The organism is Nocardia wallacei (assembly GCF_029868745.1).
GTDB lineage: Bacteria > Actinomycetota > Actinomycetes > Mycobacteriales > Mycobacteriaceae > Nocardia > Nocardia wallacei_B.
This window is the reverse complement of sequence record NZ_JARWOP010000250.1, coordinates 1-52429: the sequence shown is the minus strand read 5'-3', so window position 1 is coordinate 52429 and position 52429 is coordinate 1. Positions and strand designations below refer to the sequence as shown.

Annotated in this window: 46 protein-coding genes; 30 read left to right on the top strand and 16 right to left on the bottom strand. The window is 70.0% G+C overall.

All coding sequences use genetic code 11. From position 1 onward, the window contains the following. Positions 1 to 300 precede the first annotated feature (300 nt). The 8 genes from QH470_RS22430 (at position 301) to QH470_RS22395 (ending at position 8464) form a co-directional block, all read left to right on the top strand. Positions 301 to 594, top strand: a complete 294-nt coding sequence (locus QH470_RS22430; RefSeq protein WP_280274319.1) for a hypothetical protein — start codon at positions 301 to 303, stop codon at positions 592 to 594. Beyond that, entirely contained in the window at positions 591 to 1415 is an 825-nt protein-coding gene (gene pyrF, locus QH470_RS22425) for an orotidine-5'-phosphate decarboxylase (protein WP_280274318.1), read from the top strand. Before QH470_RS22430 ends, pyrF begins: the two co-directional genes overlap by 4 nt. Before the next feature lie 582 nt (positions 1416 to 1997). Next, complete coding sequence (gene mihF, locus QH470_RS22420) at positions 1998 to 2315, top strand: integration host factor, actinobacterial type (RefSeq protein WP_068018717.1); 318 nt, start codon at positions 1998 to 2000, stop codon at positions 2313 to 2315. A gap of 7 nt (positions 2316 to 2322) precedes the next feature. Continuing rightward, positions 2323 to 2904, top strand: coding sequence for a guanylate kinase (gene gmk, locus QH470_RS22415; RefSeq protein ID WP_187688400.1), 582 nt, complete (start codon positions 2323 to 2325; stop codon positions 2902 to 2904). A gap of 79 nt (positions 2905 to 2983) precedes the next feature. Then, positions 2984 to 3259, top strand: a complete 276-nt coding sequence (gene rpoZ / locus QH470_RS22410; RefSeq protein WP_280274317.1) for a DNA-directed RNA polymerase subunit omega — start codon at positions 2984 to 2986, stop codon at positions 3257 to 3259. A gap of 51 nt (positions 3260 to 3310) precedes the next feature. After that, a complete protein-coding gene (gene coaBC / locus QH470_RS22405; protein ID WP_280274316.1) occupies positions 3311 to 4528 on the top strand; it encodes a bifunctional phosphopantothenoylcysteine decarboxylase/phosphopantothenate--cysteine ligase CoaBC in 1218 nt (405 codons plus the stop codon). Between the two features lie 268 nt (positions 4529 to 4796). Beyond that, the gene (gene metK, locus QH470_RS22400) at positions 4797 to 6011 is read left to right on the top strand and encodes a methionine adenosyltransferase (protein ID WP_280274315.1); all 1215 of its coding nucleotides are present in this window, start codon (positions 4797 to 4799) and stop codon (positions 6009 to 6011) included. Positions 6012 to 6142: 131 nt separating this feature from the next. After that, positions 6143 to 8464 (top strand): primosomal protein N', encoded by a 2322-nt coding sequence (locus QH470_RS22395; RefSeq protein WP_280274324.1) that lies wholly within the window; start codon positions 6143 to 6145, stop codon positions 8462 to 8464. 79 nt (positions 8465 to 8543) lie between these two features. Here the strand turns inward: QH470_RS22395 and QH470_RS22390 are convergent, their stop codons facing one another. Further along, positions 8544 to 9590 (bottom strand): methyltransferase, encoded by a 1047-nt coding sequence (locus QH470_RS22390; protein ID WP_280274314.1) that lies wholly within the window; start codon positions 9588 to 9590, stop codon positions 8544 to 8546. 75 nt (positions 9591 to 9665) lie between these two features. Continuing rightward, positions 9666 to 10340 carry a VC0807 family protein gene (locus tag QH470_RS22385; protein WP_280274313.1) on the bottom strand — a complete coding sequence of 225 codons (675 nt, stop codon included), beginning with the start codon at positions 10338 to 10340 and terminating at the stop codon, positions 9666 to 9668. Between the two features lie 138 nt (positions 10341 to 10478). On the opposite strand from QH470_RS22385, the gene QH470_RS22380 reads away from it, so the two are divergent. Further along, the gene (locus QH470_RS22380; protein ID WP_280274312.1) at positions 10479 to 11636 is read left to right on the top strand and encodes a sensor histidine kinase; all 1158 of its coding nucleotides are present in this window, start codon (positions 10479 to 10481) and stop codon (positions 11634 to 11636) included. Continuing rightward, positions 11633 to 12307: a response regulator gene (locus QH470_RS22375; RefSeq protein ID WP_280274311.1), complete on the top strand. Its 675-nt coding sequence runs from the start codon at positions 11633 to 11635 to the stop codon at positions 12305 to 12307. The genes QH470_RS22380 and QH470_RS22375 overlap by 4 nt, the downstream gene beginning before the upstream one ends. A 34-nt stretch (positions 12308 to 12341) precedes the next feature. Here the strand turns inward: QH470_RS22375 and QH470_RS22370 are convergent, their stop codons facing one another. After that, positions 12342 to 13184 carry an NAD(P)H-binding protein gene (locus QH470_RS22370; protein WP_280274310.1) on the bottom strand — a complete coding sequence of 281 codons (843 nt, stop codon included), beginning with the start codon at positions 13182 to 13184 and terminating at the stop codon, positions 12342 to 12344. A 76-nt stretch (positions 13185 to 13260) separates the two neighbouring features. Here QH470_RS22370 and QH470_RS22365 point away from each other — a divergent pair, with 76 nt between their 5' ends. Next, positions 13261 to 13842 (top strand): TetR/AcrR family transcriptional regulator, encoded by a 582-nt coding sequence (locus QH470_RS22365; RefSeq protein ID WP_280274309.1) that lies wholly within the window; start codon positions 13261 to 13263, stop codon positions 13840 to 13842. A 3-nt stretch (positions 13843 to 13845) separates the two neighbouring features. Here QH470_RS22365 and QH470_RS22360 read toward each other — a convergent pair whose 3' ends face one another. Further along, complete coding sequence (locus tag QH470_RS22360; protein WP_280274308.1) at positions 13846 to 14535, bottom strand: TetR/AcrR family transcriptional regulator; 690 nt, start codon at positions 14533 to 14535, stop codon at positions 13846 to 13848. A 71-nt stretch (positions 14536 to 14606) separates the two neighbouring features. Between QH470_RS22360 and QH470_RS22355 the strand changes: the two genes are divergently transcribed. The 8 genes from QH470_RS22355 (at position 14607) to QH470_RS22320 (ending at position 27099) form a co-directional block, all read left to right on the top strand. Beyond that, positions 14607 to 16037 (top strand): carotenoid oxygenase family protein, encoded by a 1431-nt coding sequence (locus tag QH470_RS22355; protein WP_280274307.1) that lies wholly within the window; start codon positions 14607 to 14609, stop codon positions 16035 to 16037. Positions 16038 to 16143: 106 nt separating this feature from the next. Then, positions 16144 to 16803 carry a PadR family transcriptional regulator gene (locus tag QH470_RS22350; protein WP_425302755.1) on the top strand — a complete coding sequence of 220 codons (660 nt, stop codon included), beginning with the start codon at positions 16144 to 16146 and terminating at the stop codon, positions 16801 to 16803. A gap of 61 nt (positions 16804 to 16864) precedes the next feature. Next, on the top strand, positions 16865 to 17890 hold the full coding sequence (locus QH470_RS22345) for an esterase/lipase family protein (RefSeq protein WP_425302754.1): 1026 nt from the start codon (positions 16865 to 16867) through the stop codon (positions 17888 to 17890). A gap of 83 nt (positions 17891 to 17973) precedes the next feature. Beyond that, positions 17974 to 18564: a peptide deformylase gene (gene def, locus QH470_RS22340; protein ID WP_280274306.1), complete on the top strand. Its 591-nt coding sequence runs from the start codon at positions 17974 to 17976 to the stop codon at positions 18562 to 18564. Next, positions 18564 to 19487: a methionyl-tRNA formyltransferase gene (fmt, locus tag QH470_RS22335; RefSeq protein ID WP_280274305.1), complete on the top strand. Its 924-nt coding sequence runs from the start codon at positions 18564 to 18566 to the stop codon at positions 19485 to 19487. Before def ends, fmt begins: the two co-directional genes overlap by 1 nt. A 365-nt stretch (positions 19488 to 19852) precedes the next feature. Continuing rightward, complete coding sequence (locus tag QH470_RS22330; protein WP_425302753.1) at positions 19853 to 21202, top strand: RsmB/NOP family class I SAM-dependent RNA methyltransferase; 1350 nt, start codon at positions 19853 to 19855, stop codon at positions 21200 to 21202. Positions 21203 to 21853: 651 nt separating this feature from the next. Next, positions 21854 to 25756 carry a Pls/PosA family non-ribosomal peptide synthetase gene (locus QH470_RS22325; RefSeq protein ID WP_280274304.1) on the top strand — a complete coding sequence of 1301 codons (3903 nt, stop codon included), beginning with the start codon at positions 21854 to 21856 and terminating at the stop codon, positions 25754 to 25756. Continuing rightward, positions 25756 to 27099: a M1 family metallopeptidase gene (locus tag QH470_RS22320; protein ID WP_280274303.1), complete on the top strand. Its 1344-nt coding sequence runs from the start codon at positions 25756 to 25758 to the stop codon at positions 27097 to 27099. The genes QH470_RS22325 and QH470_RS22320 overlap by 1 nt, the downstream gene beginning before the upstream one ends. Before the next feature lie 83 nt (positions 27100 to 27182). Here the strand turns inward: QH470_RS22320 and QH470_RS22315 are convergent, their stop codons facing one another. The 3 genes from QH470_RS22315 to QH470_RS22305 all read right to left on the bottom strand — a co-directional run bounded on the left by QH470_RS22315 (position 27183) and on the right by QH470_RS22305 (position 30603). Beyond that, positions 27183 to 29258 (bottom strand): NAD(+) synthase, encoded by a 2076-nt coding sequence (locus QH470_RS22315; RefSeq protein ID WP_280274302.1) that lies wholly within the window; start codon positions 29256 to 29258, stop codon positions 27183 to 27185. A 5-nt stretch (positions 29259 to 29263) separates the two neighbouring features. Continuing rightward, positions 29264 to 30040, bottom strand: coding sequence for an RNA polymerase sigma factor SigF (locus tag QH470_RS22310; protein WP_280274321.1), 777 nt, complete (start codon positions 30038 to 30040; stop codon positions 29264 to 29266). Positions 30041 to 30180: 140 nt separating this feature from the next. Beyond that, on the bottom strand, positions 30181 to 30603 hold the full coding sequence (locus QH470_RS22305) for an ATP-binding protein (RefSeq protein ID WP_280274301.1): 423 nt from the start codon (positions 30601 to 30603) through the stop codon (positions 30181 to 30183). 156 nt (positions 30604 to 30759) lie between these two features. On the opposite strand from QH470_RS22305, the gene rpe reads away from it, so the two are divergent. Further along, positions 30760 to 31410, top strand: a complete 651-nt coding sequence (rpe, locus tag QH470_RS22300) for a ribulose-phosphate 3-epimerase (RefSeq protein WP_280274320.1) — start codon at positions 30760 to 30762, stop codon at positions 31408 to 31410. A gap of 14 nt (positions 31411 to 31424) precedes the next feature. Here rpe and QH470_RS22295 read toward each other — a convergent pair whose 3' ends face one another. Beyond that, positions 31425 to 31895, bottom strand: a complete 471-nt coding sequence (locus tag QH470_RS22295; protein ID WP_280274300.1) for a hypothetical protein — start codon at positions 31893 to 31895, stop codon at positions 31425 to 31427. 538 nt (positions 31896 to 32433) lie between these two features. Here QH470_RS22295 and QH470_RS22290 point away from each other — a divergent pair. From QH470_RS22290 to QH470_RS22275, 4 genes are all read left to right on the top strand, one after another. Beyond that, the gene (locus tag QH470_RS22290) at positions 32434 to 33042 is read left to right on the top strand and encodes a riboflavin synthase (protein ID WP_280274299.1); all 609 of its coding nucleotides are present in this window, start codon (positions 32434 to 32436) and stop codon (positions 33040 to 33042) included. Between the two features lie 86 nt (positions 33043 to 33128). Next, entirely contained in the window at positions 33129 to 34379 is a 1251-nt protein-coding gene (locus QH470_RS22285; protein ID WP_280274298.1) for a bifunctional 3,4-dihydroxy-2-butanone-4-phosphate synthase/GTP cyclohydrolase II, read from the top strand. Between the two features lie 55 nt (positions 34380 to 34434). Next, on the top strand, positions 34435 to 34941 hold the full coding sequence (gene ribH, locus QH470_RS22280) for a 6,7-dimethyl-8-ribityllumazine synthase (protein ID WP_280274297.1): 507 nt from the start codon (positions 34435 to 34437) through the stop codon (positions 34939 to 34941). A gap of 4 nt (positions 34942 to 34945) precedes the next feature. Beyond that, a complete protein-coding gene (locus QH470_RS22275) occupies positions 34946 to 35449 on the top strand; it encodes a PH domain-containing protein (protein ID WP_280274296.1) in 504 nt (167 codons plus the stop codon). 18 nt (positions 35450 to 35467) lie between these two features. Here the strand turns inward: QH470_RS22275 and ggt are convergent, their stop codons facing one another. Beyond that, on the bottom strand, positions 35468 to 37402 hold the full coding sequence (ggt, locus tag QH470_RS22270) for a gamma-glutamyltransferase (protein ID WP_280274295.1): 1935 nt from the start codon (positions 37400 to 37402) through the stop codon (positions 35468 to 35470). Between the two features lie 124 nt (positions 37403 to 37526). Between ggt and QH470_RS22265 the strand changes: the two genes are divergently transcribed. Further along, positions 37527 to 39002, top strand: coding sequence for an amino acid permease (locus QH470_RS22265; RefSeq protein WP_280274294.1), 1476 nt, complete (start codon positions 37527 to 37529; stop codon positions 39000 to 39002). Between the two features lie 26 nt (positions 39003 to 39028). Here QH470_RS22265 and QH470_RS22260 read toward each other — a convergent pair whose 3' ends face one another. Beyond that, the gene (locus tag QH470_RS22260; RefSeq protein WP_280274293.1) at positions 39029 to 39832 is read right to left on the bottom strand and encodes an ABC transporter ATP-binding protein; all 804 of its coding nucleotides are present in this window, start codon (positions 39830 to 39832) and stop codon (positions 39029 to 39031) included. 76 nt (positions 39833 to 39908) lie between these two features. Here QH470_RS22260 and QH470_RS22255 point away from each other — a divergent pair, with 76 nt between their 5' ends. Beyond that, on the top strand, positions 39909 to 40592 hold the full coding sequence (locus QH470_RS22255) for an HAD family hydrolase (protein WP_280274292.1): 684 nt from the start codon (positions 39909 to 39911) through the stop codon (positions 40590 to 40592). 9 nt (positions 40593 to 40601) lie between these two features. Here QH470_RS22255 and QH470_RS22250 read toward each other — a convergent pair whose 3' ends face one another. After that, the gene (locus QH470_RS22250; protein ID WP_280274291.1) at positions 40602 to 42272 is read right to left on the bottom strand and encodes an FAD-binding dehydrogenase; all 1671 of its coding nucleotides are present in this window, start codon (positions 42270 to 42272) and stop codon (positions 40602 to 40604) included. Between the two features lie 103 nt (positions 42273 to 42375). On the opposite strand from QH470_RS22250, the gene QH470_RS22245 reads away from it, so the two are divergent. The 3 genes from QH470_RS22245 to QH470_RS22235 all read left to right on the top strand — a co-directional run bounded on the left by QH470_RS22245 (position 42376) and on the right by QH470_RS22235 (position 46226). Then, a complete protein-coding gene (locus QH470_RS22245) occupies positions 42376 to 43596 on the top strand; it encodes a winged helix-turn-helix domain-containing protein (protein ID WP_280274290.1) in 1221 nt (406 codons plus the stop codon). 120 nt (positions 43597 to 43716) lie between these two features. Further along, positions 43717 to 45651, top strand: coding sequence for a CocE/NonD family hydrolase (locus QH470_RS22240; protein ID WP_280274289.1), 1935 nt, complete (start codon positions 43717 to 43719; stop codon positions 45649 to 45651). A 128-nt stretch (positions 45652 to 45779) separates the two neighbouring features. Then, positions 45780 to 46226, top strand: coding sequence for a hypothetical protein (locus QH470_RS22235; RefSeq protein ID WP_280274288.1), 447 nt, complete (start codon positions 45780 to 45782; stop codon positions 46224 to 46226). Between the two features lie 3 nt (positions 46227 to 46229). On the opposite strand, the gene QH470_RS22230 is transcribed toward QH470_RS22235, so the two are convergent. Then, positions 46230 to 47231, bottom strand: a complete 1002-nt coding sequence (locus QH470_RS22230) for a bile acid:sodium symporter family protein (RefSeq protein WP_280274287.1) — start codon at positions 47229 to 47231, stop codon at positions 46230 to 46232. Between the two features lie 70 nt (positions 47232 to 47301). On the opposite strand from QH470_RS22230, the gene QH470_RS22225 reads away from it, so the two are divergent. After that, positions 47302 to 48159: a LysR family transcriptional regulator gene (locus QH470_RS22225; RefSeq protein WP_280274286.1), complete on the top strand. Its 858-nt coding sequence runs from the start codon at positions 47302 to 47304 to the stop codon at positions 48157 to 48159. Between the two features lie 137 nt (positions 48160 to 48296). Here the strand turns inward: QH470_RS22225 and QH470_RS22220 are convergent, their stop codons facing one another. From QH470_RS22220 to QH470_RS22205, 4 genes are all read right to left on the bottom strand, one after another. Beyond that, positions 48297 to 49103 carry a putative protein N(5)-glutamine methyltransferase gene (locus QH470_RS22220; RefSeq protein ID WP_280274285.1) on the bottom strand — a complete coding sequence of 269 codons (807 nt, stop codon included), beginning with the start codon at positions 49101 to 49103 and terminating at the stop codon, positions 48297 to 48299. Positions 49104 to 49128: 25 nt separating this feature from the next. Further along, positions 49129 to 50001 carry a YdcF family protein gene (locus QH470_RS22215; RefSeq protein ID WP_280274284.1) on the bottom strand — a complete coding sequence of 291 codons (873 nt, stop codon included), beginning with the start codon at positions 49999 to 50001 and terminating at the stop codon, positions 49129 to 49131. A gap of 176 nt (positions 50002 to 50177) precedes the next feature. Next, positions 50178 to 51095 carry a tyrosine-type recombinase/integrase gene (locus tag QH470_RS22210; protein WP_280274283.1) on the bottom strand — a complete coding sequence of 306 codons (918 nt, stop codon included), beginning with the start codon at positions 51093 to 51095 and terminating at the stop codon, positions 50178 to 50180. Positions 51096 to 51232: 137 nt separating this feature from the next. Further along, entirely contained in the window at positions 51233 to 51739 is a 507-nt protein-coding gene (locus QH470_RS22205; protein WP_280274282.1) for a hypothetical protein, read from the bottom strand. Positions 51740 to 52429: the final 690 nt, after the last annotated feature.

Below are 52429 nucleotides of genomic sequence, written 5' to 3'. Positions count from 1 at the left end.
CCGCGGCGCGTTCTGGGGGCGCGGCTGGCTTCGGCGCCAGGAACCGGCGCGGTCCCGGTCCGCCTCGGCCAGGCCCGACCCCGACGCTCGGGCCGGAGACGACTCCGTGACTCTCGCCGCCTCTTCCGGAGCGTCCTCACTCACAGCGTCGGATGTCGTTGCGGCGGCGGGGGGTTTCGGCGGGCCCCCCGGGGGTTTGGGGGGGCACCGCTCCGGGTTGGCGCTGGACTAGTCAGCCGGGGGCGCCGCGCTATCGACGGCGCGGTGGTGTCCCGGCCCGGGGGCGGGGACGTCCGGCCGATGCGGAAGGTGGGCGGTTACAGCACCGTCGGCTTCCGCGCGACGCCACCCATCGACCGCAAGCCGCCGGCCGATACGGAGATCACGCCGACCGAGCGCGAACTGGCGGCGATCGATCGCGAACTCGCCGCCATCGACCGTGAGCTGGCGGCCGCGGACCGGGAGCTGGCGGGTTCGGGCACGGCCTCCGAGGCCCGGCTCGCCGGGGTTCCCGAGGCGTTCGCCGGTGTGCCCGGCCTCGCCGCGGTCGCCGACGTGCCGCCGGGCGCGCGGCTCGCCGCGGCCCACCGATGACATCGTTCGGCGCGCGGCTGCGGCAGGCGATGCGGCAGCACGGCCCGCTGTGCGTCGGTATCGATCCGCACCCCCAGTTGCTGCGCGACTGGGAGCTGTCGGAGGACATCGATGGCCTGAAACGGTTCGCCGACGCGTGCGTGGACGCCTTCGCGGGCCGGGTCGCCCTGGTCAAACCGCAGGTGGCCTTCTTCGAGACGTACGGCTCCGGCGGTTTCATGGTCCTCGAGGACACCATCGCCGCGCTGCGCGACGCCGGCACCCTGGTGCTCGCCGACGCCAAACGCGGCGACATCGGCTCCACCATGGCCGCCTACGCCGCGGCCTGGCTCGGTGACGGTCCGCTGGGCAGCGACGCCGTCACGGTGTCGCCGTATCTCGGATTCGGTTCGCTCGCACCGGCATTGGAGCTGGCCGAGACGAACCGCCGCGGCCTGTTCGTGCTGGCGGCCACCTCCAATCCGGAGGCCGCCGGTCTGCAGCGCACCGTCACCCCCGACGGCCGGACCGTCGCCCAGGGCATGGTCGACGACGCCGCGGTACGCAATGTGGGCGCCGCGTTCGGCTCGGTCGGGGTCGTCGTGGGCGCCACGCTGACCGAGATCCCGAACCTCTCGCTGCTCAACGGTCCGATCCTGATGCCGGGCGTGGGCGCTCAGGGCGGGGGACCGGAGTCCGTCCGTGCCCTGGTTCCGGCGGGCAGCCATGCCGCGGTGTTGCCCAACGTGTCCCGGGAGCTGCTACGCGCCGGGCCGGACGTGCTCGCGCTGTGCGAGCGGCTCGAGCAACTCCGCGACGATTTCGCGTTTCTCCAGGCCTGAGTTTGTCACCGTCCGGGTCTCCACACGGGAGGCCCCGGACGGTGGCGGTCGCTCCGCGAATCGACGAAACTGGTCTGTTTGCGAATATGGGCCCGCTAGTCTTCGCGCCGCCTTCGGCCGTGCGGGAATTACACCCATGTGTTTTCCGCTGTCAGCGCGCCGCGGAGGCCCCGGCGCGCGGCCTCCTGATCGGATTCCGGCACCGCTCTCGTGACCCAGATCAGGTGCCTCGAAGCGCGACACGCAGGCACGAAAACGCGCGACACGCCGAAAAATCAAGAAAAGTCCTGGTCGCGCGATAACGGGCCGATTACGACCGCTTCGGTCACTCGCCCAATCGGTCATCCGCCCGGTAGCGGACCGAATAACCGCAGGCCACGCGGCTGCGAGCGGATCCGGCGGTAGGATCAGCGCTACCGGCCCAAGCGTGCGCGATGGTCCGCCCGGGTGCCCGCCACCCCGCCCGAATCCCGCGCTGACCTGGGGGGTGGGTTCGCAATCGGCACGCCGCGTGGGTACGGTCGCACAGACCGCCGGGTTACCGGCGGGAGATTTAGCAATGAACGATGAGACGGAGGAACCGTGGCCCTTCCCCAGCTGACTGACGAGCAGCGCGCCGCTGCTTTGGAGAAGGCGGCTGCCGCTCGCCGCGCTCGGGCAGAGCTCAAGGAGCGCTTGAAGCGTGGCGGCACCGACCTGAAGACGGTCCTGAAGGATGCCGAGACCGACGAGGTCCTGGGCAAGATGAAGGTGTCGGCGCTGCTGGAGGCCCTGCCCAAGGTCGGCAAGGTCAAGGCGGCGGAGATCATGAGCGAGCTGGAGATCGCTCCGACGCGGCGCCTGCGCGGTCTGGGTGACCGCCAGCGCAAGGCGTTGCTGGCGAAGTTCGACCAAGCCTGATCCGAGGGTGGTCGAGCATTCGCAGAAGGGTCGGCTGGTAGTACTGGTCGGCCCCTCGGCCGTCGGCAAGTCCACCGTGGTCCGCTGTGTCCGCGAGCGGCTGCCCGACCTGGTTTTCAGTGTGTCGGCCACCACCCGGGCCCCGCGGCCCGGGGAGGTCGACGGCCGGGACTACCGGTTCGTGACCAGGGCCGAGTTCGACGCCATGATCGAACAGGGGGAATTGCTCGAGTGGGCCGATATCCACGGCGGCCTGCAACGGTCCGGCACCCCGGCCGCACCCGTACGGGCGGCGCTCGCCGCCAACCTGCCCGTGCTCGTGGAGGTGGACCTGGCGGGGGCGCGGCAGATCCGCACCACCATGCCGGAGGCCCTCCTGGTCTTCCTGGCGCCGCCCAGCTGGGACGAACTGGTGGCCCGGCTGACCGGCCGCGGCACCGAATCGCCCGAGGTCATCGAGCGCCGGCTGCAAACCGCGAGGACCGAACTCGCCGCATGTGACGAGTTCGACACCGTGATCGTGAACGACGACCTGACCAGCGCCTGTGAGCAGTTGGTATCGTTGTTCGTTAGCACAAATTCGAGATGAGGGCGACGGATTCGTCCCGTCGCCGCCGAATGTGCCGCAAGACCCCGATTTCCCACCACGACCCGCAGGAGCCTCCCCAGTGAGCGACACCAAGAGCGTGCCCGCGTACGACACTCCGATCGGCCTCACCAACCCGCCGATCGATGAGCTGCTCGAGCGCACGTCGTCCAAGTACGCGCTGGTCATCTACGCGGCCAAGCGGGCGCGTCAGATCAACGACTACTACAACCAGCTCGGCGACGGCATCCTCGAATACGTGGGCCCGCTGGTCGAGCCGGGCCTGCAGGAGAAGCCGCTGTCGGTGGCGATGCGCGAGATCCACGCCGACCTGCTCGAGCACTCCGAAGGCGAGTGAGCTAGCGGCGTCGCCGCCCACCCATCTCCACCGGACGAAGAGGCTTAGTAGATGCGGATCGTTGTCGGCGTGGGCGGCGGGATCGCCGCCTACAAGGCCTGCTCGCTCGTTCGCAAGTTCACCGAGACCGGGCACGACGTCCGGGTGATCCCCACCGAGTCGGCGCTGCAGTTCGTCGGCCGGGCGACCTTCGAGGCGCTGTCGGGCAACCCCGTGCACACCGGCGTCTTCTCCGACGTGCCCGAGGTGCCGCACGTGCGACTCGGCCAGGAAGCCGATCTGGTCGTGATCGCCCCGGCGACGGCCGACCTGATGGCCCGCTCGGCCATGGGCCGCGCCGACGATCTGCTCACCGCGACTCTGCTGACCGCACGATGTCCCGTGCTGTTCGCCCCGGCCATGCACACCGAGATGTGGGAGCACCCGGCCACGGTGGCGAACGTCGCGACCCTGCGGGCGCACGGCGCGATCGTCATGGAACCGGCCGCGGGCCGGCTGACCGGCGCCGACACCGGCCCGGGGCGGCTGCCCGAGCCCGAGGAGATCTTCGCGCTGGCGTCGCTGCTGCTGGAGCGCTCCGACGCCATCCCGCGCGACCTGGCCGGCCGCCGGATCGTGGTCTCCGCGGGCGGTACCCGCGAGCCGCTGGATCCGGTGCGCTTCCTGGGCAATCGCAGTTCCGGGAAGCAGGGTTTCGCGCTGGCCCGGCTGGCCGCGCAGCGCGGCGCGCACGTCACGCTGGTCGCGGGCAACACCATCGGCCTCGAACCGCCCGCCGCGGTGGAAATGGTGCACGTCACCACCGCCGAACAGCTCGGCGTCGCGGTCGACAAGCACGCGGTCGGCGCCGACGCGGTGATCATGGCCGCCGCGGTGGCCGACTTCCGGCCCACCAATGTCGCCGCGGCCAAGATCAAGAAGGGTGTGGACGAGCCGGACCGGATCGACCTCACCAAGAATCGCGACATCCTGGCCGGTCTGGTGCAGGCCCGGCACGACGGGCACCTGCCCGGACTGGCCATCGTCGGCTTCGCCGCGGAGACCGGCGACGAGCACGGCGACGTGCTCACCCACGCGCGCGCCAAACTCGAGCGGAAGGGCTGCGACCTGCTGGTGGTCAACGCGGTCGGCGAGGGTAAGGCGTTCGAGGTGGACAACAACGACGGCTGGCTGCTCGGGGCCGACGGCACCGAGCAGGCTCTCGACCACGGGTCGAAGCTGCTGCTGGCCAGTCGCGTGCTGGATGCGCTGGGACCGTTGTTGCGCTGAGGCGCAAACGGTTTCGGCCTAGCATGCAAATACGCGTTCGGTGCACAATGGCATCGAGCGCGATATTGCACCGACTGCCGAAACGGAGCCCTGTGGAGGCGGTAGCGGGTGGCGACGGCGGTAGTTGCTGGTGACGGCAGTGCCGCGGTGCGCTGGGACCGTGCCGCGTCGGTGGTTTGGAATAGTCTGAGGTAAAGGGTTGTGCTGTGGCGCGAGTTCGCTACTGTCGCAACTCGGTACCAGACCCGTTGAGGGAGAGGGAAAAACTGTGCGCACGTCCGGTAGCCGGCTATTCACTAGCGAGTCCGTGACCGAGGGTCATCCCGATAAGATCTGTGATGCCATCAGCGATTCCGTCCTCGATGCGCTGCTCGCGCAGGACCCCCGCAGCCGCGTCGCGGTGGAGACCTTGGTGACGACAGGCCAGGTGCACGTCGCGGGCGAGGTCACCACCGAGGCCTACGCCGACATCCCGACCATCGTGCGCGAGAAGGTGCTCGAGATCGGATACGACTCGTCCGCAAAGGGTTTCGACGGCGCCTCCTGCGGCGTGAACGTCGCGATCGGCGCGCAGTCGCCGGATATCGCCCAGGGTGTGGACACCTCGCACGAGGCCCGCGTCGGCGGTTCCGACGACGAGATCGAGCGCCAGGGCGCCGGCGACCAGGGCCTGATGTTCGGCTACGCCACCCGGGAGACCCCGGAGCTGATGCCGCTGCCGATCGCGCTGGCGCACCGGCTGTCGCGGCGGCTCACCGAGGTCCGCAAGTCCGGCGTGCTGCCGTACCTGCGTCCCGATGGCAAGACGCAGGTCACCATCGAGTACGACGGCACCAAGCCGGTCCGGCTGGACACGGTGGTGCTGTCCACCCAGCACGCCGCCGACATCGACCTGGACAACCTGCTCGCCCCCGACATCCGCGAGAAGGTCGTCGAGTCCGTGCTGGCCGATCTGGAACTGCCCGAGCCGCTCAACACCTCCGACTTCCGCCTGCTGGTGAACCCGACCGGCAAGTTCGTGCTCGGCGGTCCGATGGGCGACGCCGGTCTCACCGGCCGCAAGATCATCGTCGACACCTACGGCGGCATGGCCCGCCACGGCGGCGGCGCGTTCTCGGGCAAAGATCCGTCGAAGGTGGACCGCTCGGCCGCCTACGCCATGCGGTGGGTCGCCAAGAACGTCGTCGCGGCCGAGCTCGCCGAGCGGGTCGAGGTGCAGGTCGCCTACGCCATCGGCAAGGCCGCGCCGGTGGGCCTGTTCGTGGAGACGTTCGGCACCGAGCAGGTGGATCCGGCCAAGATCTCCGCCGCCATCGCCGAGGTGTTCGACCTACGGCCGGGCGCGATCATTCGCGACCTGGACCTGCTGCGCCCGATCTACGCGCCCACCGCGGCGTACGGCCACTTCGGCCGTACCGATATCGAGCTGCCGTGGGAGAGCACCGACCGCGCCGGCAAGCTGCGCGCGGCCGTGGGGCTGTGATCGTGGCCGTCGACGGTGCCGGGCTGTAATTGACCGAGGCCGTGCCCGAGGCGGCAGCCGCGAAGACCCGCAAGGGTAAGCAGGCTGCCGCCGCCGTCGCCTCGGCACGCCCCATCGCGCGGGTGCTGCCGATGCTGGAACCCGCCCACCTCGACCGGGACTTCGACTACCTGGTCCCCGCGGACATGGACGCGCTCGCCCAGCCGGGTGTGCGCGTCCGTGTGCGTTTCTCGGGCCGGCTGATCGACGGCTTCCTTCTGGACCGCCTCGACCACACCGACCACACCGGAAAGCTGATGAGGCTGGAGCGCGTGGTCTCCGGCGAGCAGGTCCTCACCCCCGAAATCCTCCGCCTCGCCACCGCGGTCGCCTCCCGCTGCGCAGGCACCCGCGCCGACGTCCTCCGCCTGGCAATCCCTCCGCGGCACGCCAAGGTGGAATCGGAAAAGCCACGGGGACAGCGCGATTCGGGTGACTCCGCGGACGAGCCTCCGGCCGGTGAAAACAGCACCGGCCCACTGGATTCGGAGTCCCCTTCCGTCGCAGCGCAGGGTCAGGCGGAGACTGCGGCGTCCTCCGACTCGGCGGCGGGCGACGATGTGGAGGCCGAAACGGCTTCGCCCGTTGATCTTTCGCGGTACTCGGGGTGGGAGAAGTATCGGCACGGGATTTCGTTCCTGGGTGCGCTGGCGGGAGGGAAAGGACCGCGGGCGGCATGGCAGGCGGTGCCGGGGGAGGAGTGGGCGCGGCGGCTGGCCGAGTTGGCGGCGGTGGTGGTGGGGAGTGGGCGCAGTGCCGTGCTGATCGTGCCCGATCAGCGGGATCTGGACCGGGTGTCCGCGGCGTGCGCGGAGTTGGTGGGGGATGCGGCGGTCGGGCTGGCCGCCGGGCTCGGGCCCGCGGCGCGCTATCGGCGGTGGCTGGCGGCGTTGCGGGGCACCGCCCGGGTGGTGATCGGTACGCGCAGTGCGGTTTTCGCGCCGGCGCGGGATCTCGGCCTGATTGCTATCTGGGACGACGGGGACGACACCTACGCCGAACCCCGGGCGCCGTACCCGCACGCGCGGGAGGTGGCGATGCTGCGCGCGCACGAGACCGGCGCCGCGTTCGTGGCGGGCGGGTTCGCGCGGACCGCCGAGATTCAGGCCGTCGTGGCCTCCGGGTGGGCGCACGATCTGGTCGCCGATCGCGCGGTCGTGCGGCAGTGCGCGCCGCGGATCAGTGCACCCGGTGACAGTGATGTCGCCCTGGAACGGGACCCGGTCGCACAGGCCGTGCGGATTCCGGCGGTGGCGTTCACCGCGGCCCGTAAGGCACTCGCCGCCGGGCAGCCGGTCCTCGTCCAAGTGCCGCGCCGCGGCTACGTGCCCGCCCTCGCCTGTGCCAAGTGCCGTACCCCCGCCCGTTGCCGACACTGCAACGGGCCCCTGGCGCTGCCCGATACCGACGGCTCCCGATCTACGAGAGGTCCCGCGCCACAACGCAACCCCGCCGCGCGCCGCGGCCGCACGGGCACCGACACCGGGGCACCTGCGCGCGCGGTGCCCCTCGGCGGGACCGACGCGGCGACCGGAACACAGCAGGAGTTGGCCGCGTGGCCGCAACCCGGGACCGCCGCGGCGTCTCCGCCCTCGGCGCGTGAGTTGGGAGTCGCGTTGTCGCGCAGCGCTTCCGGGCCGGTGGCGCACAGTCCGAGCTGCCGGTGGTGCGGGAAGACCGAGCCGGTGTTCCGGTGCGGGGCGTGTGGGTCGCGGGCGTTGCGCGCGGTGGTCATCGGGGCGGCGCGAACGGCGGAGGAGCTGGGCCGGGCGTTTCCCGAGGTGCCGATCCGGACGTCGGGCGGTGCGGCCGTGCTGGATTCGGTGTCCGGCGAGGCGCAGGTGGTGGTGGCGACCATCGGCGCCGAGCCGGCGGCCCCGGGCGGCTACGGGGTGGCGCTGCTGCTCGACGGCTGGGCGCTGCTGGGGCGTGCCGACCTGCGGGCGGCGGAGGACGCCCTGCGACGCTGGATGTCGGCCGCGACGCTGGTGCGGTCGTCCGGACAGGTGATCGTCATGGCCGAACCGTCCGTGCCCACCGTGCAGGCGCTGGTGCGCTGGGATCCGTTGGGACACGCCAGGTTCGAGCTCGAGTCCCGCATCGAGGTGCGCTTTCCGCCCGCCGTCCGCTTCGCCGCGATCGACGGTACGACCGAGTCCATCGCCGAATTGCTCAGGGAGGCGCAGCTTCCCGAGGGCGTGGAGATTCTCGGCCCGGTGCCGCTGCCGCCCGGGGCCCGGAAACCGTTCTCCTCCGGCGATTCCCCGGCCGAGGTGGAACGCATGATCCTGCGCGTCGACCGCGCCCACGGCGCCGCTCTGTCCCGTGCCCTGGGCGCCGCACAAGCCGTGCGCAGCACCCACCGTTCGGACGCGCCGCTGCGAGTGCAGATAGACCCGATCGATATCGGCTGAGCGAGCCCGCCTCATACCTCGGTGAACCTGCGCGATCACAGCGGACAGGACGCTCGTACTCGAGGCGCCCGATCGCGCGTCAGCGGCGGGCGCACTCCAGCACGAGGTGGCCGAGCGGGGTGTCTCGGACCCCGATCACGTCGAGCCCGGCCGCGGTGGCGAGTGCCCGGTAGCCGTCGGCGGTGCGTTCGCTGCCGCCGCTGAGGACCAGCATCCGCAAATTCATCTCGGCGAGGACGGCGGGATCGGAGCCCGAACTGCCGTTGCCCTCGATGACCACCACACGCCCCCGCGGCCCGGCCGCGTCCGCGCACCGCCGCAGGATCCGCACCGCGTCCTCGTCGCCCCAATCATGCAGCACCCGCTTGAGTACGTAGGCGTCCCCGCCCTCGGGCAACGGCTCGAAGAAGCTCTGCCCGGCGAACTCACAGCGCGCGTCCAACCCGCGCTCGGCCAGATACGCCCGGCCCCGGCCGACCGTCTCCGGGAGGTCCACGATCGTCGCGCGCACTTCCGGGTGGCCGGTCAGTACCTCGGCGACCAGGGCGCCGGTCCCGCCGCCCACGTCGATCACGTGCCGCACACCCGACCAGTCGTAGCCGTCCGCCGCGTCGGCGACGTACTCCGCCCCCGCGGCCATGAGTGCGTCGAATGAGGCACTCACCTGCGGATGGTTGTCGAGGTAGCGCCAGAACGGGTCGCCGAAGACCGTCTCCCACGCCGTCCTGCCGGTGCGGACGGTGTGCAGCAGACCCGTGAACGCCAGGTCCATCTGACCGCCGAAACCGTTGAGATCCAGCCACTCTCGCATTCCGGACGGATGGCCGGAGGCCAGTAGTGCCGCCGGCTCGTTGACCGCGTACCGGCCCGGCTCCGCTTCCGCGAACACGCCCCGGCACACCAGATGGCGCAGCATCCGCTCGAGCGCTACGGCGTCGGTACCGGAGCTGCGGGCGAGTTCGTCGGCGGACAGGGCGCCGTCGGCCAGGAGATCGGTCAGTCGCAGCGTGGCGGCCACCCGCATCGCCATCGGCGTGACCAGGTCGGTCAGCGGCGCCAGCACTGCCCACGCCGTATCCCACGGCGCCGACTGTGCGGGCTCGTCCGCGGTGGTGTTCACGTCCACGGCACTCTCCTTTCGCGGCTTGCCCCCGGAAGGTATCCGCCGATTCTCCGGCCGGCTTGGACGAATGGGAACCCCTCAGCTCACCGCCGCGAGCCGCGATCGCATGTCGAGCCGCCGCCGACCGCGCAGTGTGTACACCACGAGCAGCCCGATGATCACCCACTGCACCGGATTCATCAGGGCGACCGTCACCGAGACCGGCAGCGAGTAGATCAGCACCAGCCGCAGCGCGGCATCCGCGGCGAGCCCGGCGCCCCACACCGCGGTCGAGGTGCGGAACACGTGCTGCACCTCGGAGTCACTGTGCCACAACGCATCCCAGCGTGCGGCCGAGTCCGCGCCGGGCGCGTGCATACGCTGCGCCAGCCCGTACATGGCGGGGCGGCCCACCACACAGCTGCCGAGCAGCAGGGCGCTGATCACCGCCGAACTGACGGGATCCTTCACCAGCAGCATCCGCTCGTCGCCGCCGATCAGCGCGAGCGCCAGCCCGAGCAGGTTCAGCGCGAACGCGAACGCCGCCAGCCCGTCGACCTTGCGCTGCGCCGCCGCGACACCGACCGCCCACAGCCCCGAGACGACCGTCGAACACAACAGCGCGGCGTAGTCGCTGTATCCGGCGCCGGTCAGCAGGTAGTAGACGGCCGGCGACAGCCCGATGCTCGCGGCGACGAACAACAGGTTGCGGGCCCGTCCCGGCCGCGGCTCGGCTGCGGTTGTCGGAAACTCTTGGGAGACGCTGTGATTCATGGCTGGAACGCTATCGGCCGCACCGTGCCTGCCGCCTGGGTGCGGGGGTGGAGATCGGAATCTCCACCCGGGGGCCGAGTTCGCCTCCGTCCGCGGCCGCAAGGATGCTGGTGGAGGAGACGACCGCGAAGGAGAGCGATGCGAGGGCTACGGCGCGCCGTGCGGGTGCTGTTCGGCGGCGACCCGGAATCCAGCCCGCTCACGCAGCTGATCGGCACGATGTTGCTGGCGGCGAACCTGCTGTTCAATCACCGCCCGCCGGTGCCGGTGTGGCTGTGGTGGACGCTCGGCGCGACCTACGCCTGCTGGGTGCTGTTCACCGTGGGCATCGCCCGGTGGCCGCGCCCGGCCTTCGCGGCGCTGGTGTGCTGTGCCCTGATCAGCGCGGCGGCGGTGGGACCGGCGCCGGACTCGTCGGTGCTCGTCATGCTGTGCGTGGCGGTCAGCGTCCTCGCCCAGCATCTGGTGCCGAGCGTCGCCGCCATTCTGGTCGTCTTCGCGGGGTGTCAGGTCGCGCTCGTCGCCGGCGGGCTGATCGCGGGGCGGTCGGCGGGGACGGTGGCCGCGCATGTCGCGATCCTCGTCATTCTGGTGCTGCTGGGCCTGTATCGGCGGCAGTACCGGATGCGGGTCCGGGAAACCGAGATGCTGCTGGAGCAGACGCGGCGCGCCCAGCACGAACACGCCCGCGCCGCCGCCCTGGACGAGCGGGCGCGCATCGCCCGCGAGATGCACGACGTGCTCGCGCATTCGCTCGGCGCGCTCACGGTGCAGTTGGAGGTCGCCGAGGGCCTACTCAGCGAGAAGGGCGATGTGGACGGCGCGCTGGCCCGCCTGCGGCAATCGCGCCGGCTCGCCGCCGACGGCCTCGCCGAGGCCGGTAGCGCGGTGGCCGCCTTACGCAGCGACGTGCCGCCGCTGCCGGAAGCGATCCACGAGCTGGTGGAAAGCTATCGGCGCGACCATCGGCTGCGGGTGAGCTGCCGGGTCGACGGTCCGGCGCGGGCGGTCGGCCCGGCGTCCACGGTGTCGCTGCTGCGCGCCGCGCGCGAGGCCCTGACCAACGCGGGCAAACACGCGCCGGGCGAATCCGTGACCCTGACCCTGGAATTCACGTACGGCCGGGTGCGGCTGACGGTGCGAAACCCGTTGGCGGCCACGGCGTTATCGGATCGGCCGAACGGCGGTGGGTATGGTCTGATCGGAATGCGTGAGCGGATCGCGCTGGTCGGCGGCACGCTGTCCGCCGGTCCGGACGGCGACGGCTGGCTGGTGACGGCGGAGGTTCCGGAGTGAGCGGGCAACGGTCCGGCGACCCGATCCGGGTCCTGGTGGTGGACGATCAGCAGATCATGCGGGAGGGGCTGGTCGCGCTGCTCGGTCTCGTCGACGAGGTGGCGGTGGTCGGCGCGGTCGGCGACGGCGAGCAGGCGGTGCGCGCGGTCGCCGACCTCACTCCGGAGGTGGTGCTCATGGATCTGCGGATGCCGGTGCTCGACGGCGTCGAGGCGACCCGCCGGATCGCCGAGCGCCACCCGGCCACCGCGGTGCTCGTGCTGACCACCTACGCCGACGACGAGTCCATCGTGAGCGCGCTGCGGGCCGGCGCGCGCGGCTATCTGACCAAGGACGCCGGCCGGGTGGAGATCGCGGCGGCCATCCGCGCCGCGGCCGCCGGGCAGTCGACCTTCGACGCCACCGTGTCCCAGCGGCTGGTGGCCGCGCTGTCGCGCCCCGAGCCGCCGAGCCGTCCGGCCACCCGCCCCGACGGGCTGACCGGACGCGAGGCGGAGGTGCTCGGCCTGATCGGCCGGGGCCTGAACAATGCCGAGATCGCCGCCGCCCTGTTCGTCGGGGAGGCCACGGTCAAAACCCACATCAACAACGCCTTCGCGAAGATCGGCGCCCGCAACCGCGCCGACGCCGTCCGCTACGCCTACCGTCACGGCCTCGCCGAACCGCACTGACTCAGCGCGCTGCGGAGTACCACGCGCGGACTCGTCAGCGGAAGGCGGCGATATTGGCGCGCACCCAGGTGGCGTAATCCGTTGCGGGACGGTCGAGTACGCGCTCGATGTCGGGGCTGATCGCGAGTTCGGGCGGAGTCGGCTCGCCGAGAATCGACAGCGTGTCCTCGGCGACGGGACCCGGCATGAACTCGGTCATGGCGGCGAACGCCTGCGCCCGAGTGAGCTCGGCGAACCGCACCGGCTCGCCGAGTTCGGACTCCAAGGCGCGGGCCTGTTCTCGCGGCGTGACGAGGCGTGGGCCCGTGAGGGTGTAGACCTTCCCGGCATGCTCGCCCGAGCGTAGGGCCGCCGCGGCCACGGCGGCGATGTCGGCGGGGTCGACATGCGGCAGCCCGGTCTCGCCGAACGGCGCGAAAACCGAGCGCTCGGCGCGGACGGAATCGGCCCACGCGAACGAGTTGGAGAAGAACCCGCCGGGCCGGAGCACCGTCCATTCCAGTTCGGAGTCCCGCAGCGCGGCCTCGAAATCCACCAGGCGCGTGGCGGACACCCGTCCCGGCCGTGTCACCACCGACAGCGACGACACCAGCACCACCCGCCGCACCCCGGCGTCCGCGACGATCCGGACCACCTCGGCCGGATCCGGACCGGTGAACCCCAATTCGCCACTGAGGAGCAGGAACAGCGCATCGGCACCGGCGAACGCGGGCGCCAACTCGGCTGTCCGCGCGAGATCGGCGCGCCGATGCTCGACCCCGTCCGGCAGGGACACCGCACTGCCGCGCGACACCGCCACCACCTTCTCGCCCGCGTCGGCGAGGAGCGGTACGAGAGTGCGCCCGATGTTTCCGGTCGCTCCGGTCACCACGATCATTGTTCGACTCCTGAGTTAGTTGACTGACTAAATCGACAGTAGGGCCCGCGACCGCTGTTTGTCTATAGTTAGTTGGGTGACCAACTCAGTGGAGAAGGCGAAGCGCGGGAAGCGCGAGCGGCTCGTCGCGGCGGCGGCGCAGGTCTTCCACGAGCGCGGCGTGGAGAAGACGACCATCGCCGACATCGCGAGCGTGGCCGATGTGCCGGTCGGCAACGTCTACTACTACTTCAAGACCAAGGATCAGCTGGTGCGGGCGGCGATCGGGGCGCACGACGACTACCTGCGCGAGCTGATCGCCGAACTCGAGCGCCACGACGCCCCGGCCGACCGGCTCAAGGCGCTGATCCGGGGCTGGGTCGACCAGCGCGAGATCGCGGCCCGATTCGGTTGTCCCTCCGGCACTCTGGCCGCCGAACTGGACAAGCGGGCCGACGGACTGGACGGGGAAATGGCCGAGGTCATGGGACGGTTGATCGACTGGGCGCGGGCGCAGTTCGAGGCCATGGGCCGTGCCGACGCCGATCAGTTGGCCGTCGCCCTGGTGGCTTCGTACCAGGGAATCTCGTTGCTCACCAATACTTTCCGTGATCCGGAGCTGATGGCGGTCGAGGGCCGCCGCCTGGAACGCTGGATCGACGACCTCGCCGCGGCGTAGCGCTCAATCCCGGGCGATCAGCGTTCCGGCCCGCTCCAGGGACCGTTCGATCTCGGCGCGCGTGCCGCCCATGCCGACCAGGAGATCCACCGTCGCGGGGCCGAGAACCGTTGTCAGACTGCTGTTCTCGGCGCCCAGGTAGCCGCTCAGATCCAGCATGACGGTGCCGTGCATGAGGGCCCATACCCGTGCCGCCGCCTGCCGGGCGGGTGTGGGGGTCAGATGCCCGCCGTCGATCATCCGCTCGACGGCGCCCACCAACTGCTCGAAGGTCTCCGCCCCGACGGCCTCGGCGACCGGCCCGGCGGTGAAATCGCGGTCCAGTGGATGCTCGGTCTGCTCCGCGGTGAGGCCGAACATCAGCCGGTATCGCTGCGGGCTGGCCAGCGCGTAACGGCGGTAGGCGTAGCCCATGGCGAAGAAGTCGGCGACCGGGTCGTCGGTGGGCGGCGTCCCGGCCAATGCCGCGCCGAACTGTGTGAACGCTTCGGCCGCAACGGCTTTCAGCAGGCCGTTCATGCCGCCGAAATGCGTGTAGACCGTCATCGTGGAGGCGCCGGCCGCGGCCGCCACCCGCCGGGTCTGCAGGGCCTCGGGGCCGCCCTCCTCGAGCAGCCGCAGGCCGGACTCCACCAGCCGGTCGCGCATGGCCGCGCCCCGGCGTCGGGTCGCGGCGTCCGAGCGGGAATTCACGGTTGCCTCACCTCCATAACGAGGTTATTCTAGGCCACATAACTCGGTTATGTTTCTGTGGGGAGCTTGATATGGGCAATCGCTACCTCGAGGGCGTTTTCGCCCCCGTGCAGCGCGAATACACGTTGACCGATCTCCCGGTCACGGGCGCCATTCCGGACCACCTCGACGGCAGGTATCTGCGCAACGGCCCGAACCCGGTCGGCGAGCTGGATCCCGCTCTGTACCATTGGTTTTCCGGTGACGGCATGGTGCACGGGATACGCCTGCGCGACGGGCGGGCGGAGTGGTATCGCAACCGCTGGGTTCGCGGCCCGGTCACCTCCGTCGCGCTGGGCGAGACGCCGGTGGTCCGCGGAGTGTCGGGCATCGGGGCGAACACGAATGTCATCGGGCATGCCGGGCGGACCCTGGCGCTGGTCGAGGCGGGTTTGGCCAATTACGAGCTGACCGAGGAACTGGAGACGACCGGGGTCTGCGATTTCGGCGGCACGCTCAGCGGCGGGTACACCGCCCATCCCAAACGCGACCCCGATACCGGCGAACTGCACGCGGTGTCGTACTCCTTCCGGTCCGGAAATACCGTGCGGTACTCGGTGATCGGTACGGACGGCCGGGCTCGGCGCACCGTCGACATCCAGGTCGGCGGCGCGCCGATGATGCACGACTTCTCGCTGACCGAGAAGTACGTGGTGCTCTACGACCTCCCGGTGACGCTGGATCCCCGGCTGTCGGCCGAGATGGCGGTTCCGCGCGGGTTGCGGTTGCCGGCGCGGCTGCTGCTGTCCGCGCTGATCGGCCGGATCCGGCTGCCGAATCCGCCGGTGTCGCAGCGGCACGAGCCGCCGCGGGATCGACGCCTCCCGTACGCGTGGAATCCCCGCTACCAGGCCAGGATCGGGATCATGCCGCGCGAGGGCGGCAATGCCGACGTCCGCTGGTTCGAGATCGAGCCCTGCTACGTCTTCCATCCGCTCAACGCCTACGACGACGGCGACACCGTCGTGCTGGACGTGGTGCGCCATCCCAAGATGTTCGACACCGACCGCCTCGGCCCCAGCGACGGCGCGCCGACCCTGGACCGCTGGGAGGTCGACCTGAACGCGGGGAAGGTCCGGCAGCACCGCTTCGACGACCGGGCGCAGGAGTTTCCGCGCATCGATGAGCGCCGCGTCGGCAAACGGCATCGCTACGGGTACGCACCGGCGGTCCGCGGTGGCGGCGACGGCGATTCGGTGCTCTACAAGCACGACCTCGTCACCGGCGTCACCGCACAGCGCTCGTTCGGTGCGGGAAAGGGGTTGGGCGAGTTCGTGTTCCAGGCCTCCGGGCCGGATGCCGCGGAGGACGACGGGGTGCTGATGGGCTTCGTGTACGACGCTCCGAGTGATCGCAGCGAATTGGCGATCCTCGACGCCGGAACCCTCGAGACGGTCGCGAGCGTCCAACTGCCGCATCGGGTCCCCGCCGGATTCCACGGCAGTTGGATCCCGGCCGCCTGATCGGAGCATCCGGTTGGTTTGTGTCCCACCTCACTCTTGTCGAAGATGCATTGCCGATATATCGTCGATGTTGTCAAAGAACGAACAAGCCTGAGGAGGCACAGCCATGGAAAACATGGAGAACATGGAAATGCGCGGTCACCGGCGGGGTCCGCGGCCCGGTGGGCGCGAGCAGTTCCGCCGCCATCCGCGTGGCGGGCACGGCCCGCACGGTTTCGGTCCCGGTTTCGGACCGTTCGGCCCGGAGTTCGGTCCCGGTTTCGGACCCGGCGGTCCGTTCGGTCGTGGTCGCGGTCGTGGTGGCCGGGGGCGGCGCGGTGATGTTCGCGCGGCGATCCTGCTGCTGCTGCAGGAACGGCCGATGCACGGCTACGAACTGATCCAGCAGATCCGCGAGCGCAGCGAGGACGTCTGGCGTCCCAGCCCGGGATCGATCTACCCGGCGTTGTCGCAGCTCGAGGACGAGGGCCTGGTACTCATCGAGAAGGTCGCCGGGCGCAAGACCGCCAAGCTCACCGACGCGGGCACCGAGTATGTGGAGTCCCGTCGCGACGAACTCGGCGATCCCTGGCAGGAGGTCCGTGACGGCGTCGGCGACCAAGCGCTGGACCTGCGCGAACTGGTCGGCCAGCTGATGGGCGCGGTCGCCCAGGTGGCGCGGGCCGGCACACCGGAACAGGCGGCCAAGGCGGCCGAGGTGCTCACCGAGACGCGCCGCTCGCTGTACCGGATCCTCGCCGACGACGACACCGCCCCCGGAAACTGACGGCGGCGAAACACCGTAGTGCGCGGACCATTTGCCACCGGCGTGGGGAATGATTCGTGCAATGGGACAACAGCGGCGCCGCGGATTTCGGGAGGTCTCACAGTGGTGGCACATCGCGGTGACGGGCGCGACGGTGTGCGCGCTGGCGCTCGGCGCCGGCGCGCCTGCCGTCGCCGACCCGGCCGCGCCGCCCGACTATCGCCCGCCGGTGGTCCCCACCGAGCCCGGCCCGCCGCAACCGGAACACTTGACGGCCGCCTGGTACATGAAGGCCCATCCCGCCGCCACGCCCGGCGGAACCAATGATTTCGCCTGTCGCCCCAGCGCCGAACACCCGCGCCCGGTAGTGCTAGCGCACGGCACCGACGCCTCGGCCTACACCGACTGGGCCGGCGTCGGACCGGTGCTCGCCCAGGCCGGCTACTGCGTCTTCGCCCTGAACTACGGGGGTAAACCGGGCGCGATCCGCGACTTCGGCACCGAGGACATGTGGCTGTCGGCGCGGCAGGTCGGCGAGTTCGTCGAGTGGGTGCGGACGGCGACCGGCGCGCCGCGAGTGGACCTCGTCGGATTCTCCCAGGGCGCCAACGTGACCCGCTACTACCTGAACAAACTCGGCGGGGCCGCCGCGGTCGGTCAATGGGTGGGCCTCGCCTCGCCGAGTCATGGCGGCGATATGTACGGCCTGGTCCGCGTGGCCGATTCGATTCCGGGCCTGTGGGGGCTGTTCGAACGGCTCACCTCGCTGGCGGCGGTGCAGCAGGCCGCCGGGTCGCCGTTCATCCGGGCGCTGAACTCCGGCGGCGACACGGTGCCCGGCGTGCGGTATACCACCATCGGCAGCCGGGTCGACGAGATGATCCAGCCGAACGACAGCATGGCGCTGACCGGACCGAACGTGACGAACATCCTGCTGCAGGACCTCTGCCCGGTCGACCAGACCGGGCACTTCCATCTGGTCTACGACCCGCTCGCGTGGCAACTGCTGCTCAACGTTCTGGATCCGGCGCACGCGCGGCCTCCGGAGTGCCGATTCGTGCCGCTCGGGACCGGTAATCCCGAGGTGGTCCTGGGCGCGCACACCTGATCGGGGCGAACCCCGGCGGCACGCCGCCGCCGACTTCGTAAACTGAGACGACCGTTTCCTTACTCGCCCGGGAGTTGTTGCACGTGACCATCCAGCCCGTTCGCCTGTTCGGCGATCCCGTCCTGCGTGCCCGTGCGGACGAGGTCACCACCTTCGACAGGGAACTGCGCCAGCTGGTGACCGATCTGACCGACACCATGCGCGGCAGCGGTGGCGTCGGAATGGCGGCGCCGCAGATCGGGGTCGGCCTGCGGGTGTTCGTCTACGACACCAGCAGTGCCGGGCTCGACCGTCCGGGCACTCGGAGAGCGGGGCATCTGGTGAACCCGGCCTACGAGGTGATCGGCGCCGAGGAGCAGACCGGTCCGGAGGGCTGTCTGTCGATTCCGGGGCTGCGCTACGACGTCACCCGGGCGCTGCAGGTGATCGCCCGGGGCGTCGATTTCGACGGCGCCGCAGTGGAATTCGAGGCCGACGGACTACTGGCGCGGTGTGTCCAGCACGAGACCGACCATCTCGACGGCGTGCTGTACCTGGATCGGCTGGACGCCGCGACCCGCAAGGAGGCCATGCGCGCCGTGCGGGAATCGGACTGGTTCGGTGCCGGGAAGACGGTGATGTCGGCGGCCGAAGTGTCGGCCACCCGCGCCGCGGCGGCGGGACGGGGCCGCTGATGCGCCTGGTATTCGCCGGCACGCCCGAACCCGCGGTGCCGTCGCTGCGGCAGCTGATCGAGTCGTCGCGGCACGAGGTCGTGGCGGTGGTGACCCGCCCCGACGCGGTGGCCGGTCGCGGACGCAAGGTCACCCGGTCGCCGGTCGGACGGCTGGCCGACGAGCACGGCATCGAAGTGCTGACGCCGAACAAGCCCGCGGAACCCGGATTCGTCGAGCGGCTCACCGAGTTGGCGCCGGACTGCTGCCCGGTGGTGGCCTACGGCGCGCTGCTGCCCCAGCGAGTGCTCGACATTCCCCGGCACGGCTGGGTGAATCTGCACTTCTCGCTACTCCCGGCCTGGCGCGGCGCTGCGCCGGTGCAGGCGGCGATCCTGGCCGGTGACGAGATCACCGGTGCGTCGACCTTCCAGATCGAGGCCGGGCTGGACACCGGCCCGGTCTTCGGCGTGGTGACGGAGAAGATCGGCGTCGCCGACACCGCCGGGACCCTGCTGGGCAGGCTCGCGGAAACCGGTGCGCGCCTGCTGGAATCGACCCTCGACGGCATCGAGGACGGCACCGTGCACGCGGTCCCGCAGGCCACCGACGGCGTCTCCTACGCGCCCAAGATCGACTCGGATGCCGGGCACATCCGCTGGGACCAACCGGCCCTGGCGGTCGGCCGTCGCATCCGCGCCGTCACCCCCGCGCCCGGCGCCTGGACCGAAGTGGACGGCAAACGCCTCAAACTGGGCCCGGTGGAACTCGTCGAGGACACCCTCCCCGCCCGCTCGATCGAAATCCGCAAAACCGGCGTCTACATCGGCACCGCCACCACCGCGGTACGCCTGGATCAGGTTCAACCACAAGGCAAACGCATGATGCCCGCCCTCGACTGGGCCCGCGGCGCCCGCCTCCAGCCCGGCGCGGTGGTCGAGTGACCCGCCCCGAAGATGCTGCGGGACGGCGTAATCCGAACGCCCGCGGAAAAGGCTCCCGGCAGAACGAAGCCCGCACCCCGCGATATGACTCGCAGACTCGGCGGACCGACGACGATCCGGGACCGCAGACTCGGCGGTCGGATAACGGCCGTGGCGTCCCGGTCCGGCGGAGTGACGACGGCCCCGGGGCGCAGTCTCGGCGGGTCGACGACGGTCGTGGGGCGCGGGCGCGGCGGTCTCATGAGGGGCAAGGGTCGCAGGTCCAGCGGTCCGATGACGGTCGTGGTGGGCAGGCCGGGCGGAGTGATGCCGGGACGAGAGCGCGGTCTCGGCGAGCGGATGATGGGCGGGGGAAAGGTCGTTCTGTGCGGCGGGGCGGGGGGTCCGGGGATCCGGCTCGGGTGGTGGCGCGGGATGTGTTACGGGCCGTGCGGGAGCGGGATGCGTATGCGAATCTCGTGTTGCCCGGGCTGCTTCGGGAGCGGCGGGTCGAGGGGCGGGACGCGGCGTTTGCCACCGAATTGGCGTATGGGGCCTGCCGGGCGATGGGGGTGCTGGATGCGGTGATCGCGGATTGTGCCGGGCGGGGCGTGGACGATATCGACGGGCCGCTGCTGGATGTGTTGCGGCTCGGCGTGTATCAGCTGCTGCGGACGCGGGTCGGTGCGCATGCGGCCGTGGATACTTCGGTGGAACTGGTGCGCGCCGAATCCGGTAGTGGCAAGGCGGGTTTCGTGAATGCCGTGCTGAGGCGAGCGGGGGAGCGCACGCCGGAGGAGTGGGTGGATCGGCTTGCGCCGCGGGATCCGCTGGGGCACTTGGCCTTCGAGTACGCCCATCCGAAGTGGATCGCGCAGGCATTCGCGGACGCGCTCGGCGCCCGTGCCGAGGAACTGCGCGACCTGCTGGCCGCCGACGACGAGCGCCCGGCCGTACACCTGGTGGCCCGGCCCGGCGACATCACCGCCGAGGAACTGGCCCTCGTCACGGGCGGCGAGGTCGGTCCGTGGTCGCCGTACGCCGTTCACCTCGAGGGCGGCGACCCCGGCAAGCTGGAGCCGGTGCGCGCGGGCATGGCGGCGGTGCAGGACGAGGGCAGCCAGCTGGTGGCGCTGGCGCTGACCCGCGCCCCGCTGCACGGCCCCGACACCGGCCGCTGGCTGGACCTGTGCGCCGGACCCGGCGGCAAAACGGCGCTGCTGGGCGCCCTCGCCGATATCGACGGATACCGTGTCGACGCCGTCGAACCGGCCGAACACCGCGCCGAACTGGTGCGCAAGGCGACCGACGGCCTGCCGGTCACGGTGCACGTGACCGACGGCCGCGCCAGCGGCCTCACCCCCGGTTACGACCGCATCCTCGTCGACGCGCCCTGCACCGGCCTCGGCGCACTGCGCAGGCGCCCCGAGGCCCGCTGGCGCCGCACCCCGGCCGACGTCCGCGACCTCACGGTCCTCCAGCGCGAACTACTCACCGCCGCTTGGGATCTGCTGCGCCCGGGCGGCGTGGTGGTCTACTCGACCTGCTCCCCACACCTCCCCGAGACCGTCGCGGTCATCGGCGACCTGGTCCGCCGCACCAACGCCGAGCAACTCGACACCCGCACCCTGCTCCCCGGCGTCACCGACCTCGGCGACGGCCCCGCAGCCCAGCTGTGGCCCCACCTGCACGGCACCGACGCGATGTTCACCGCCGCCCTACGCAAACCCGCGTAACCCTGCCAGACACTGCGGCCCGTGTGGCCTGGCCTCGGCAACGTATCCCGTGGCTCGGTTTCGGCGGCGTGCCCGTGTGGTCCGGTCCCGGCGGCGTATCCATGTGACGGGTACCCGTGTGGCCTGGCCTCGGTGGCGGACCTGTGTGACCGGCTCCCGGCGGCGTGCGTGTGGCCTGGTTCGACGGGCGTATCGTGACCCGGAACTTCTCCGGGATTGTCGGCGGGTCCGGGGCATCTCGGCCGCCGATTGTGATGTCCGCGATAGCAACTCGTTGGGCGGTAACGCGGTAGCGGGACGTCGACGAGATATTCGGGGCCGGGCTGTCCTAGGCCGACGAGCGTGGTGGACCCGAGTCGGGCCTGGTACGGGTGTTGGTGGTGCGGGGTGCGGGCGGGGCTGAGCGCGGGTCGCGGATGGCAACGGACGGGGCGGGAACGTCTCGGTGGCGCGCCGTGCGACCGCACCGCGAGCGCGGGGTATGTCGCGACCTGGAAGAATGGTTCGGGCAAATCGGCCGCGTACGCGGTCGGCGGGGTCTTGCCCGGCGACGAGTGGGACACCGTAAGCGTGGCGTTTGCACATCGGTAACCCTGGCGTGAGACAACGACAGCGCACAGGTGGGGGCCGATCGGAAAGGTGAACAGGGACGTGATACTCCAGCCGGAGGTCTCGGAGACCGCGGCGGCCGCCGCGCCGTCTCCACTGCTGCGGTCGGCATTCGCCGCGTCGCCCCGCACCCTGGTCGACATCCTGGCCGAGACGGCGCTGGACCATCCCGACGCGCCCGCGATCGACGACGGCACCGACACCCTCAGCTACGCCGAACTGCTGGCGGAGATCGACGACACCGTGGACCGGCTGCGCGAGGCGGGTGTGCGGGCCGGCGACCGGGTGGGTGTGCGCATCCCGTCGGGCACCGGCGAGCTGTACGTCACGATTCTCGCCGTGCTGCACGCGGGAGCCGCCTACGTCCCGGTCGACGCCGACGATCCGGACGAACGCGCGCGCCTGGTCTTCGGCGAGGCCGGGGTCAGCGCGATCGTGACCGCCGACGGGGTGGTCCCGCACGGCGACACCACCGCCGCCCGCCCGGGCACCACCGCGTCCCCGGACCCGGACGACGACGCGTGGATCATCTTCACCTCCGGCTCCACCGGCACGCCGAAGGGCGTCGCGGTCACGCACCGCAACGCCGCCGCTTTCGTCGACGCCGAGGCCCGCCTGTTCCTGCCGGACGCGCCACTCGGCCCCGACGACCGGGTATTGGCAGGGCTCTCGGTGGCGTTCGACGCCTCCTGCGAGGAGATGTGGCTGGCATGGCGGCACGGCGCCTGCCTGGTCCCGGCCCCGCGGGCGCTCGTGCGCAGCGGCATGGACCTGGGCCCGTGGCTGGTGCGCCGCCGGATCACCGTCGTCTCGACCGTCCCGACACTGGCGGCGATGTGGCCCGCCGAGGCCCTCGACGCCGTGCGGCTGCTGATCTTCGGCGGCGAGGCGGTACCGCCCGAACTGGCCGAGCGCCTCGCCGGATCCGGCGCGCGCGAGGTGTGGAACACCTACGGCCCGACCGAGGCCACCGTCGTCGCCTGCGCCGCCCGGCTGACCGGACAGCCGCCCGTGCGCATCGGCCTGCCGCTGGACGGCTGGGACCTGGCCGTCGTCGACTCGGGCGGAAACCCGGTGGGGGAGGGCGAATCCGGTGAATTGGTGATCGGCGGCGCGGGCCTGGCCCGCTACCTCGACCCCGCCAAGGACGCCGAAAAGTACGCTCCCATGCCCACTCTGGGCTGGCAGCGGGCCTATCGCAGCGGTGACCTGGTCCGCAACGAGAGCGCGGGCCTGGTCTTCCTCGGCCGCGCCGACGACCAGGTGAAGATCGGCGGCCGCCGCATCGAACTCGGCGAACTCGACAACGCGCTGCAGCACCTGCCCGGCGTCACCGCGGCCGCGGCGGCCGTGCGAACCACCAAGGCGGGCAACCGGATTCTCGTCGGCTACCTGTCGGTCGCCGATCCCGGGTTCGACGTCGCGCACGCCCGGGCCCTGCTCGCCGAACAGCTCCCGGCGCCGCTCGTGCCGCGCCTGGCCGTCCTCGGCGAATTACCCACGCGCACCTCGGGAAAGGTGGACCGCGACGCGCTGCCGTGGCCGCTACCGGGCGCGAAATCCGCCCAGGAACCCGCCGCGAGCCTGAGCGAGACGGCGCAATGGATTGCGGGACAGTGGAATTCGATCCTCGGCGCCGAGGTGAGCGGCCCGGACGCGGACTTCTTCGACCTCGGGGGCGGCTCGCTCGCCGCGGCACAACTGGTGACCGCGTTACGCGCCCGGTTCTCGCAGATCACCGTCGCCGACCTGTACGACCATCCCCGGCTGGGCGCGCTCGCCGAGCTGTTGGAGTCCGCCGCACCGGTGGCCGAGGTCGCACCGCGCGTGGTCACCCCGACCCCGCGCCGCGCGCAATGGGCGCAACTACTGGCCCTGATACCGCTCACCACGCTGACCGGCCTGCAATGGCTGACCTGGCTGGGCATCGTCACCAATGTCGCGAGCTGGTTCGGCGCGATCCCGTGGATGCCGGGCCTGTCCTGGTGGTGGGCGCTGCTCGGCTTCGTGCTGTTCATCTCGCCGCCGGGCCGCATGGCGATCTGCGTCGCGGGCGCCCGGCTGCTGCTGCGGGGCGTCGGGCCGGGCAGCTATCCGCGCGGCGGCTCGGTGCACCTGCGGCTGTGGGCGGCGGTGCGGCTGTCGGAGGCCAGCGGCGCCGAGAACCTGTCCGGCGCACCGTGGATGGTGCCGTTCGCGCGAGCGTTGGGCGCCCGGGTCGGCAAGGGTGTCGACTTGCACACCCTGCCTCCGGTGACCGGTCTGCTGGAACTCGGCGACGGTTGCAGCGTCGAACCGGAGGTGGATCTGGCGGGCTACTGGATCGACGGGGACCGCGTGCACATCGGCGCGGTCCGCATCGGCGCGGGCGCGGTGGTGGGATCGCGTTCCACGCTGCTGCCCGGCGCGGTGATCGGCAAGAATGCCGTGGTGGCACCGGGTTCCGCGGTCTTCGGCAAGGTGAAGGCCGGACAGGAGTGGGCCGGCTCGCCCGCGACGAAGATCGGCAAGGCCGAGCGTCGCTGGCCCGCCGGCACCCCGCCGCGCGCCGTGCACTGGGTAGTGATATTCGGCCTGACCTCGATGGCGCTGGCCGCCATGCCGATCGCCGGGCTGGCCGCCGGCGGCGCGTTCATCGCGTGGTGGATCCGCGACGACCGCACGCTGCCGGGCGCGGTCGCCGACGCGTTCCTGATCCTTCCCGTCGCGACACTGCTGAGCCTGGCGGTCTTCGCCGCCGCCACCCTCGTCGCGGTCCGGCTGCTGTCCATCGGGCTGACCGAGGGTTATCACCCCGTCCGGAGCCGGGTCGGCTGGCAGGCGTGGTCGACCGAGCGACTGATGGACTCTGCGCGCACCTTCCTGTTCCCGCTCTACGCCAGCCTGCTGACGCCGTTGTGGCTGCGCCTGCTCGGCGCGAGCATCGGCAAGAACGTCGAAGCGTCGACGGTGCTGCTGCTGCCCAAGTTCACCACCGTCGCCGACGGCGCGTTCCTGGCCGACGACACCATGGTCGCCGGTTACGAACTCGGTGGCGGCTGGCTGCACATCGGCGACGCGAAGGTCGGCAAACGGGCCTTCCTCGGCAATTCGGGAATGACCGCGCCCGGCCGCCGGGTCCCGAAGAACGGGCTGGTGGCGGTGCTGTCGGCCGCGCCGGAGAAGGCGAAGGCCGGATCGTCGTGGCTGGGCAGCCCGCCGGTGCGGTTGCGCCGCACCGCGGACGACTCCGACACCGGCCGGACGTTCGACCCGCCGCTGCGGCTGCGGGTCGCGCGCGGGATCGTGGAGACCTGCCGCCTGTTCCCGGTGATGGTCACCTTCGGCATCGGGCTGGGGGTGTTGTTCGCGCTGGCCGCGCTGGCACAGGGGCCCGGATACTGGTTCGCGGCAATGCTGTCCGGTGTGGTGCTGCTGGTCGCGGGCGGCTTCGCCGGCGCCTGCGCGGTGGCGGCGAAGTGGCTGATGGTCGGGCGCATCGCGAAAGTCGAACACCCGCTGTGGAGTTCGTTCGTGTGGCGCAACGAGGTATCCGACGCGTTCGTGGAAACCGTTGCGGCGCCGTGGTTCGCGCGCGCGGCCACCGGCACCGCGGTGATGAACGTCTGGTTGCGCGGGCTCGGTGCGACGATCGGGCGCGGGGTGTGGTGCGAGTCGTACTGGCTGCCCGAGGCCGACCTGGTGACCCTCGGCGACGGCGCGACCGTGGAACGCGGGTGTGTGGTGCAGACCCATCTGTTCCATGATCGGATCATGGCCATGGACACGGTGACTCTGGAGGCGGGCGCCACCCTCGGCCCGCATTGCGTGGCGCTGCCGGCGGCGCGGATCGGCACCGGCGCGACCGTCGGCCCGGCGTCCCTGGTGATGCGCGGCGACACCGTGCCGTCCTCGACCCGCTGGCAGGGCAACCCGATCGCGCCCTGGCCGGAGGGCGCGGCGTGATGGGTGACAAGTTCTACGAGGTACCCATCGACGAGTACCTGCCGCAGAACGGCAACCGCGGCTACCGGGTGTCGCGCTACGAGCTGGAACTGGTCTACAAGGTGTCGAGCAACCGGCTGTCGGGCCGGGCCGCGATCACCGCGGTGACCACCGCGATGAGTTCCCGCTTCGCCCTGGATCTGTCCCAATCACTGAGTGTCACCAAGGTTTTCGTCAACGGCGCGAGGGCCAAGTACGCGCATCAGCGCGGGAAGCTGACGGTCACACCGGCGCAGAAGATTCCGGCGGGCGGCGTGCTCGCCATCGTCGTCCAATACGCGGGCACCCCGCGCCCGGTGCGCGGCCCGTGGGGCGAGGTCGGCTGGGAGGAGCTGACCGACGGCGCGCTGGTGGCCAGCCAGCCCAACGGCGCCGCCTCCTGGTTCCCCTGCGACGATCACCCGAGTTCCAAAGCGAGCTACCGGATTTCGATCACCACCGACTCGCCCTATTACGCCGTCGCCAACGGCACGCTGATCCGCAAGCAGGCCAAGGCCAGCCAGACCACCTGGGTCTACGAGCAGCCGGAGCCGATGTCGAGCTACCTGGCGACCATCCAGATCGGCCCGTACCGGCGTTACCGCGTCGGGTCGGCGCACGGTGCCGACGTGCCGATGCACGCGCTGGTCCCGCCGCGGCTGCGCACGGCCTTCGAGCACGACTTCGAGCGGCAGCCGCGGATGATGGCGGAATTCCGGGAACGGTTCGGGCCCTACCCTTTCGAGGGCTACACGGTGGTGGTGACCGACGACGAACTGGAGATCCCCATCGAGGCGCAGGGCCTGTCGATCTTCGGCGCCAACCACTGCGACGGCCGGCGCGGCGCGGAACGGCTGATCGCGCACGAGCTGGCCCACCAGTGGTTCGGCAACAGCCTCACGGTGCGGCAGTGGCGCGATATCTGGCTGCACGAGGGCTTCGCCTGCTACGCGGAGTGGATCTGGTCGGAGGCCGCGGGCGGCCCGAGCGCCGACCAGCTGGCCCGCGCGGCCCGGCACAATCTGGCCCGCAGCCCCCAGGACATCGTGGTCGGCGATCCGGGACCGGGCCTGATGTTCGACGATCGCGTCTACAAGCGCGGCGCGCTCACCCTGCACACCCTCCGCCTCGAACTCGGCGACGCCAAATTCTTCGGCCTGCTCCGCGAATGGACGGCCCGATACCGCCACTCCTCGGTCGACACCGAGGAATTCGCCGACCTGGCCGGTCATTACAGCACCGCATCCCTGCGCCCGCTGTGGGCGGCCTGGCTCTACGACCGGCCGCTACCCCAGCTGCCCCCGCAGAGCAGCACGGCGGGTTGAGGCGGACCGGCCTGCGCGGACACTTTCCGCACCAACGCGGCTGATTCCGCCACTTCGCGCCGAATTGCGTCCGGCCAGGCCGGTCAGGTCCCCGGGACGTTGCGTTCGAGTTCGTCGAGCCAGGCGGTGGCGACCGCGTCGCTGGGGGCGCGCCAGTCGCCGCGCGGGGACAGCGAGCCGCCGGACCCGACCTTCGGCGCGTTCGGCAGGGTGGACCGCTTGAACTGGCTGGTCTGCACGAACCGGCGGAGGAATTCGGCCAGCCAGTGCTTGATCGCGGGCAGGTCGTATTCGTGGCGGTCGGCCTCGGGGATCAGATCGGGCCAGCGGCCGCGGGTGCGGTCGGACCACGCGTGGTGCGCGAGATAGGCGATCCGGCTGGGCAGATAGCCGAAGCGCAACAGGAAGTACAGGTGGAAATCCTGGAGTTCGTAGGGGCCGACGGTGGCCTCCGAACTCTGCCCGGGCTGTCCCGAATCCCCTTCCGCCGCATCGTTGTCCGACGGAACCAGCTCCGGTGAGATCTCGGTCGACAGGATCGAGGTCAGTACCTCGTCGGCGGCCGGGCCCAGTTCGCCGGTGTCCACTGCCCAGGCGATCAGATACTTGATCAGCGTCTTGGGCACCGACGCGTTCACGCTGTAGTGCGCCATGTGATCGCCGACGCCGAAGGTGCACCAGCCCAGCGCGAGTTCGCTGAGGTCCCCGGTGCCGACGACCAGCGCGTGCTGCTGATTGGCGAGCCGGAACAGGTGCGAGGTGCGCTCGCCCGCCTGGACGTTCTCGTAGGTGACGTCGTATTGCGGAACGCCGTCCGCCGCAGGGTGTTCCAGGTCGCGCAGCATCTGCGTCGCGGACGGCCGGATGTCGATCTCGTGGGCCGACACCCCGAGCGCGCGCATCAGCCGGTGCGCGTCGTTCAATGTCCTTGTGCCGGTGGCGAATCCGGGCATGGTGTAGGCCAGCACGTGCGAGCGGGGCAGGCCCAGCCGGTCCATCGTCTTGGCGGCCACGATCAACGCCAGGGTGGAATCGAGCCCGCCCGAGACCCCGATCACCACGCGCTGCGATCCGGTCGCCGCCAGCCGGGTGCTCAGCCCCGCCACCTGGATGTGGTGCACCTCCGCGCACCGCTCGTTGCGCACCGCCGGATTCGCGGGAACGTAAGGGAAGCGCGGCAATTCGCGCTCCAGGCGGACCTCGCCGGCCGGTATCGGCAACTCCATCTCTATCCGGCGCAGCCGCGCCAGCCGCTCGCGATGGTCGTGCACATTGTCGGCGAAACTGGTCATCCGCAGCCGGTCGGCGGCCAGCCGCGGCAGGTCCAGATCGGCGGTCACGAGCTGCGGATGGTCGGCGAAACGCTCGCCCTCGGCGAGCAGATCGCCGTTCTCGCAGATCACCGCCTGCCCGTCCCAGGCCATATCGGTGGTCGACTCCCCATTGCCCGCGGCCGAATACAGGTAGGCGGCTATATTGCGGGCCGAGTGCGAGGCGCACAATTGCCGCCGATAATCCGCCTTGCCCACGACGATATTGCTGGCCGACAGGTTCACCAGCACCGTCGCCCCGGCGAGCGCGGCGAAACCGCTGGGCGGCAACGGCACCCAGCCGTCCTCGCAGATCTCCAGGTGGCAGCAGAACCCGTCCAGGTTCGACGCCGTGAACAACAGATCGGCCCCGAACGGCACCCGCTGCCCGGCGACGGTGAGATGGTCGTCGAGGTTCTCCCGCGCCGCCGCGAACTGCCGCTTCTCGTAGAACTCGCGGTAGTTCGGCAGATAGCTCTTGGGCACCGCGCCCAGTACCCGGCCCCGATCGATGACGATGCCGCAGTTGAACAATCGGCCCTGGGCCCGCACCGGCGCACCGACCACCAGCACCGTCTCGATCCCGGCGCTCTCGGCGACCACTCGCTCCAGCGCCGCGTCGACGGCGTATTGCAGCGCGTCCTGATGGAACAGATCGTCGGCGGTGTAGCAGGACAGGCCCAGTTCGGGGAAGACGGTCAGCACCGCGTGCCGGTCGGCCGCTTGGCGCGCCAGCGTCAGCGTCTGCTCGGCGTTGTAGGCCGGATCGGCCACCCGCACGGGCGGGACGGCCACCGCGACCCGGGCGAACCCGTGCCGGTACAGCGAATCGAACGGCAGCCGCGTCATGCGGTTCACTCCCGGGCCGACTGCTCCCGCAGCCGGGCAAGGGTTTTGGCGAGAATGCGGGAGACGTGCATCTGGGAGATGCCCATGCGCTGCGCGATCTGGGTCTGCGTCATGGATTCGAAGAAGCGCATGGTGAGGATCCGCCGTTCGCGCTCGGGCAGCCCGGCCAGCAGCGGCCGGATCGCCACGTACTCCTCGACCCGGTCGAACTGCGACTCCTCCTCGCCGAGGGTGTCCAGCAGTGACGCCTCGGTGTCGCGGCCCACCGACACGGCGTCGATGGAGCTGGGCTGGTAGGCATTGCCCGCGATGACCGCCTGGGTCACCTCGTCCGGGTTGATCTCCAGCTCGGCGGCGATCTCCTTGACCGTCGGGGAGCGGCCCAGCGACTGCGACAGGGTGTCGATGGCGGCGCCGATGCGCAGATGAGTTTCCTTGACGCGCCGCGGAACTCGCATCGCCCAGGTGTTGTCGCGGAAGTAGCGCCGCACCTCGCCCATGATCGTGGGCACCGCGAAGGACAGGAAGTTCGAGCCGCGCGTGATGTCGAACCGGTCCACCGCGTGCACCAGGCCCACCCGCGCGACCTGGGTCAGATCGTCGAAAGGCTCACCGCGCCCGCTGAATTTGCGGGCGATGTGATCGGCGAGCGGAATGCAGCGGCCGATCAGCTGCGCCCGCAGCTCGGCCCGCCGGTCGGCATCGTCGCCGGACCGCGCGAGTTCCTCGAAAAGCGTTGTGACGTCGTCATATCCGGTGACCGACTGGGCGACCTCCGCCACGTCCTCGTCGTTCTCGGTGGCCTGGTCCTCGGCGCTCTTCTCGGCGTTACCGTCGGAGCCGGCGGTGGCCGGTGAGCGCGGCTGGGGCTGGTCGGCTGCCGCGGCGTCGCCGGACTCGAACACGGTGTCCTCGTCAGCCACTACGCCTTCCCCCGGACCCGCCGGAATTCCACGATGGTCGGGAAGCCGGATGCCGTCTGGTCGAAGGGGTCCTGAGTGATTGTCACCTCATCGGTGAGCGTGCGCAGCACATGCCAGCCGAAACTGCGCTGGTCGGGCAGGCCCTCGGCCGCCGCGATGCCGGTGACGCGCACCAGCAGATCCTCGTCGCCGACGGTGAACCGGCACCGCAGCGCGGTGCCCGGACCGGCCACGGAGATGAGTGTCGAGCAGGCCTCGTCGACCGCCAGCCGGATGTCGGCCACCTCGTCCAGGGTGAAATCGCTGAGCAGCACCAGCGTTTCGGCGAGCCCGCGCACGATCGGCAACTGTGACACGGTAGCGGCGACGCCGATCTCCACGGGGGTGCTGCGCAGGCCCTGTTCCGCCGAAATATTGATCACCCTGAGAAGGCTACCCAAGACCGCCGCCGGTAATCCGTTCTGTGCCTGCATTGAGACGGCAGGTGGCCTCGACAGGCAGGTCATAGGGGTGTCGCGGGCACCGCTACACTTCGCGCTGTGTCCACCTCGAACCCACCCTTCCACCGGCCGTCACCGATGATCGCCCCGTCCATCCTGTCCGCCGATTTCGCGCATCTCGCGCACGAGGCGCAGGCGGTCGCGAGCGCCGACTGGCTCCATGTCGACGTGATGGACAACCACTTCGTACCGAACCTGACTCTCGGCCTGCCGGTGGTGCAGAGCCTGCTGAAGACGACCGACATCCCGCTGGACTGTCACCTCATGATCGAGGACCCGGGTCGCTGGGCGCCGCCGTACGCCGAGGCGGGCGCCTACAACGTCACCTTCCACGCCGAGGCCACCGACGATCCGGTCGCCGTCGCCCGCGACATTCACGCCGCGGGCGCCAAGGCCGGTCTGTCGGTGAAGCCGAACACGCCGATCGAGCCGTATCTGGAGATGTTGCGGCACTTCGACACCCTGCTGGTGATGAGCGTGGAGCCGGGCTTCGGCGGCCAGTCCTTCATCCCGCACGTACTGGACAAGGCCCGCACGGTCCGGCGGCTGGTCGACTCCGGTGAGCTGCGGCTGGTCGTCGAGATCGACGGCGGCATCAATATGGACACCATCGAGCAGGCCGCCGAGGCCGGGATCGACTGTTTCGTCGCCGGGTCGGCGGTGTACGGCACCGAGGATCCGGGTGCGACGGTGGAGAAGCTGCGCCAGAAGGTCGTGGCCGCCCAGTAGTAACGGCGAAAAGGTCAGCGCGCCGGTACTTTTCGGCCGCACACCGCCCGGGTCGCCTCGATGACGGACTCCAGCGGCGGCACCGTGTCGGCAGTCTCGGGTGTCCGGATCCAGGTGCGGTATCCGGTGCGCTCGTCCTCCGCCGACGGCAGTACCACCTGGCTGCCGGTGCAGGCCACGGTGACATAGAGCCGGAACAGTTCGGCCGAGACGTAGTTGGTCAGGCTGTCCGGGTGGGCCGGGCCGGTGAGGAAGGTCCAACGCCTGGCGCGGGGATGGTGGACAACAGGCCCGGCCAGTTGGTCCTGTGTCAGCTGCCGCTGCACGCGTTCGCCGAGATCCGCCGGCATGGTGATGGCGCCGTAGCGTTTGCCGATCTCGAGCAGGATGTGACGTGACGTGGGATCGATCGATGCCGGCAGGTGAAATTCGCGACGGTATTGAACACAGCGAACCTCGAGTGTCGAATCGAGAAGCGTGGTCACACCGCACCCCCATCTCTGTCGTGGTTGTCCAACCTGGATCCGGCCCCTCGCGGGACCGCTGACTTCCTTCGGTTCGACCGGCCGAGCGGCGAAAATGCTCGTGATGAAGAAGTTGAACGCCGGGGATCAACTGCATAACAATATTGCTTCCGATTTCAAGCGAACGCAAGCTTCGGGTGTAAGTGAGTCGGCGACCGGGTACAAACCCGGCTCCGGGACTCGACGGTCGCGGTAATTCCCGGTGCGGGTCTCGGCAAACAGCCCCCGGAAATTAATCGGCGGCGAAATTCGCCTTTCTCGTCGGGATAATTCCCGGACTTACAGGAATGTATTTCCGATTCTGACCAGCGCACAAGTCTCTTCGGCTGTTTCGCCCGGCTTTGCCGGACGCCGGTCTTGCGAACGCGGGACGGACGCGGCCGGGTGCCGCCTACGACCGCGCGTCGTTACGCTGGAGGCGCCGCAGCGGCTCCCGGGAATAGCACCGGCGGTGCGGGCTGTTGGCGCTAGCGGGCACCGGGTGACAGGAGAAAAGGACATGTTCACAGGCATCGTCGAGGAACTGGGCGAGATCGTCGCCGCGGACCGGCTGGCCGATTCGGCCCGCCTGACCATCCGCGGCAAACTGGTGACCTCCGATGCCGGACACGGTGATTCGATCGCGGTGAACGGAGTCTGCCTGACCGTCGTGGACGTCGTCGACGGCGACTCGTTCACCACCGACGTCATGGGGGAGACCCTCGACCGCTCCAGCCTGGGCGGACTGGGCGCCGGATCGCGGGTCAATCTGGAACGCGCCGCCGCCGTGAACAGCCGCCTCGGCGGCCACATCGTGCAGGGGCACGTCGACGGCACCGGCACCGTCGTTTCCCGCGACCCGCAGGAGAACTGGGAGGTCGTGCGCATCTCGCTGCCGGAGAACCTGGCCCGTTACGTCGTGGCGAAGGGGTCCATCACCGTCGACGGCATCTCGCTGACGGTCTCGGCGCTCGGCGGCGACGCCGCGTCCGGCGACTGGTTCGAGGTATCGCTGATCCCCACCACCCGCGAACTCACCACCCTCGGCACCGCACCGGTCGGCGCCACCGTCAATCTCGAGGTCGATGTCATCGCCAAGTACGTCGAACGGTTGCAGCAGCGCGGATAGGCAGGCTGCCGTCACGGGCCGATCCGGGAACCAGGGCCCGACGCAGTACTGTTACTGGTACCTAATCGAGATGGAGCGCAGCAGACGTGACCAGGTTCGACACCATCGAGCGCGCAGTCGCCGACATCGCCGCCGGTAAGGCGGTCGTCGTCGTCGACGACGAGGGCCGTGAGAACGAGGGCGATCTCATCTTCGCCGCGGAGAAGGCGACCCCCGAGCTGGTGGCCTTCATGATCCGCTACACCTCCGGCTACATCTGTGTGCCGCTGACCGGTGCCGACTGCGACCGCCTGGGCCTGCCCCCGATGTACGCGATCAACCAGGACAAACACGGCACCGCGTACACGGTGTCGGTGGACGCGCGCGAGGGCGTCAGCACCGGCATCTCCGCCGCCGACCGGGCCACCACCATGCGCCGGCTCGCCGATCGGTTCGCCAAGCCCGAGGACTTCACCCGGCCCGGGCACGTGGTGCCGCTGCGCGCCAAGGACGGCGGCGTGCTGCGCCGCCCCGGCCACACCGAGGCGGCCGTGGACCTCGCGCGCCTCGCCGGTCTCGGCCCCGCCGGCGTGATCTGCGAGATCGTCAGCCAGAAGAACGAGGGCGACATGGCCCGCACCGAGGAGCTGCGGGTCTTCGCCGACGAGCACGAACTCGCGCTGATCTCCATCGCCGACATGATCGCGTGGCGGCGCAAGCACGAGAAGCAGGTGGAGCGGGTCGCCGAGGCGCGCATCCCCACCAGGTTCGGCGAGTTCCGGGCGGTCGGTTACAAGAGCATCTACGACGAGGTGGAGCATGTCGCGCTGGTGCGCGGCGACTTCACCGTCGACGGCGGCGAGGACGTCCTGGTCCGGGTGCACTCCGAGTGCCTGACCGGTGACGTGTTCGGCTCGCTGCGCTGCGACTGCGGCCCGCAACTGGACGCCGCCATGGAGATGGTGGCGGCCGAGGGCCGGGGCGTGGTGCTGTACATGCGCGGGCACGAGGGCCGCGGCATCGGCCTGATGCACAAGTTGCAGGCCTACCAGCTCCAGGACAACGGGCACGACACCGTCGACGCCAACATCGAACTGGGCCTGCCCGCCGACGCCCGTGATTACGGCACCGGCGCGCAGATCCTGGTCGATCTGGGCATCCGCTCCATGCGGCTGCTGACCAACAACCCGGCCAAGCGTGTCGGCCTGGACGGCTACGGGCTCAGCATCACCGAGCGGGTGCCGATGCCGGTGCGCGCCAACGCCGAGAACCTGCATTACCTGCGCACCAAGCGGGATCGCATGGGCCACGACCTGGTCGGGCTGGACGATCTCGACCTGGGCGAGACCGCGCGATAATCCGCGCGCTTCGAGCGGACACGACGACGGCCACACGGAAAGGCGGATCTTTCGAATGAGCGGTACGGGCGTACCGGAGTTCGCGCTCGAGGATGCGAAGAGCCTGCGGCTCGGCATCGTCGCCTCGCGGTGGCACACCAAGATCTGCGACACCCTGGTCGCCAACGCCGAGCGGGTGGCCCGCGCCAGCGGCGTCGAGGAGATCACCGTGGTGCGCTGCGCGGGCGCGATGGAGCTGCCCGTGGTGGCGCAGGCGCTCGCCCGCGACCATGACGCGGTGGTCGCGCTCGGCGTCGTGATCCGGGGCGAGACACCGCATTTCGAATACGTCTGCGACGCGGTGACCGCCGGCCTGACCCGGGTGTCGCTGGACGAGAGCACCCCGGTGACCAACGGCGTGCTCACCGTCAACACCGAGCACCAGGCCCTGGACCGGGCGGGACTGCCGGATTCGGCGGAGGACAAGGGCGAGCAGGCCGCCGCCGCCGCGCTGGACGCGGCACTCACGCTGCGGGCGCTGCGCACCGCGCCCGACACCGCCGGACGCGGCCAGACGGTCTGAGCCGATGTCGCCCGTCGTCCGCATCTGGAAGCGCGGTCCGCAACCTCCCGAGCCGGAAACTGCTGGGCCGCAGTGGGATCTGGAGGTGCGTCCGCGGCGTGCGGTGCGGACCGCGCGGATCGTGGCCGCGATGATCGCGATCCTGTTCACCGTCGCCGGTCTCGCCTCGGCGCACAGCGCGACGGGCGTGAACTTCCGCGGGGCCGACCAGGTGGCGGTCATCTGTTTCGGGTGGCTGCTCGCCGGTGCGGTGCTGCTACTGACCCGGCCCCGGGTGCGGGTGGGCGCGCAGGGCGTCTCGGTGCGAAATATCCTGGGTGACAACATGTTCGAGTGGAAAGACATTCGCGGCATCACGATCCCGGACAAGCGTGCCTGGGCCCGCCTCGAACTCTCCGGCGACGAGTACGTCCCGATGCTGGCGATCCGCGTCAACGACAAGGAGCACGCGGCCCGCGCCATGGACCGCTTCCGCGACCTCGGTGCGAAATACACAGCCGAGCAATAGCACCGAGCCGCGGACCCCTTACTTGGCGTCGCCCATCACCGCGCCCTCGCGGCGGGGGTCCGCGCCGCCGATCCAGCCGTCGCCATCCCGTCGCAGCGCGCTGAGGCCGCTGGTCTGGGCATCGACGGAGACCTGGTGGCCCATCTCGCGCAGTCGCCGCACAAGCGGGTCATGGTCGCCCTTGTCGGTGGCATCGATCGCCGGATGCTCACCGCCGACGCCCGTGACCGGCGTATTGGCCGCGCCGAACGCGACCCCGGACACCGCCTGCTGCGGGTCGAGCCGCCAATCCAGCATGTTCACCAGCGTTTTCACGACGAACTGGATGATCACCGAGCCGCCGGGCGAGCCGGTCACGTAAGAAAGCTGACCGCGTGCCCCGTCGGCGCCGCGGTCGAACACCAGCGTCGGGCTCATCGAACTGCGGGGGCGCTTGCCCGGCTGCAGCCGGTTGGCCAGCGGTGCGCCGTCGGTCGCCGTGGGGTTGGCGTTGAAGTCGGTGAGCTGGTTGTTGAGGACGAAGCCGTCGACGAGATGGAACGAGCCGAAGGCCGACTCCACCGTCGTGGTCATCGCGGCGGCGTTGCCGTACTTGTCCACCACCGAGACATGGCTGGTGCCGTGCTCGGGCGCTTGCGGGCCGGTGCCGAGCGGCACGGGACCGAAGTCGCCGGGTTGCGCGGTGCCCATCGCCCGGTCCGGGTTGATCTGTGCCGCACGCTGTTTCAGGTAATCCTTGTTCAGCAGCGTGTCGGGGGAGTTGCCCGGCAGCGGGACGAAATCCGTGTCGGCGACGTACTTGTCGCGATCGGCGTAAGCCAGCCGCTCCGCCTCCGAAATCAGATGGACCGCTTGGGCATTGGGCTTGCCGCCATTGTTGTCGACATTGTCCGGCGGTAGCGCCGACAGGTCGAAATTCGACAGGATGCCCAGGGTGGCGGCGACCGTGATGCCGCCCGAGGACGGATTGGGCATGCCGCAGATCTCGTGCTCGCGGTAGCCCGTGCACAGCGCTGTCCGCTTCTCGGCCTGGTAACCGGCCAGATCCGCGAGGGTGATCTGGCCCGGGGTGCGCCCGCCGGAGGTGGTGGCGGTGGCATCGACGATGTCCTGGGCGATGGCGCCGGTGTAGAAGGCGGCCGGGCCGTCGGAGGCGATGGCGCCCAGCGTTTTCGCCATGGCCGGATTGGTCAGGTTGGCGCCGACGGGCTTGGGGCTGCCGTCCGGCTGGAGGAAGTAGGCCTTGGCATTCTCGTCGCGGGCCAGATCGGGGGCGGACTCCGCGATCTGGCCGGCCAGCCGCGGACTGATCGCGAAGCCCTGATCGGCCAGGTCGATCGCGGGGGTGAACAGGTCGCGCCAGGGCTGCTTGCCGTGGTCGTTGTGCGCCAGCTCCAGCAGCCGCAGTGCGCCCGGCACGCCGATGGACCGGCCGCTGGCCCGCGCATTCGGTTGCGGCGCAGTCTGATCGGTGTCGCTGACCCAGCGCAGATAGTTCTCGGTGGCGGCGGCGGGCGCGACCTCGCGGCCGTCGTAGGCCTCGACCGCGCGCGAGGCCGCGTCGTAGTACATCAGGAACGCGCCGCCGCCGATGCCGGAGGCCTGCGGCTCCACCAAGCCGAGCACCAGCTGCGCCGCCACCAGTGCGTCGGCCGCCGTGCCGCCGTCGGCCAGCACGCGGCAGGCCGCCTGTGTCGCAAGGGGATTGGCGGCCGACACGGCATAGGTGCCGGTGCGCACCGGCGTCATATTGCCGCGATAGCCCGACGCGATTTCGGGATTGGTCGCGATATCGGTGCCGGTGACGGTGGGACCGGCGGCGACGCGGGTGCCGTTCGGGGTCTCCGCGCACGACGGCGCCGACCGCTCGGAATCCGACGAGCAGCCGGTGATCACTCCGGCGGCGAGCAGTGCGGCGGTGGCACCGGCCCAGATGTGTCGCGTGCGCCTCATGACCGGACTCTATCGCCCGAGTCCGACACGGGCAGTGCTTTCGTCCGGCCACCACCGGGGACCTCCGCTACCGACCAGGTAACCTCGGACGCTCACCGACCGATCGCGGAGGGCCAACCGGCAGATGACGGAAGTGCGGAGCAAGACATTCCTCGAAGCCGAGGACAGCGGCTACCACAAGAGTCTGAAACCACGTCAGCTGCAGATGATCGCCATCGGCGGTGCGATCGGCACCGGACTGTTCCTCGGCGCGGGCGGCCGCCTGGCGAGTGCCGGTCCGGGATTGTTCCTGGTCTACGGCGTGTGCGGCGTCTTCGTGTTCTTCATTCTGCGGGCGCTGGGGGAACTGGTCCTGCACCGGCCGTCGTCGGGATCGTTCGTCTCCTATGCCCGCGAGTTCTACGGCGAGAAGGCGGCTTTCGCCGCCGGGTGGATGTACTTCCTGAACTGGTCGATGACCGGCATCGTCGACACCACCGCGATCGCCACCTATCTGCACTACTGGGGCCCGTTCCAGCCGGTTGCCCAATGGCTGCTGGCGCTGGTCGCGCTGTGCCTCGTGCTCGGCGTCAACCTGATCTCGGTGAAGTGGTTCGGCGAACTGGAATTCTGGGCGGCGCTGGTGAAGGTCGTCGCGCTGGTGGCGTTCCTGGGGATCGGCACCTTCTTCCTGGCGGGCCGGTTCACCGTCGACGGCAACGAGACGGGCCTGGGCATGGTGTCGCATGCCGGGGGCTGGTTCCCGACCGGCCTGCTGCCGCTGGTCACCGTGACCTCCGGCGTCGTGTTCGCCTACGCGGCCGTGGAAATGGTCGGGACCGCGGCGGGGGAGACGGAGAACCCGCAGAAGATCATGCCGCGGGCGATCAACTCGGTGATCCTGCGCATCGTGGTGTTCTACATCGGCTCGCTGGTGCTGCTGGCGCTGCTGCTGCCGTACACGGCGTACTCCGCGTCGGAGAGCCCGTTCGTCACCTTCTTCGGCAAACTCGGTGTGGGGAACGCGGGTTCGGTGATGAACTTCGTGGTGCTCACCGCCGCGTTCTCGAGCCTGAACGCGGGGCTGTACTCCACGGGTCGCATTCTGCGGTCGATGTCGATGAACGGCAGCGCGCCGAAGTTCACCGGCCGCATGAACAAGCGCGGCGTGCCCTACGGTGGCATCCTGCTGACCAGCGTCATCGCCCTGTTCGGCATCTGGCTCAACTACATCGTGCCCGCGCGCGCGTTCGAGATCGTGCTGAACGTGGCCTCGATGGGCATCCTGTCGTCCTGGGCGACGATCGTGCTGTGCCAGTTGCAGCTGTGGCGGCGGTGGCGCAACGGTGAGGCCGAACGCCCGGCGTTCCGGATGTTCGGGGCGCCCTACACGGGCCTCGCGACGCTGGTATTCCTGGCGGTCGTGCTGGTGCTGATGGGCTTCGACTATCCGGTCGGGACGTGGACGGTCGCCAGCCTGGTCGTGCTCGTGCCCGCGCTGATCCTGGGATGGTTCGCCGCGCGCAAACGGGTGCTGGCCATCGCGGCGGAGCGTCGTGGATACACCGGCGAGTTCCCGGTGGTCGCCAACATTCCCCTCGACGACGACCGAGAAACCTAGCGCCGCACTACTTTACGCTCCGTGGATCAGCTCGCGGACATGCTGTGGTCGGTACGAACCTGCCAGCGACCCTCGCTGCGAATGAGCCGGACCGGGTGGTCGAAACAGGCGCTGATGTTCGCACCGGTGAGTACCTCGTCCACCGGACCGGTTGCGACACAACGGCCTTCGCGTAACAGCAGGACGTGCGTGGTGCCCGGCGGCAGCTCCTCGAGGTGATGGGTCACCAGCACCGAGGACAGCTCCGGATGCGTGGTCTGCAAGCGGTCGATGCGGTCGATGAGCTGCTCGCGACCGGCCATGTCGAGTCCGGTGGTGGGCTCGTCGAGCAGTAGCAGGCGCGGATTCGGCATGAGGGCGCGCGCGATCAGCGCGCGGCCGCGTTCCCCCTGGGACATGGTCGGCCAGCGGGCATCGCGGCGGTGCGCCAGGCCCAGCAGGTCGATCAGGCGGTCCGCCTCGGCGATCTCGGCGGCCGTCGGATTCCAGCGCTGCTTCAGGTCGGCGGTGTTGGTGAGGCCGGTGAGCACCACCTCGTGCGCGGTGAGCGGATACGGGGGAGCGTGCCGGGGGTCGACATGGCCGATGGCGGTGCGCAATTCGCGCATGTCCACCCGGCCGAGCCGGTGGCCGAGCACCTCGACGGTGCCGTGCGTGGGATGTTCGAAGGCGCCCAGCATCTTCAGCAGCGTGGTCTTGCCCGCGCCGTTGGGCCCCAGCAGCGCCCAGTGCTCGCCCGGGCGCACCGTCAGCGACACCTCGGCGAGGATCGGATTGCCGTTGCGCACGAAATCCACCGCGGTGACCTGGATGATGGGGGTGTCGGCCATGCGCCCACGGTAACAAACTCCTCAGACAAGCTGATGGGTGATCTGTGTCATGGGACGAATTGTGTACGCTGGCCCGGTGACCATCGAGGCCGTGCTGTTCGATTTCTCCGGGACGCTGTTTCGCCTGGAGGGCGACGAGAGCTGGGTCGAGGACCTCATCACCGCCGACGGCCGTCCGCTGGATGCCGCCGAATCGGCCGAGGTGCTGCGGCGCATGACGGCCCCCGAGCAGTTGGTGCGGTTCGACGAGCGTGGGCAGTACGCCTGGGAGCATCGCGACCTCAGCGCCGAGTTGCATCGCGAGGCGTACATGGCGGTACTGCGCCAGTCGGGAATCGAGCAGGGCCGGGCGGACCGGCTGTACGACCGCATGGTCGACCCGCTGGAGTGGACGCCGTACCCGGATACCGACGCGGTGCTGAAATCGCTGGACGCGCAAGGCATTCCGGTAGCGGTGGTGAGCAATATCGCCTTCGATGTGCGCCCGTCGTTCGCCGCGCACGGCTGGGAGCGCGAGGTGGCGCTGTACGCGCTGTCGTTCGAGATCGGCGCGATGAAACCCGATCCGCGGATCTTCGAATGGACGCTCGAGCGTCTGGGGGTCGCGGCCGAGGCGGCGCTCATGGTCGGTGATAGTCGCGAGAACGACGGCGGCGCAACGGCTCTCGGCTGCCGGTTCGCCTGGGTGGACCCGCTGCCGACCACCGATCGGCCGGATGGGCTGCGCTCGGCGTTGCGTGAGCACGGACTGACTGTCTGACCCCGCGCGTCAGGTTGTCAGGCGGGCCAGCGCGCGCCCGGCGGCGCGCCCGGAGAAGATGCAGCCGCCCAGGAAGGTGCCCTCCAGCGCGTTGTAACCGTGCACCCCGCCGCCGCCGAAGCCCGCCACCTCGCCCGCGGCGTACAGGCCGGGGAACGGTGTGCCGTCGGCCTGGATCACCTGCGAGTCGAGGTTGGTCTGCAAGCCGCCCAACGTCTTCCGGGTCAGGACGTTCAGCCGGACGGCGATCAAGGGGCCGTGCGCCGGGTCCAGGATGCGGTGCGGCTTGGCCACCCGGCCGAGCCGGTCGCCCCGGGATCGGCGGGCATTGGCGACGGCCATCAGCTGCGCGTCCTTGCTGTACTTGTTGACCAGTTCCCGGTCGCGGGCGACGATCTGGCGTTCCAGATGGGCGGGGTCGAGCTGGGGTCCGCGGGCGATCTTGTTCATGCCGGTGACGAGTTCGGGCAGCGTGTCGGCGACGACGAAATCGACGCCGTGCCGTTTGAAGGCCTCCACCGGACCCGGTGCGCCCTTGGCGATCCGGCTGCGCAGCGTCAGCTGGAGATCCTTGCCGGTGATATCCGGATTCTGCTCGGAGCCCGACAGCGCGAACTCCTTCTCGATGATCGACTGGGTCAGTACGAACCACGAGTAGTCGTAGCCGGTATCGAGGATCGCCCGCATCGTGGCGTTGGTGTCGAATCCGGGGAAACACGGTGCGGGCAAACGGTTTCCGTTCGCATCGAACCACAGCGAGGACGGGCCGGGGATGATCCGGATGGCGTGGTCGGGCCAGATTGGGTCCCAGTTGTGGATGCCCTCGGTGTAGTGCCACATGCGATCCCGGTTGACGATGCGCCCGCCGGCCGCCTCGGTGATGCCGAGCATCCGCCCGTCGACGTGCGCGGGCACTCCCGAGATCATGGTCTGCGGGCACGGTCCCAGTCGTTCGGTGGGCCAGTTCTTGCGGATCAGATCGTAGTTGTGGCCGATGCCGCCGGAGCTGACGACCACCGCCGGGGCGCGAAACTCGAACTCGCCCACGGTATCGCGTGACGATGCCCGGCCGCGCTCGAGTTCGGTGGGCTCCAGTACGCCGCCGCGCACGCCTACCACCGCGCCGTCCTCGACGATCAGTTCGTCCACCCGGTGCCGGAAAGCGAACTCGACCAGGCCGCTACGCTCGGCCGCCAGCACCGGTTCCAGGAATACCCGCACCACCTCGGGGCCGGTGCCCCAGGTCAGGTGGAAGCGGGGCACCGAGTTGCCGTGTCCGTCGGCGGCCGCGCCACCCCGTTCGGCCCAGCCGACCAGCGGCGTCACCCGCAAGCCGAGATCGTGCAGATACTGCCGCTTCTCGGTGGCGGCGAACTCGACGTAGGCGCGGGCCCACTGCCGCGCCCAGTGGTCCTCCTCGTCGCGGTCGAATCCGGCGGAGCCCTGCCAGTCCTGCCAGGCCAGTTCGAAGGAGTCCTGCACGCCCATCCGCCGCTGTTCCGGGGTGTCGACGAGGAACAGCCCGCCCAGCGACCAGAACGCCTGCCCGCCCAGGTTGTTGCGATTCTCCTGATCCAGCACCAGGACCCGCCGCCCGGCCCGGGTCAGCTCGTAGGTGGCCACGAGGCCGGCCAGTCCGGCTCCGACGACGATGACGTCCGGCTGGTGCGACGGTGCCACGGGAACTCCTCGCGCTCGACTGCAATGGATACACGAGTGTATCGGCTGGGGTGGCGCGGCGCACGCATCCGAACTTGTCGGTGGCTCGTGGGATGGTTCGTGGGTGCGAACCATGACCGCTGCCGCCGCTCGCCGCACCGCGCTGGCCGCCCAGGGCCTGGCCGGTCCGCGCCCGTCCGGCGCACCCACCCGCCGTACCCTCCAGCGCGTGCTGGAGAAAACCCAGCTGCTGCAATTGGATTCGGTCTCGGCCGTGGTACGGGCGCACTATGCCCCGGTGTTCGCCCGGATCGGCGGCTACGACCGCGCCCTGCTGGACGAGCTGGCCTGGAGTCACAACGCGCGGCGGCCGCGGCGGCTGGTGGAGTACTGGGCGCACGAGGCGGCGCTGTTGCCCGTCGAGGATTGGCCGCTGCTGCGCTGGCGCATGTCGCGGTTCCGCGACGGGCGGTGGGGCGGGGCCGCTCGCGTGGTGGAGCGCAATCCGCGACTGCCCAAGGACGTGCTCGAGGCGGTCGGCGAACTGGGCCCCGCCACGGCGGGCGAGGTGGAGAAGCATCTCGAGCTGGAACGGCCGCGCACCAAGGGCCACTGGGGCTGGAATTACAGCGACACCAAGGTGGTGTGCGAGCTGCTGTTCGCCACCGGCGAGCTGTCGGTGGACAAGCGCGTCGGATTCCAGCGCTACTACGACCTGACCGAGCGCGTACTGCCGCCGGAGGTGCTGGCGCGCGAGGTGGACGAGGCCGAGGCGGTGCGCGAACTGGTCCGCCGCGCCGCGACCGCGCTGGGTATCGCCACCGAAGCCGATCTGCGCGACTACTACCGGCTGCACCGCCGCCAGACCGAGCCCGCCCTTGCCGATCTGGTCGATGCCGGTGAGCTGGAGCCGGTGCGGGTCCACGGCTGGGATCGGCCCGCCTACCTGCGCGTGGGCGCTCGCACGCCGCGCCGCGTGGAGGGCGGCGCGCTGCTGTGCCCGTTCGATCCGCTGATCTTCTTCCGGCCGCGCACCGAGCGCATCTTCGACTTCCACTACCGCATCGAGATCTACACACCCGAGGCCAAGCGGGTACACGGCTACTACGTCTTCCCGTTCCTGCTCGACGGCGACCTCGTCGCCCGCGTCGATCTGCGTGCCGACCGTGCCACCGGCCGCCTGCTGGTCCCCGCGGCCTTCGCCGAGCCCGGCCGGGATTCCGCCTACGTCGTCGCCGGTCTCGCGCGGGCGTTGCGGGAGCTGGCCGACTGGCTGGAACTGGAGACCATCGAGGTCGGCGAGCGAGGTGATCTCGCCGCCGAACTGGGCGCGGTGGTGCGTTAGATCGGAAGCTGTACACCGGCAAGGGAATTCGACGGGGGGAACGTGGTGCATCGGCGATACGAGGATGAGCGGTTCGGAAAGTCGCGGGCGGGGGCGCGGGTGCGGTGCTACCTTCGGACGATGTCGTCGAACCGTGTGCGGCGCAGTCGAATTGTCCGGATATGTGTCCTGGCCGTCACGGCCGTGCTGATCGCCGGCGGCTGCGGGGGATCGGAACCCGAACACACCGCCGCGGCGCCCGCCGCCGGCCCCTGGCCGCCAGCGGACGGTCGCGGCGCATGCGAGGTCGACAAACAGCCGGACGTGCCCGCCACCATGCGCGACGGCGTGGTGCTGAAGTCCGATGTGTACCGCCCCCGCACCGCCGATCCGGTGCCGGTGATCCTGATGCGCACCCAGTACGGCAAGGAGGCGGCGCAGATCCAGCCCTACCGGTATCGCCCGCCGGACTGGTTCGCCTCGCACTGCTATCTCGTTGTGGTGCAGGACATTCGCGGGCAGGGCAAGTCGGGCGGCACGTTCAACGAGTTCGGCAACGATCTGGACGACGGCTACGACGCGGTGGAGTGGGCGGCCGCCCTGCCCGGGTCGAACGGCAAGGTGGGCATGTACGGGTCGTCGTATGTGGGTGCCACGCAATGGCTCGCGGCCGTCCGCACGCCGCCGCACCTCGCGACGATCGTGCCCGCCAACACGTCCTCGGACTACTACGACGGCTGGACCTACGACGGCGGCGCGTTCCGGCTGGCATTCGTCGAACCGTGGGCGATGGAGACGATCGCGCGCACCGCGGCCGAGAACCGCGGCGACACGGCGACCGCGAAACAACTGCTCGCCGAGGGCACCGACTACACGCGCTGGCTGAGTTTCCGTCCGTACCAGCAGCTTCCGCCGCTGCGCCCGGACGACCCGGTGGTCGCGCCGTGGTTCTACGACTGGATCCGGCACTCGGCCCGCGACGACTACTGGAAGCAATGGAGCATCCGTGATCGGTACCCGAACGTCCGGGTGCCGGTGCTGGACGTGGAGGGCTGGTACGACGCCTTCCTCACCGGCGGCATCGAGAACTTCACCGGCATGGTCCAGCGCGGCGGGACCGAGGACGCGCGGCGCAACCAGCGCTTGGTCATCGGGCCGTGGGACCACGTCGGGTGGGGCCGGCCGGGCAGCGGCGTCGGGGCGCCGAAGATGGCCGCGGGCCCGGCCGGGGACAGCCCGATCAACGAGCTGATGCTGACCTGGTTCGACCGATTCCTGAAGGGCGCCGACAACAAGGTGTCCGGGCAACCGGCCGTGGACTACTTCGTGATGGGCGCCAACCGGTGGAAGACGGCGTCCGCGTGGCCGTTGCCGGACACCCGGTGGACCACCTACTACCTGTCCGGTCCCGGCGGTCCCGGCCCCGGCGGCCGTCGGGGCGCCTTGGTCGAGGCCGCGCCGAAGGATCCACAGCAACCGGACCGGTACTACTACGACCCATTGAATCCGGTGCCCAGCGCGGGCGGTCATTCCTGCTGTGGCGCCGCGACCGGCCCGCAGGGTCCGTTCGATCAGGGCGCCGTGGAACAGCGCTCCGATGTGCTGACCTTCACCACCGACCCGATGCCGTCGGACACCGAGATCACCGGGCCGACGGAGGTGACCCTGTGGGCCGCCTCGACCGCGCCCGACACCGATTTCACCGCCAAGCTGGTGGTCGTCGCGCCGGACGGATCGACCGTCAACCTCAACAACGGCATCGTTCGCGCGGCGTTCCGCGAATCCCTCGAGCATCCGACACCGATCGTGCCGGGGCAGCCGTACCGGTACACGATCAAGGTATGGCCCACCAGTTACCAGGTACCGGCCGGATCGCGCGTCCGCGTGGAAATCTCCAGCAGCGACTTCCCGCAGTACGCGCCGAACCCGAACACGGGCGAACCGTTCGGGCAGAGCGCGGCCGTGCAGGGCGCGACGCAGACGATCTTTCACGACGCCGAACACCCGTCGTCGGTGGTGCTGCCGATCATTCCCGCGGGGGACAGCGGCAGTTCGAAGTTCCCGCTCACGCGGTAAAGACATGCGAGGCAAGGAAATTCGACATCGCGACGGACCGGCGATGCCGATCGCGCTACCCGCGCGCGGCACGCCGAACACGGCCGGGCAGCTTGCCGACCGATCGCGGCGGGCATAGCGTGGCAGGCATGTCGCGCATCGAGATCGAGGATCTGCCCGCCGATACCGCCGAGGTGCTGCGCCGCCGCGCCCGCTACGCCGGGCTGCCGGTACTGGACTATGTGCGCCAGGAGTTGACGGCGCTGAGCGCGCGCCGCGTGCCCATCGACTCCGTCGTGGAGTTCCTGGAGAACGAGCGCCCGGATCATCCCTCCACCACTCTCGACGAGGGCGCGATGGCCCTGATCCACACCTACGATCTGCCCGCCGACGCGTGGAGCGTGCTCGGCCGCCGTGCCGCCGCCGCGGGCGCGCCGCTCGGCGACTACGTGCGCCAGGAACTGATCACACTGGCCCGCCGGAGCACGCTCGAGGAGTCGATGCAGGAGTTCCGCGACATCCTGGACCGCGACCCGAATCTCGACGTCGACCTGGCCGCCGTCGAGGACACCCTCCGGTACGTGCGCGGGATGTAGGCCTCACCCGGCCGCGGCCGGAACGGGCTGGGCCGCAGCGCTTTCCGCGGCCCGACCCCACCGGCCCGCCAGCGCGGCGCACACGAACAGCTGAATCTGGTGAAAGATCATCAGCGGCAGCACGATCAGCCCGACCGGATGGCCCGCGAACAGCACCGTCGCCATCGGCAGCCCGGTGGCCAGGCTCTTCTTCGAGCCACAGAAGATCACGACGATTCGATCGGCGCGGTCGAATCCGAACAGTCCGCTGCCCGCGGAGGTCACCGCCAGCAGCACACCCAGCAGGCCCGCGCACACCACGACCACCGCCAGCAGCGCCCACGGCGACAACCCGCGCCAGATGTGCTCGACCATGCCCGCGCTGAAGGCGGCATAGACCACCAGATACACCGAACCCCGGTCCACGACGCGGGTGACCGCCGCATGCCGCAGCAACCACCGCAGCCACGGCCGCAACAACTGCCCGGCGAGGAACGGCAGCAGCAGTTGCACGACGATCGACAGGATCGCGGTGAGGGACACGGTCGTGCCGCCGGTGGTGTGCATCAGCAGCATTACCAGCAGGGGCGTCGCGAAGACACCGACGAGATTCGACAGCGACGCGCTCACGACCGCCCCCGCCACATTGCCGCGCGCGATCGAGGTGAACGCGATCGAGGACTGCACCGTCGACGGGAGCAGGCACAGATAGAGCATGCCGGTGTAGAGGTCCGCGGTCAGTACCGAGGGCACCAGCAGCCGCAGCGCGAGGCCGAGCAGCGGGAACACCACATACGTCACCGCGAGCACGCTCGCGTGCAGCCGCCAGTGCCGCAGTCCGGCCAGCGCCTCGCGCGGTTCCAGGCGGGCGCCGTAGAGCAGGAACAACACCCCGATGGCGATCTTGGTGGCCCAGTCCAGGACGTCGGCGGCGCCACCGCGCGCGGGCAGCGCGACGGCCACCAGCACGCTGACCAGGATGCCGAGCATGAAGGCATCGATCCGCAGCTTGGCGAGAAACTTCACGTAGCTACGGTATGACCGCCGAACTGATCACGACAGGCGGCGTAATCGATAACTCCGAACGAGTATTGTGATGAATGTGTTCGACCCGGACCTACTGCGCACCTTTCTCGCCGTCGAGCGGGCCGGTGGTTTCACCGCGGCGGGCCGCCTCCTCGGGCTGCGGCAGTCGACGGTCAGCGGGCACGTCGCCAGGCTGGAACAGGCGGCCGGGCGCGAACTGTTCCGCCGCGACACCCGCAATCTCGCCCTCACCGCCGACGGCGCCGCGATGGTCGGCTTCGCCCGCGCCATCCTCGACGCGCAGGCGACGGCCGAACGTTACTTCTCCGAATCACGGCTGTCCGGCCTGATCCGGCTCGGCGCCTCCGACGACGTGATGGCCCGCGAACTGCCCGACGTGCTGCTCGAATTCCAGCGCAGCCACCCCGGCGTGGATCTGGAGCTGACCGTGGGGCTCAGCGAGAACCTGAAGACCCGGATGAGTGCGGGGGAGCTGGATCTGGTGGTCGGCAAGCGGCTGCCCGGCGAACGGCACGGCGAGCTGCTCTGGCGAGACCGGCTCGTCTGGGCGGGCCGTTCCGGCGCAACGGGTTTCGACGATCCGGTCCCGCTGGTGACGTATCCGCCGCCGAGCCTCACCCGGCACATCGCCCTGCGCGCCCTGGAACGCGAGGGACGCACCTGCCGCATCGCCTGCACCAGCGACAGCCAACTAGGCCTGCGGGCGGCGGTACTGGCCGGTCTCGGCCTGGTGGTGCATGCCGAAAGCCTGCTGCCCACAGGGCTTTTCGCCGTCGCGGATCCCCGGCTGCCAGAACTGGGTGACCTCGAGTTCGTCCTGCTGCGCCGCCGCAGCCGCCCGCCGGAGCCGGAGCGCGCACTGTGCGCAGCGATCAAATCCGCTGCCCGGCGCTTCCAGCACGCATGAGCTCAGGACCGGTCGCGCAGGTGACCTCGGGATCGCGCAGTGGCGCGCGGACGGGTCGCGCAGGTGGTGTGAGGATGGGTCGCGCATGGCGTGAGGGTGGGTCGCGCATGGCGTGAGGATGGGTCGGTAAGTGGGTGTCAGGACGGGTCGACGCGGCTGCCGATGACCACGGTCGCGTACAACTCCTCGGACCAGGCGACGCGTGGCGTGAGTCCGGAACGGGCGAAGATGTCCACCGCGGCCGGAGCCTGTTCCTCGCTCGATTCCACCAGTACGTGACCGCCGGGCGCCAGCCAGGAGGGCGCGGCGGCGGCCACCCGGCGGACGATGTCGAGGCCGTCGGCGCCGCCGTCGAGGGCCGAATGTGGCTCGTGCTCACGGGCTTCCGGGGGCATGTCGGCGATCAGGACGGTCGGCACGTACGGGGTGTTGGCGAGCAGAATGTCTACCCGCCCGGCCAGTTCCGCGGGCAGGGGAGTGAACAGATCGCCCTCGTAGACGCGCGCGCCCAGTGGGGCGAGGTTGCGGCGAGCGTAGGACACGGCGGCGGGCTCGATGTCGCCGGCCGTGAGCTGGGTCCGGATGCCCGCGCGCGCCAGCTCCGTGGCGACCGCCAACCCGAGCGCGCCACAGCCGCAGCACAGGTCGAGCACGACGCGGGAGTTGCCGGGCGGGCGGCGGCCGAGCGCGACCGCCTGCTCGACGAGAAATCCGGTGCGTTGCCGCGGCACGAAGACCCCCGGTCCGACCGCGACCCGCAGCCCGCGAAATTCGGCCCAGCCCAACAGGTGTTCCAGCGGTATGCCAGAAGTTCGCTGTGCCACGAGTGCGTGCAATTCGGCGGGCGACGAGGCCGCCTCGGTCAGCAGGGCGGCCTCGTCCTCGGCGAAGACACAACCGGCCGCGCGCAGGGCGGCGACGGTGTCCGGGTCGGATGCGATCACCCGCTCATTGTGCCGATTCCGGCGGTCAGCGCTCCGATGGTAGGAGGAAGGTGCGGGTGGCGTCCAGGTAGATGCCGCGCTGGGCGGCCCGGTTCGGCGGCGGCAGCTGCGACACCAGCTGATCGGTGGAGGTCATTGCGCCCACCACCGGAATTCCGGCGACGATGAAATCCGCGACCGCGCGGCGGATGTGGTTCGGCGAGGTCACCACGACCGCGCTGGTGGCCCCGGCGTCGCGCAGCATGCGGCTGCTGAACAGCGCGTTCTGCACCGTCGACCCGGCGCGGTCCTCGACCAGCACCCGGTTCGCCGGAATGCCGTGCCCGATCAGCCAACCCGCCATGGCCACCGCCTCCGGCACCCCGTTCTGCGGGTTGCCGCCGGTGACCACGATCGGCGACCCGGGTGCGGCGATCGCCTGCAACCATGCCGCCTGCAGGCGATTCACCAGTTCGGGGCGCAGCGCGCCATCGGGCAGCAGGCCGTAACCGAGCACCACGATCCCGGTCTGCGGGCCGACCAGCGCGGGCAGCGGATTGGGCAGGGTGCCCACCGCCGCACCGATGGCGCCCAGCAGATTACGGGTGCCCTGAGCCATCGCGCCGTCGACGGCTCCGAGCCGGTTCAGCGCACCCTCACGGGTGATCAGGTCACCGCTGTAGTCCGACCAGATCGCCTGCAGCGCGAGCGCCTGCGCGTCGTCGGGGGTGCCGTCGAGCAGCGCGCGCAGATCGGCCAGGCCGGCCGGATCGTTGCCGCTGAGGAAGTGGGATTGGGCGGAGTTGTAGAGCGGGGCCGGGCCCTCGGCAGCGGTGGCCGCGCCCGCGAACGGACCGGCGAGCACGAGGGTGACCGCCGAACCGGCGGCGAGATATCGGAGACGCCTGGCGATTTTCACTGCAGTCGACACCTTTCCGAAGGAGCGGGTCTTGCGCGTGTTGCTGGCAATTGCCTCTGGACAATCCAGCCCACGATACGACCGCCCGGCCCCGCGAGAGCGGATTTGGAGGTGTGACATATCTGGATGTAACACGCAGAAAGGGGTGAACTCGCATAAATTGCGTGTTCATAGCGTCAAACAATACCTCCGAGCCTTCCTCGGGGTGCCAGGGGTTCCCGTACCCTCCGCGCCAGCGGGTGGCGCTCGCCGGTGAGACCCGAGAGAGCTTCCGCCACTTCGACGACCCCCGCGGTGGTGTAGATGGGTGTCGCGACCCTGCCGGTCGGAACCGCATGACCCGCATACGCTCGCGCCACGGCTTCGCCGTACTCACGCTCGACGTAGGTGAGCGTGGTGTGGCGCACCCAGTGAATCGACACTTGCAACCGCCGAGCCCACGGCAGGTGCCGTCGCACCCGCTCGATCAGGTAGTCGTAGCGGCGAGCGGAGATCGGTCGCCCGTGGCGATAGCGCAGCAGCCGATCGGTCGCGTCTGCGCCGCCGCGGCTGTCGACGTGCTCGATGAGGCTGCCCATCAGCAGCGGCGAAACCGGCTGCCACCGCACCTGGCCGCCCTTCTCGCGCAGTCGCAGCAAACAGTCCTCGGGGTTCATGTCGTCGACCTGTAGCGCGAGAGCGGCGCCACGTCGGCACGCGGTCTCGATGTGCAGGCGGACGATGAGGGCATCCAGCTCGGTGTCGTTCCCCGTCGTCGCCGCTATGCGCCCCATGGCCATGACCTGATCTCTGGTCAGCGCGTGCCGCGAACCGGGCTGGGGCCGTTGGGTTCTCAGGTTGCGGGCCGGATTCTGCGCGGGACTGATCAGCCCGTCGAACTCGGCTTGGCGGTACAAGCACCGGACTGCCGACACCATCGACGCGGCCGCGCCACGGCCAGCCCGGGAGTTGGATCGCACGATCGCTCGACTGCGATGGGCCTCGACCAACTGGTTGATCTCCGTTGTCGTGGGCTCGTCGAGAAACCGATCGCCCCAGTGGGTCTCTAGGACTCGCCAGTACGAGTTGTAGCTTCTGACCGTCGGCGCGGGCAATGCTGACCGTAGCTGCGCGATGTATGCGTCGAACGTGGGGGCCGGCTTGGTCGGGACTGGCGCAAACGCGTAGTGGTCATCTCTTGCTTCGAGCGCGGACGCGATCACTCGAAGGGCCCGATCGATGTCTCCGCTGTTCACCGCTCGCGGCTCCACGCCTCTGGCAGCAGGTGCCGCAGCGCCGCTGTGACGATCGGTATCGGCAGAATGACCAGCTGCTCTTGTTCTGGGTCCGCCACCATCAAGACCCGACCGTGTAGCGACAGATTGCACCGATGCCGATACTCCGCCGGCACCCGCAGATAACCCTTGCGACTCACACTCCACCGGCCACGCGAGTTCGGTCGGACCACGACCATGCGATAGTCGGCATCGAACGTAACCGGTTGTCCCGCAAACCAACCGAGCGCCCGCACTCCGGACCGATCGGACAGTCGTCCATGGCCATCGATCGCTGAGATGGCGAGATGCACGCCGTGGATAGGGCCGACGGAGGCGACAACACCCGGAAACGCGAAAGGAATCGGCTTCGCCGGCGTCGCGTCGCGGCGCGCTGCGTAGAGCCCAACGAACGTTATACCGACATGCGAATTGAGATCATCGTCTGGCTCTGGCATGGCCGGGGTCTTGTGCGTGCGTGTCATTTCACGTCACAGGGTGGTCGCCGACAGGTGATTCGATGCGGCCGCGAGAAGACCACCTCGCGGCAAGGCGTTCGTCAAATCGGGTGGACAGAAGGTTCTTATCTGACGGGCGTCTGCTGGGCGGCAGAACGCCGGAAGGGAATCTGCCAGTACGGCAGACGTACGGGAACATCACAATCCTCCATGCGGATGGCTCGGTTTGTGTTGTCCCTCACTCTCCATCGGACCGTGAAATGTGGTCCTTGTCAAGGTCAGGAGTTCCCCAGTGCGCCAAATCTTTCATCGATGGCCGCCGAGGGGCGGCGAAAGGGATGGAACCTGCATCGGAGATACCGCTGCTCTATTGAGAAGTCCGGGTACTTAATATGCGGTATGCGTTGCGAGGTGGTGAGGTATCCGTGCCTGGTCGTCAGCCAACGATGACAAGGCAAATGAGGGCGGCGTTCTGGCAAACGCGCCGGCACCGAGAGGCGTTGAAAGTCCTTGACGCTCAACGCGCGCCGCATTCGACTGCCCCACGCCACCACGTATCTGTGATGCCGTGAGGGCCTAGGTGTACTGACCATGGACGTTGGTGACGGCGTGGCGAGCTGACATGGCGAAGACCTCCGAGTGAAGTGCGAGCTGTCTAGGAACGCATTCACCAAATCGGAGGTCTTCGTGTCCCACCGTAATGCGCCGTTGTCGGAA

What these genes read in the sequence shown, in the direction of transcription:
- QH470_RS22430 (WP_280274319.1), top strand. Translation starts at nt 301, where the DNA reads ATGCGGAAGGTGGGCGGTTACAGCACCGTCGGCTTCCGCGCGACGCCA.
- pyrF (WP_280274318.1), top strand. Translation starts at nt 591, where the DNA reads ATGACATCGTTCGGCGCGCGGCTGCGGCAGGCGATGCGGCAGCACGGC.
- coaBC (WP_280274316.1), top strand. Translation starts at nt 3,311, where the DNA reads ATGCGGATCGTTGTCGGCGTGGGCGGCGGGATCGCCGCCTACAAGGCC.
- QH470_RS22395 (WP_280274324.1), top strand. Translation starts at nt 6,143, where the DNA reads ATGCTGGAACCCGCCCACCTCGACCGGGACTTCGACTACCTGGTCCCC.
- QH470_RS22385 (WP_280274313.1), bottom strand. Translation starts at nt 10,340, where the DNA reads ATGAATCACAGCGTCTCCCAAGAGTTTCCGACAACCGCAGCCGAGCCG.
- QH470_RS22380 (WP_280274312.1), top strand. Translation starts at nt 10,479, where the DNA reads ATGCGAGGGCTACGGCGCGCCGTGCGGGTGCTGTTCGGCGGCGACCCG.
- QH470_RS22370 (WP_280274310.1), bottom strand. Translation starts at nt 13,184, where the DNA reads ATGATCGTGGTGACCGGAGCGACCGGAAACATCGGGCGCACTCTCGTA.
- QH470_RS22355 (WP_280274307.1), top strand. Translation starts at nt 14,607, where the DNA reads ATGGGCAATCGCTACCTCGAGGGCGTTTTCGCCCCCGTGCAGCGCGAA.
- QH470_RS22350 (WP_425302755.1), top strand. Translation starts at nt 16,144, where the DNA reads ATGGAAAACATGGAGAACATGGAAATGCGCGGTCACCGGCGGGGTCCG.
- QH470_RS22345 (WP_425302754.1), top strand. Translation starts at nt 16,865, where the DNA reads ATGGGACAACAGCGGCGCCGCGGATTTCGGGAGGTCTCACAGTGGTGG.
- fmt (WP_280274305.1), top strand. Translation starts at nt 18,564, where the DNA reads ATGCGCCTGGTATTCGCCGGCACGCCCGAACCCGCGGTGCCGTCGCTG.
- QH470_RS22320 (WP_280274303.1), top strand. Translation starts at nt 25,756, where the DNA reads ATGGGTGACAAGTTCTACGAGGTACCCATCGACGAGTACCTGCCGCAG.
- QH470_RS22315 (WP_280274302.1), bottom strand. Translation starts at nt 29,258, where the DNA reads ATGACGCGGCTGCCGTTCGATTCGCTGTACCGGCACGGGTTCGCCCGG.
- rpe (WP_280274320.1), top strand. Translation starts at nt 30,760, where the DNA reads ATGATCGCCCCGTCCATCCTGTCCGCCGATTTCGCGCATCTCGCGCAC.
- QH470_RS22290 (WP_280274299.1), top strand. Translation starts at nt 32,434, where the DNA reads ATGTTCACAGGCATCGTCGAGGAACTGGGCGAGATCGTCGCCGCGGAC.
- ribH (WP_280274297.1), top strand. Translation starts at nt 34,435, where the DNA reads ATGAGCGGTACGGGCGTACCGGAGTTCGCGCTCGAGGATGCGAAGAGC.
- QH470_RS22275 (WP_280274296.1), top strand. Translation starts at nt 34,946, where the DNA reads ATGTCGCCCGTCGTCCGCATCTGGAAGCGCGGTCCGCAACCTCCCGAG.
- ggt (WP_280274295.1), bottom strand. Translation starts at nt 37,402, where the DNA reads ATGAGGCGCACGCGACACATCTGGGCCGGTGCCACCGCCGCACTGCTC.
- QH470_RS22265 (WP_280274294.1), top strand. Translation starts at nt 37,527, where the DNA reads ATGACGGAAGTGCGGAGCAAGACATTCCTCGAAGCCGAGGACAGCGGC.
- QH470_RS22260 (WP_280274293.1), bottom strand. Translation starts at nt 39,832, where the DNA reads ATGGCCGACACCCCCATCATCCAGGTCACCGCGGTGGATTTCGTGCGC.
- QH470_RS22240 (WP_280274289.1), top strand. Translation starts at nt 43,717, where the DNA reads ATGTCGTCGAACCGTGTGCGGCGCAGTCGAATTGTCCGGATATGTGTC.
- QH470_RS22235 (WP_280274288.1), top strand. Translation starts at nt 45,780, where the DNA reads ATGTCGCGCATCGAGATCGAGGATCTGCCCGCCGATACCGCCGAGGTG.
- QH470_RS22225 (WP_280274286.1), top strand. Translation starts at nt 47,302, where the DNA reads ATGAATGTGTTCGACCCGGACCTACTGCGCACCTTTCTCGCCGTCGAG.
- QH470_RS22205 (WP_280274282.1), bottom strand. Translation starts at nt 51,739, where the DNA reads ATGACACGCACGCACAAGACCCCGGCCATGCCAGAGCCAGACGATGAT.